Raw genomic sequence first — 55,396 nt, forward strand, 5'->3', positions numbered from 1 at the left:
TCCAGGCCCAGGCGCAACCAGGTGTCGCGCTGCGTGTGCCAGCTGCCCGCCGGCGCGGCCAGGCCCAGCAGCGCCGCCATGCGGGCCGCGACGCGCTCGCCCGCCTCGCCCATGGCCGAGCGGTTGCCCACGGCGCCGCCGAGTTGCAGCGCCAGGGCCTGCACCGCCAGGGCCTGCAAGCGGACATGGCTGCGCTGCAGCGGCAGCAGCCAGCCGGCGCACTTGAGGCCCCAGCTGGTCACCTGGGCCGGCTGCAGCAGCGTGCGGGCCAGCATGGGCGTGCGCGCATGGTCCGACGCCTGCTGCCGCAGCAACGCGATGGCCTCCTGCAGCGCCGCGAGCAGCGGCGCCAGCGCGGCGCGCGTCATCAGCACCTGGGCGGTGTCGACCACATCCTGTGTGGTCGCACCCTTGTGCAGATGGCGGGCGGCATCGCCCGCGCCGCGCGCCTGCAGCGCCTGCGTCACCATGGCCACCAGCGGCACGGCCATGGCACCGCCGTGGCGGGCGGCGTCGGTCAGCGCCTGCGCGTCCAGCACGAGGCCGGCGCAGGCATCCGCAATGGCTTCGGCCGCGTCGGTGGGGATCAGGCCCTCCTCGGCCTGTGCCCGGGCCAGGGCCGACTCGAAGTCGAGCATGGCGCGGCACAGCGCCTCGTCATCGAACAGGCCGCGGGCAGCGGCGGGCAGGAGGGCATGGGCGAAGGCGTTCACGGGCAGGCGGTGCGGACGACGGAACCCGTCAGATGCTCGCGCCCGAGGCGCGGACCACGGCGGCCCACTTGCGCGACTCCTGCTGGATGCGCGCGGCGTACTGGGTGGCGTCGCCGAGCAGCGGCTCGGCGCCTTCGACGCCCAGCTTGGACTGGAAGGCCGGCGTGCCCGCCACCTGCAGGATCTGCCGGCCCAGCGCCGCCACCTGCGGTGCCGGCGTGGCGCGCGGCGCCAGCAGGCCATAGGTGAGCGTGCTCTCGAAGCCGGTCAGCGCCGCGATGCCCGATTCCGCCAGCGTGGGCACCTGGGGCAACTGGGCCAGGCGCCGGCTGCTGGTCACCGCCAGGGCGCGCAGCTTGCCGCCGGCCACCAGCGTCTGGGCGGGCGGGATCACGCTGAACATCATCTGCACCTGGCCGCCCACGAGGTCGGTCAAGGCGGGGCTGGTTCCCTTGTACGGGATGTGGCTCATCTTCACGCCCAGGGCGTCGGCCAGCATCTCGGCCGTGAGATGGCCGCCCGTGCCGGAGCCGCTGGAGGCGAAGGCGTACTGCCCGTTGGCCTGGCGGATCGCCTCCACCAGCTGCGGCACCGTGCGCACCGGCGAGCTCTCGGGCACCACCAGCATCAGCGCCGAACTGGCGAACATCGCCACCGGCGCCAGGTCCTTCTGCACGTCGAACTTGAGGCCCTTGTAGAGCGCCGGGTTGATGGAGACCGTGCCGGTGTGCCCCAGGAGCAGCGTGGTGCCGTCGGCCGGCGCGCGCACCACGGCCTCGGTGCCGATGTTGCCGCCCGCGCCGGCCTTGTTGTCGACCAGCCAGGTGCGGCCGAAGGTCGAGCTCAACCCGTTGGCCAATTGCCGCGCCAGCACGTCGTTGCCGCCACCGGGCGCGAAGGGCACCACGATGCGCACGGGCCGACCGCCCTCCTGGGCCCAGGCCGGGGCAGCGGCCAGGGCAGACAGGGCCAGCCACTGGCGGCGGGTGCAGGAAGGGATGGGGCGCATGGCGGTCTCCGGGTTCGTTCTAGGAAAGGAGCGAGTCTGAGCGGTTCGGAACAAAGAAAAAACCAGATATGGCGACTTTCACACCACACATAATGTTGGAGATGGAGACCGCCTTCCTGAACACCTTCCTGCTGGTCGCGCGCCGGGGCTCCATGTCCGAGGCCGCGCGACAGCTGGACCTGAGCCCAACGGCCGTGGCGCAGCAGATGCGGGTGCTGGAGCGGGAGCTGGGCACGCCGCTGCTGCTGCGCGCCGGCCGCACGGTGCGCCCCACCGAGGCGGGCGACCGGCTCATCGAACGGGCCGAAGCGCTGGTGCGCGACGCCGGCCAGTTGCGCGCCTGGGTGCATGGCCAGGCACTGCAGCACGAGCTGCGCGTCGGCACCCTGGCCACCGTGCTGCACAGCGCACTGCCGGACATCCTGCAGGCCTTCACGCAGCGCCATCCGCAAACCCGGGTGTCGATCCGCGCGGGGCTGGCGAGCCAGCTGTACGAGATGGTGGCCGAAGGCGGGGTGGACCTGGCCCTGACGCTGCGGCCGGCCTTCGACCTCGCCAAGACCTTCTGCTGGCAGCCCCTGCGCGAGGAAGCGCTGGTCCTGCTCGCGCCCGCCGCGCTTGCGGGCCAGGACCCGATGCAGCTGCTGCGGGAAGAGCCGCTGATCCGCTACGACCGGACGCTGGGCGGCGGCAAGCTGGCGGACCAGTTCCTGCGCGATGCCGGCATCGCGCCCAGGGAGCGCTTCGAGCTGAACTCGCTGCTGGCCGTGGCCATGATGGTGGCCCGCGGGCTGGGCGTGTCGATGGGGCCGGACATCGACGCGCCCTTCATGCGCGAGCCGACCCTGGCCCGCATCGCGCTACCGCAGGCACGCACGCGTCGTGCCCTGGGCCTGCTGTGGCTGCGTGCCTCGCCGCGCCAGACGCTCGTGTTGAACTTCGGCGAGTGCGCCACCGCAGCCATGCGGCCGGCGCCTTGAGACGGTGTGAGCGAACCCGCCATGTCCGCACGGTCGCTCATGGGCGCTTGCCGACGGACTTGGCAACCTCCCGCAGGATGCGCTTGCGCACCTTCTTGCCCTGGGTGACCAGCAGCCGGATGTTCACGTCATGGCGCTGCTCCGGCGCCATGGACTTCCAGGATTTGATTTCGGAGCGAAGGCGGCCGCATCCCAGGCATCGCGCCTTGTCCGGGCTCAGTTCGCATTGCCCGATGCAGGGCGTCGCCGTCAGAAGAATGGTCATTGCCGAACACGCTGCCACTGGGCGGCGGGCAGCGCAATCGGACACAGGCAAAAAAAAGACCCGCACGAGGCGGGTCCAAGGAGACAGCCGACTTTCGTCGGCCCCGCGAATTCGCGGCCCGCTCCCCAGCGAGTACCCCGAAGATCCCCGGCGGGCGCGAAGAGCACCCTGGAGAGCAATCTACCCGTGCGGGCGGTCAAGACCTACGAAGGAAAACGCGCTTGGTTATGCGGCAGATACCGGGGCCATCATGCGCGGGCAGTGTGCCGACGCACTGCGCCAGATCAAGGGTCGCCCATAGCGGCCATGGCCGCCGGCCCACCTCAGCGCCGCGCCACGAAGTCGATCTCGACCCGCGCGCCCTTGGCCAGCCCGGTCACGCCCACGCAGGTGCGCGCTGGCAGGCGGCCGGGCGGGAAGTGGCTGCGGTAGGCCTCGTTCATGCGCGCATAGTCCTCGTCGAAGTGGGTCAGGAAGATGCGGGCCGACAGCACGTGGGCCAGGCCCAGGCCGCAGCCTTCGAGCACCGTCTTCAGGTTGGCCATCACCGCATGGGTCTGGGCCTCGATGCCCTCGGGATAGCCGCTGTCCAGGTCCGTGCCGGTGAAGGGCATCTGGCCCGTGACGAAGACCCAGCCGTCGCATTCGACGGCATGGCTGAAGGGTGCGACCGGGTCCGGCGCGCCGCTGATCATGTGGAAGATGGGGTTCATGGGTCAGGCTCCTGAAAGTGAGTCGATGGAGGGAAGAGAAGGAATGGCATGCCCGCGCGGTGGAAGGCGGGCACCGGTGTGCGTGGCATGTGTCTTGCGACAGCCATGCGTTGCCTTGCAGGGATCCCGACGTTGCAGCTCGAACAGTTCACGACCGAGTCCTACCCGGTGCACCAGCGCCCGCAGGCGTGGCGTGCCGCACTCGAGCCGCACCAGCTTCGCGCCTGCGAGACGCCCTCGGCCGCGCCGCTGCACGGCCGGCTGGCAGCGGGTCGGACGGCGCGCGGCGTGGGCCTGGCGCGCGTGGCCTCCTCGCCGCAGACGCTGGAGCCGCTGCACGGCGACGCGGGCCATGTGTGGATCGCGCTGCTGCAGGCCGGCGAGGCGCATCTGCAGCCCGGCGACGGCCAGCCGGCCCTTGCCCTCGCCGCGGGCGATGTGGTGTGGGGCGCCACGCGCAGCGCGGCGCAGCTGGTGTTCCAGACGGACTTCCGCCAGTTCCACGTCTCGCTGCCCGCGCGTGCCTTCCCCGCCGGCCTGCGGGGCGGCCAGGGCACGGCCCTGGGCCACCTGCCCGGGCGCAGCGGCATGGGCCGCCTGCTGGCCGGCACCCTCGGCGCGCTGGAGGACGCTCTCGACAGCCTGGGCGACGACGACATCGCGCCGCTGGAACATTCGCTGTCCGAGCTCATCGCCGCACGCATGGCCGCGCGGCCGGGCGACGCCCCCGCCGGCATCAGCAACACGCAGGCCGCAACGTTCCGGCGCGTGTGCCAGTTCATCGAAGGGGCGCTGAGCGACCCCGCGCTCTCGCTGGCGGCGGTGGCCGCCCAGGAGCGCGTCTCCGAGCGCCTGGTGCAGAAGCTCTTCGAAGGCCAGGGCCTGACCTTCACCACCTACCTGCGCCAGCGCCGGCTGGAGCGCTGCCGCGCCGACCTGGCCAACCGCCAGTACGGCCACCTGTCGATCTCGGACATCTGCTTCCGCTGGGGCTTCAACGACGCGGCCCATTTCAGCCATGCCTTCCGCGACCGCTACCGCATGTCGCCGCGGCAGTACCGGCAGCAGGCCAACGAGGCCAGCCAGCAGAGCCTGCGCAAGCGCATCCAGCGCGGCTGGCCCTCGGGCTATTTCGAGTCGGGCGGCCGGTCCGAGCCGCAGGCCGATGCGCCACGCGGCGCGCCCGGGGGCGCGGCGAGCGCGCAGGCACCGGCCCCCTCGGCCGCCGCCGGCCAGACCGGCCGCCACCACCACCTGCCGGCCACGCCCGAGACCATCCACTGGGGCTACTTCAGCCGCACCATCCCGCCGGTGCTCACCGTGGCTTCGGGCGACATCGTGACCATCGAGACGCTGACCCAGCATGCGTACGACGACCACGAGCGCATGATCAAGGGCGACTCGGGCGCCGAGCGCGTCTTCCACTGGACGCGCGAGCACAAGGCGGTGGACCGGCGCGGCGCCGGCCCCACCGACGCCTCCATCTACGGCCGCGGCAACGGCGAGGGTTTCGGCGTGCACATCTGCACCGGCCCCGTGGCCGTGCAGGGCGCGGAGCCGGGCGACGTGCTGGAGGTGCGCATCCTCGACCTCGCGCCCCGCCTGGCCGCCAATGCGCGCTACGAAGGCCGTGCCTTCGGCAGCAATGCGGCCGCCTGGTGGGGTTTCCATTACGACGACCTGATCGAGGAGCCCAGGCCGCGCGAGGTCATCACCATCTACGAGGTGGACTGCCACCCCGGGCGCATGTGTGCCCATGCCGTCTACAACTTCCGCTGGACGCCGCAGCGCGATCCGCACGGCGTGCTGCACACCACCATCGACTACCCCGGCGTGCCGATCGACCGCAGTGCCATCGTCGAGAACCACGGCGTGCTGGAGGGCGTGAAGATCCCGGTGCGGCCGCACTTCGGCGTCATCGCGCTGGCACCGGCCGAGACGGGGCTGGTGGATTCGATCCCGCCCTCCTCCTTCGGCGGCAACCTCGACAACTGGCGCATCGCCAAGGGCGCCACGGTGTACCTGCGGGTGGCGGTCGACGGTGGCCTGCTGTCGGTGGGCGATCCGCATGCGTCGCAGGGCGACAGCGAGCTGTGCGGCACCGCCATCGAATGCTCGCTGACCGGCGTGTTCCAGCTCGTCCTGCACAAGGCCAAGGACCTGCGCGATGAGCCCTATGCCGACATCGACTACCCGCTGGTCGAGACGGCCGACGAATGGGTGCTGCACGGCTTTTCGCATCCCAACTACCTGCAGGAGTTCGGCGACCGGGCGCGCAGCCTGGTGTACGAGAAGTCCTCGCTGGACCCGGCCATGCGCGACGCCTTTCGCAAGACACGGCGCTTCCTCATGACGGCCATGGGGCTGACGGAGGACGAGGCCATCTCGCTGATGTCGGTCGCCGTGGACTTCGGCGTCACCCAGGTGGTGGACGGCAACTGGGGGGTGCATGCCGTGATCCGCAAGGCCTTGTTCGAGGAGCGCCTGGCGAAGGCCCGAACCGGCGCCTCCTCCCGCGCCTGACCCTGGCGGCACGTCGCCGGCCGCGCGCTCAGCGCGGCCCGAAGACGCACTTGCGGATGGACCCGTGCACGCCCCAGTTGCCGTCCACCACCTGGGTCACGCCGAAGTCGGCCGCCACGGACATGAGGGCGATGGCCTCGTCCTCGCTGAGCTTGTGCACCGTCATCAGGAAGCGCCGCAGCTTGCGGAAGGCATCGCGCATGGCCGGGTCGAGCGAGGCGGTCTCCGCCACCGTGGTCTGGCCCTCGGGGCCCAGCGTCGCCAGGTAGTTGGCATAGGTGAAGCCATACACCGACCACAGCTCGTCGGTCTCCAGGAGCGGATGGTCCAGCCCTTCGAGCAAGGTGCCGGGCAGGTCGGCCTTCTTGTGCAGCACCAGCTCGAACTCGCCCGTCAGCGAGCATTCGATGGCGGTGCCGCCCAGCTCGCTGTCGCCCTGCGCCGCATGCGGATCGCCCACCGAGAAGTAGGCGCCGGCCACGGCCACGGGGTAGTACATGCGCGCGCCCTTGCCCACGCGCCAGTCGTCGATGTTGCCGCCGCTGTAGCTGGGCGGAATGGAGCTGACGAAGTCGGCCTCGGCCGGCGCCAGCCCCATGGTGCCGAAGTGCAGCCGGGCCGGAACCTGCACGTTGCGCAGGATGTCCTCGCGCCGGCGCACCGTGGCCGGGTCGACCTTCACGCCGGGATAGTCGATGGTCGGATGCACCACGCCGTCGGGGTCGGTCTGCGGCGTCCACACGTAGTTGTAGACGGCGCGTGCCGTGGGCTCGGCGGTGGTGTCCAGCTCGAAGATGGTGATCACCTCGCGCGGCTTCGGCTCTTCGATCAGGTCGCGGTACTGGAAGCCCCAGGAGGCCGCCGCGTTGGAGCCGAAGCTGCGGCCCAGGAAGGCATGGTTGCAGCTGGGGCGCGGCATCACGTCGAGGATGCGCACCTCCAGCACGTCGCCCGGCTCGGCGCCTTCCACCACCACCGGCCCGGTCAGCAGGTGCACGCCCACGCCCTCGCCCTCGCCATAGGTGAAGGGGCCGGTGGTGGGCCCAGCGCCGCGGCGCGGCACGGCCTTGTGCTCGCAGGTCCAGGCGAAAACCGATTCGGCGCCCGGGTCGCCGGCCACCATGCGCTCGTGGTCGTCGTTGGCATGGTGGGTCAGCGTCTCGATGGTGACCCGGTCGCCTGAGCGCACGGTGAGCGCGGGCGCCACGGCCTTGCTGAAGTAACCCCAGTGCACCGTTTGGGGAGAGACACGGAGAAGGTGATGCATCGTCGGTTCTGCAGGGAAGATGGGAATCGATGGTCAGCGCTCGGCCGCCATCACGTTGAGGAAGCGGGCCGTCTGCGGATGCTGCGGCCGGGTGAGGACGTCGCGCGCGGGCCCGCTCTCGACGATACGGCCGCCCGCCAGGAAGACCACGCGGTCGGCCACGTCGGCCGCGAAATGCAGCTGGTGCGTGGAGATGACCAGCGCCAGCCCGCCGTCCTGCGCCAGGGTGCGGATCACCTCCAGCACCTCGTTGACCAGGGCCGGGTCGAGCGCGGAGGTGGGCTCATCCATCAGCAGCACGCGCGGCCCGGGCGCGATGGCCCGTGCGATGGCGACTCGCTGCTGCTGGCCGCCCGACAGGTGCCGCGGCAACGCATCGGCGCGGTGCGACAGGCCCACCCGCGCCAGCAGCGCGCGCGCCCGCTGCTCGGCCCGCTCGGCCGTCCAGCCATGCACCCAGCGCAGCGGTCCGGCGATGTTCTCGAGCGCCGACAGGTGCGCGAACAGGTTGAACTGCTGGAACACCATGCCCACGCCCACCCGCGCCCGCTCGCGCGCCAGGTCGGCCGGGCTCATGCGCTCGCCGCCGGCCTGGTAGCCCAGGCGCTGGCCGTCGACCACGATGTGGCCGGCGTCCCAGTCCTCCAGGTGGCTGATGCAGCGCAGCAGCGTGCTCTTGCCCGAGCCGCTGGGCCCGAGCAGGGCCACCACCTCGCCCACGGCGACATCGAGCGCCAGGTCCGCCAGCACCGTCTGGCCGCCGTAGGTCTTGGTGAGCCCGCTGACGCGGACCACGGTCGGCGCCTGGGCCAGCACGGCCGCGCGCTCGGCACGGGCGGCGTCCGAGGCGCCGGTGGTCGTGCGCGGACTCTCATCGTCATGCCCGACTGACAGCTCCGGGGCCGGCGTGGCCGCCAGCACCGGCGCGCGCCGCCAGGGAAGCCAGCGCGCCAGGCCCTGCAGCGTGGCCTGCCGGTCGAGGTCGAAGCGGGCCTCCAGGCACAGCTGCACGAGGCTGATGCCGCCGGTCAGCACCAGGTACAGCAGGCCCGAGGCGAAGAAGACGGAGAAGAAGTCGAAGGTGGACGAGGCCAGCTGCGTGCTGCGCAGCGTCAGCTCCTGCACCGCGATGACCGAGGCCAGCGACGAGTTCTTGAGCGTGCTCACCGCCTCGTTGCCCATGGCCGGCAGCATGGCGCGCAGGGCCTGCGGCGCGATGATGCGGCGCATGAGCATGCGCGGCGTCAGGCCCAGCGCCTGCCCGGCCAGCACCTGGCCGCGCTCCACGCCGAGCACGCCCGAGCGCACCATCTCGGCGATGAAGGTGGCCTCGTTGAAGGCCAGCGCCAGCCCGGCCGCCACCAGGCCCGGCATGCGGATGCCCACGTGCGGCAGCGCGTCATAGAAGAACACCATCTGCAGGATCAGCGGCGTGCCGCGGAAGATCACCGCATAGGCGCGGGCGAAGGCGGCGAGCGGGTGGAACCGGCTGAGCTGCATCGCCGCCAGCAGCAGCCCGATCAGGGCCCCGCCGGCCAGGCCGATGGCCGTCGCCGCGAGCGTGAATCCGATGCCCCACAGCAGGTAGGGCATCGTCAGGTAATGAAGAAACAGGTCCATCGGGCCACTCCCGGGCGGCCGGGGCCGCCCGGGACCAGGTCATCTCACTTGGCCAGGACCAGGCGCGGGGCTTCGAGGTTCTCGACCGGCAAGCCGTTCTTCTTGAGCATCTCGGCGTGCGCGCCGGACTTCTGCAGCGCCACCAGCGCGGCCATCACGGCATCGCGGAAGTCGGTCTTGCCCTTGGGCACGGCGATGCCCACCGAGTACGGAATGGTCACGGCCAGGGCCTTCTCCAGCTTGTCGGGATAGGCCTTGACGGCGCTGTCGACCGTGTTGACGTCGTTGATGTAGGTGTCGGCGCGGCCGGCCAGGATGGCCTGGATGCAGTTCTGGTTGTTGTCGTAGAGCTGGATCTGCGGCTCGGGCTTGCCCGCGGCCTTGCACTGGGCGGCCAGGGCCTGGATCAGCGGCACCTCCACATAGCCCGTGTTCTCGGCCGCGACGGTGCCGCACAGCGAGGTGTCGATGCCGGTGATCTTCTTCGGGTTGCCCTTGGCCACCAACACGCCGTCGAACACCTTGGAATAGGTGATGAAGTCGGCCGCCTTGGCGCGCTCCTCGGTGGCGTAGATGTCGGAGATGACGATGTCGGCCTGGCCCGACTGAAGCGTGGTGAGCAGCGCCGCGAAGGTCACGGGCTTGTAGCTCACCTTGAAGCCCAGGCAGGCACCGATCGTCTCGCCCAGGTCGATGTCGAAGCCGATGTAGCGCTCGGGGTTCTTGGGGTCGATGGTCTCGTAGCCGGGCGTGTGCGGATTGATGGCGTTGACCAGCGTCTTGCCCTTGAACTGCGGGTACTTGGCCTGCAACGCCGCGCATTCGCCGGGCGTGGGAAAGACCTCGGCATGGGCCGCGCCGGCGGCACCCAGCGCCAGGGCGACGGTGCCCAGGGCAGTGGCCAGCAGCCGGCGCAGACGCACCGGCCAGGCAGGGCGGGACGGGCGCTGGCCCGGGACGACGAGGGGGCTGTTCATGGGACGGAAACTCCTGGTGAGGCGGCCCGGCCGGACACCATGTCCGGCTTTGCTGCGCCGCGTCAAACCAGTTTAGGAACGGCCTCCCGTGCGCACTTGTCTGGGAGCGCACGAGTCCTTGTGTGGCGCGCCCCTCCCGCGCGAGGCACCCTTACTGCAGCGCCGTCGGGCGCGCGTAGCCGGGGAAGTCGCGGTCCAGCACCTGCTTGAAGAACGGCGACCTGAAGGCCGCCTGCAGGTCGGCCACCCAGGGCGCGCCCTTGTCGGGCGTGCGCACGGCCGCCACCAGCAGGTAGTAGTCGGGCGTCTTCTCCAGCGCCACCGCGTCGGTGAGCTTGAGGCCGGAGGAGATGGCGAAGTTGCCGTTGATGACCGAGAAGTCGGTGTCGTCCAGCGCTCGCGGCAGCTGGGCGGCTTCGAGCGGCACGAAACGCAGCTTCTTCGGGTTGTCGGCGATGTCCTTTTCGGTCACCTTGAGCGGATCGACGCCGGCCTTGGTCTTGACCAGGCCGTACTGCTCCAGGAAGACGAAGGTGCGGGCCAGGTTGGTGGGGTCGTTGGGCACGGCGATGCGGGCGCCCTCCTTCACCTCGGCCACGGTCTTGAACTTGCGCGAGTACAGGCCCAGGGGCGCGATGGGGCCCTGAACCACGTCCGCGAGGTCGAGCTTGTTCTTCTCGGCGAAGTTCTTGAGGTAGATGATGTGCTGGAAGTAGTTGGCGTCCAGCGAGCCCTGCGCCAAAGCATGGTTGGGCTGCACGTAGTCGCTGAACTCGACCAGCTTGACCTTGTAGCCCTTCTGTTCGAGCTGCGGCTGGATGCCCCGGCGCAGCACCTCGATGTTGGAGCCAGCGGTGGTGCCGATGACCAGCTCCTTCTTGGCGGCGGCAGGCTGCTGCGCCAACGCGGGCAGGGCCAGGGAAGCGGCCAGGCTGGCCAGGACGACGTGACGACGGAACAGGGACATGGAAAGGAGCCGATGGGAGAGGAAGGAAAGGAGAGAAGCAGTCAGCGCTTGTCCAGCCGGTGCGCGATGGCGTTGCCGCCGAACTGGATGATTTGCACCAGCACCACGAGCAGCGCCACGGTCAGCAGCATCACGTCGGTCTGGAAGCGGTAGTAGCCGTAGCGGATGGCCAGGTCGCCGATGCCGCCGCCGCCCACCACGCCGGCCACGGCCGAGTACGACAGGAAGCTCACGGCCAGCACGGTGAGGGCCAGCACCAGGCCCGAGCGGGCCTCGCGCACCAGCACCCGCCACACGATCTGCAGCTCGGAGGCGCCCATGGCATGGGCTGCCTCGATGACGCCGCGCGGCACCTCGCGGATGCTCTGCTCCACCAGCCGCGCGAAGTAGGGAATGGCCGCCACCGACAGCGGCACGGCCGCCGCCAGCGGCCCGATGGAGGTGCCCGCGATCACCCGCGTGAATGGCACCAGCGCCACCAGCAGGATGATGAAGGGGAAGGAACGCACGGTGTTCACCACCCAGCTCAGCACCAGGTAGGACGGCCGGTGGTCCAGCGACTGCCCGGGCCCGAGCAGGAAGAGCAGCACGCCCAGGGGGCCGCCGAGCACGATGGCCGCACCGAGGCCGATGGCCAGCATCAGCAGGGTCTGCTGCGTGGCGGTCCACAGCTCGGGAAGGATGGCAACGATGTTCTCAGACATGGGCAAGACGGGCGGTGGAGAGGGAAGCCGTGGCAGCGTCGGCCGCAGGCGATGGGCGAGCGGCCGACGCCGTCGCAGCGGCTGTGGCGGCGTCGGCGGCGGCAGGAGACGCCGCTGCCGGGGGCGACCAGGGCCGCTGCGCGATTTGCTCGGCCAGCTCGCGGCCCAGGCTGCTCTGGCGCGGCTGGGCCGCGACCTGGTCGACGTCGAACTGCTCCACCAGCGCGCCCTGCTCCAGCACGGCGACGCGGCGGCACAGTTGCTGCACCACCGGCAGTTCGTGCGTGACGATGACGATGGTCACGCCCAGGCGCGCGTTGATCTCGCGCAGGGTGTGCAGCAGGGCGCGCGTGGTCTCGGCGTCGAGCGCCGAAGTGGGCTCGTCGCACAGCAGCACGTCGGGCCGCGGCGCCAGGGCGCGGGCGATGGCCACGCGCTGCTTCTGGCCGCCCGAGAGCTGCGCCGGATAGGCGCCCGCCTTGTCCGCCAGGCCGACGAGGGCGAGGCATTCCTGCACCCGCGCCTCGATGTCGGCGCGCGAATGGCGGCCGTGGATGCGCAGCGGAAAGGCCACGTTCTCGGCCACCGTCGCGTTCTGCAGCAGGTTGAACTGCTGGAAGATCATGCCGATGGACTGGCGGGTCTCGCGCAGCTCGCGACGCGACAGGCGGGTGAGGTCGCGGCCGTTGACCAGCACCCGGCCGCCATCGGGCCGCTCCAGCAGGTTGATGAGGCGCAGCAGCGTGGACTTGCCGGCGCCGCTCTTGCCGATCAGGCCGAAGACCTCGCCGCGGCCGATGGCCAGCTGCAGCGGCTGCACGGCGGTGAAGCGCCGGCCGTCGGGCAGGGCGAATTGCTTGTGCACGCCGTCGAGCCGGATCAAAGGCTCGTCGGTGGCGACGTTGTGGGGGACAAGGCTCATGGGGCTGGCAGGAAGGGCCGACGCGGCGAGGCACCGCATGGCACGGCATGGCGAAGGCCCCGACTGTGGGCCGGCGCGGTTCCAGAACAAACGAATGAATCCGGCGTTGCTCATGCGGAAAACGTCTTTGGCGCGCCACCGCACGCCACGCCGCTCAACGCAGCGCCGTTATGCGCCGCCCGGCTAAGCAATGGCGGAATGCTTCGTTCATGCCGGACGGCCGTCGACGCACAGTGCGCCTCCCAGGCTCCTCCAGGCCGCATTCCCGACGATTCGCGCCATGTCCTTTCCCCTCCGTCCCCGCCGCCTTGCGGCGCTCTCGCTCCTCGGCCTCGCGGCCTTCGCGACGCACGCGGCCGAACTGGCCGTGGGCTTCATGCCCGGCCCCTACCGCGACGCCTTCACCAAGGGCATTGCGCCCCAGCTCGAAAAGAAGGGCTACCAGATCCGCTACGTCGAGTTCAGCCAGGGCGTGCAGCCCAACGACGCGGTGCAGCGCGGCCAGATCGACGCCAACATCTTCCAGCACACCCTCTACCTGCAGGCCACCAACAAGAGCCAGGGCTTCGACCTGGTGCCGGTGGTGCATGTGCCGACCCCGCCCATGGGGCTGTATTCGCAGAAGCACAGGAAGCTGACCGATGTGCCCGACGGCGCGACCGTCACGCTGCCGGCCGATCCGGTCAATGCGGCGCGCGCGCTCAACATCCTGGCGGCGCTCGGCTGGGTGCAGCTCAAGCCGGGCGTGGACCCGATCAGCGTCTCCGAGCGCGACGTCGTCGCCAATCCCAAGCGGCTCAAGCTGGTGCCGCTGGACGCCGCGCAGGCGCCGCGCTCGCTGGCCGATGCCGACCTGGCGGCCGTGCAGGGCAACTTCGCCGTCGCCTCGGGGTTGAAGCTCACCGAGGCGCTCAAGCTCGAAGACATGACGCTGCCCTACGTGAACGTGGTCGCCGTGAAGCGCGGCAACGAGAACGCGGCCTTCGCCCGCGACATCGCCGAGGCCTACCGCTCGGTCGAGTTCCAGCGCTTCTTCCGCGCCAACCCGGTGTGGGCCGGCTACCGGCTGCCCGACTACTTCACCGCGGCCCAATGACCGCCCGCACCGAAGACGAAGCCCCGACCCGTTCGTCGAGCGCCAGCGCCCAGGCAGTGACCATGAGCACGCAAGCCTTCTTCGACGGGCCCACCGCCGACACCTGGCAGGCCCGCGCCCATGGGTTGCGACAGGCGCTGCAGGCGGACGCGCCCATGCGCGACCGGGCCGGCGGCCGGCCCGTGGCCGCGCAGGCACTGCTCAAGGGCAGCGGCCTGCTGCCGGCCCTGGTGCCCGTGCATCAGGGCGGCGGGGGCGCCGCGGTGTCCAGCCTGCTGCGCGCCGTGCGCGAGCTGGCCCGCACCGATGCCTCGGTCGCCTTGCTGTTGGGCCATCACATCGCGGCCGTGCTGGGCCTGGCGGTGCACGGCAGTGCACAGGCCCAGTCCCTGCTGAACGCCACGGCCCGGCAGCGCTGGCTGTGGACGCATCCGCTGGACACCGACCTGCCCACGCTGGGCGCCCGGCGCATCGGCGCGGGCTGGCTGCTCGACGGCCAGTTGCATGCCACGGCCGGCCTGCATGCCGCCGATCGCCTGCTGCTGAGCTGGCCCGACGTGCGCGGATCGCGCGTGACGGCCAGCCTGCGGCTGGACCATCCCGGCGTTGGCGAAGCCCTGCTGGACGATGGCTTCGGCCTGCGCCAGGCCGGCGGCGGCACGCTGCCCCTGTCGGCCGTGCAGTTGGGCGAGCCCGAACTGCTCGGCCCCGCGGTCCGTCCCACCTCGCCGCGCGCCGACCTGCCGGCCCTGCTGCAGCAGGCCGCCCAGCTGGAGGTCTTCATCGGCAGCGCCTGGGGTGCGCTGGACGAAGGCCGCGCCTACACCCTCACCGCCTCGCGGCCCTGGATCCATTCCGGCGTCGAGCGCCACGAGGACGATCCGTGGATCCAGCGCCGCTACGGCGAACTCGCGCTGCGCGTGCAGGCCGCCACCGAGCTGGCCGAGCGCGCAGCCCGGGACTTCGACCTGGCCCGGGCGGCCGGGGACGACCTGAATGCCGCCGCCCGCGATGCGCTGGCCGTGCAGATCGCCACCGCCCACCTGGAAGCCGCCGAGGCGGCCGACGCCGCCGGCAGCGGCATCTTCGAGCTGATGGGCGCACGCTCGGCCACGGTAGCCAATGGCTACGACCGCTTCTGGCGCGACACGCGCACGCTGCGCCTGCCTCAGCGCACCGACGCACGCCAGCGCGCCCTGGGCCGCTGGCTGCTGGGGGGCGCCGTGCCCCTGTCCACGCCGGCCACGCCCACGGCCGTCTTCGCGGCCCCATCGCCATGAGCGCCCGCCGCACAGCCCACGCCGGAGGTCTTCCCTTGAGCGCCGTCATCCTGCCCCACCCCACCTTGCAAGAACAGGCACCGCCCGCGCTCTTCGAGCCCGAAAGCGCCAACCCGTACATCACGCGCGCCGCCGCGCTGCGCCCGCTGTTCGCCCGCGATGCGGCCGAGCGCGACCGCGCCGGCGGCCGGCCCTCGGCGCAGATCGCCCTGCTGCGGCAGGAAGGCCTGCTGGCCCTACTCCTGCCCACGGCCGTCGGTGGCGAGGCGCAGCCCTGGTCGACGGCCCTGCGCATCACACGCCTGCTGTCGCAGGTGGACAGCTCCGTCGGCCACCTCTACGGCTACCACTACGTCAGCCTGCTCGGCCTGGGGCTGCGCCAGGTGCCGGCCCAGGTCGAGCCGCTGTGGCGCCGCTCCGCGCAGGCCCAATGGTTCTGGGGCAACACGGCCAACAGCTTCTCCAAGAGCCTGTTCGGCCGGCGCGAGGGCGATCACTTCGTGCTCGACGGCTTCCGGCCCTTCACCTCGGGCTCGCACGTGGCCGACTGGCTCTCCATCGCCTGGGAAGATCCGGCCACCGGCGAGCGCCGCGCCGCCGCCATCGAGGCTGGCCGCGCGGGCGTGGTGATCGAGGACGACTGGGACGGCATCGGCCAGCGGCAGACCGGCAGCGGCCGGGTCAGCTTCCATGGCGTGCGCGTGCATGCCGACGAAGTGCTGGGCCCGCCCGCGCCGCTGGACCCGACCCGCGCGCCGGCCGAGCCCTGGCGCACCGTCACGCCGCTGCTGCAGCAGAGCGTGCTGCTCAACGTCTTCGTCGGCAGCGCGCAGGGTGCGCTGCGCACCGCGCGCGACACGCTGCTGGACGCGCCCGCGTCGCGCCGGCTGCAGCACGACCCCGGCGTGCAGCGCCTGCTGGGCGAACTCTGGAGCCGCACCCGCGCCGCCGCCGCGCTGGCCGACCGCGCCCTGCGCGCCCTGGACGCCGCCGCCGCGCGCGGCGTGCATCTCACGGTCGAAGAGCGCGGCGAAGCCGCCGTCGCCATCGCCGCGGCCAACGTGCTGGCCGGCGAGGTCGCGCTGCAGACCGCGGCCGGCCTGCTCGAAGCGCTCGGGCCCCTGGCCGCCGACCGCGGCGCCGGCTTCGACCGCTTCTGGCGCAACGTGCGCATCCACACCCTGCACAACCCGGCCGAATACAAGGTCCGCAACGTCGGCCGCCACTTTCTTTCGGGCCAGCCGCCCGCCCCTGGAACCTTCCAATGACCGCCCCACGTCCCCGTCAGCTGCACCTCAACATCAACGCCCTGCATTCGGGCTTCGTGCCCTCGGCCTGGCGCCTGCCCGAAAGCGCGCCCGACGCCTTCATCGACGTGCACCACTACGTGCGCCTCGCGCGCATCGCCGAGGCCGGCAAGCTCGACGCGATCTTCCTGGCCGACAACGCCGCCATCGTCGACCAGATCGACTTCCGCCCCATCACCGCGCTGGAGCCCACGGTGCTGCTCACCGCCGTGGCCGCGGCCACCACGCACCTGGGCGTGATCGGCACCGCATCGACCAGCTACAACGAGCCCTACAACATCGCGCGGCGCTTCGCCTCGCTCGATCTGGTGAGCGGCGGGCGCGCGGGCTGGAACGTGGTGACCACCGCCGACCTGCCCTCGGCCCGCAACTTCGGCCTGGAGGCCGTGCCCGACCATGCCCAGCGGTACCGCCGCGCCGACGAGTTCACCCAGCTGGTGAAGGACCTGTGGGACAGCTGGGAGGACGATGCCTTCATCGGCGACAAGGCCGCGGGCCGCTTCGTGGACCTGGCCAAGGTGCATCCGGTGCGGCACCGCGGCGAGTTCTTCTCGGTGCAGGGCCCGCTCAACCTGCCGCGCTCGCCGCAGGGCCGGCCGGTGCTGGTGCAGGCCGGTGCCTCGGCCGACGGCCGCGAGCTGGCCGCGCGCCATGCCGAGGCCGTGTTCAGCGCCTCGCAGTCCTTCGAGGAATCGCTGGACTACGCCCGCGGCCTGAAGCAGCGGGCCGAAGCCCTGGGCCGCGGCCCCGACGCAGTCAAGGTGCTGGCCGGCCTGACCACCATCATCGGCAGCACCGAGGCCGAGGCCCGCCGCCGGCGCGACCAGCTGGTGGACCTGATCCCGTGGAACTACAGCCTGACCCGCCTGGCGGGGACGCTGGGCGTGCCGGTGGACCGGCTGAAGCTGGACGAGCGCCTGCCCGAGGATCTGGCCCTGCCGGGCGGCGGCAATGGCAACCACACCTTCTTCCATGCCACCCTGGCGCATGCGCGCCGCGGCCAGTTCACGGTGCGGCAGCTGATCCGCGAGCTGGCCGGCGGCGGCGGCCACCGCGTCATCGTCGGCACGCCCGAGCAGATCGCCGACGACATCGAGCACTGGTTCAGGGCCGGCGCGGCCGATGGCTTCAACCTGATGCCCGACCAGCTGCCGGGCGGACTGCAGGACTTCGTGGACGGCGTGGTGCCGATCCTGCAGCGCCGGGGCATCTTCCGCACCGCCTACGAGGGCCGCACGCTGCGCGAGCACCTGGGTCTGCCGCGGCCAGCCGGGCGTGAGGCGACGCGTCGGGCAGCCTGAGCGCTGTGGCAAGCACCCCGCTCGGCGCTGAGCCCTCCGGGCGCCCCGGCCGTGCACCCTTTCACCCCGAGGCCGGCTGGCCCTGCTCCTGCGCCGCCGCCTCCAGCATCCAGTCGCGCAGCGCGGAAACCGCGGCGTCGCCTTCGCGTTCGATGTTGAGCACCAGGGTGTAGTCGGGCGCACGCCAGGTGGTGGTGCGCAGCGGGCACACCAACCGGCCGGCCGCCAGATCGCGCTGGATCAGCGGCAGGGAGACCAATGCCACGCCCAGGCCTTCCACCGCGGCAGCCTGCTGCAGGAACACATGCTCGAACTCCATCTGGCGCTGCGGCAGAAGCCGGGGAACGCCGGCCTGGCGCAGCCACTGCGTCCAGGCGCCCCGGGTGCTCGCGGAATGCAGAAGGGTGTGCTGGCGAAGATCCTCCACGTGGCCGATGGGACGGTCGCTCAGCAGCGCCGGACTGCAGGCCGGCAGCCGCTCGTCCGCCATGAGCCTGAGCGAGACGAGGCCGGCGCCCTGCTCAGGCCCAGACCGCACGCCGATGTCGAAGGCATCGCCCACGTAGCGCAGCTTGCGAGAGGTGGTCGACACCAGCACGTCGACCTCCGGAAAGCGCCGGTGAAAGTCGGGCAGTCGCGGCAGCAGCCAACTCAACGCGAAGCTGACCAGCACATTGACCTTGACGGTTCCCGACACGCGCGCGGCGGGCCTGCGCTCGCGCAGCCGGGCCGAGCCCGCGGCCAGCCGGTCGAAAGCGGCGCCGACATCGGCGAACAGAGCCGCGCCCTCGGCGGTCAACTGCACACCGCGCGCGCGGCGCTCGAACAAGGGCTTGCCGAACCACTGCTCCAGCAGGCGGATCTGCTTGCCGACCGCCCAATGGGTCACGTTCAGCGCCACCGCCGCGGCCGCAAAGCTTCCGTGCGTGGCCACCGCTTCAAAGCTGCGCAATGCGTTGAGGGGCGGCACTTGGCCACGGCCCGGTGCGCGCTCGGCAGGCTCAACGGAAGAGGGACTTTTTCTCCCCATAGGCGCGAGATTATGTCTGTGGTGAGGCAGACCACGCGGACTTAGCATCGAGCCCATGACGACACATCGCCTCCTCCCTGCCGACGTGGCCGAAGGACGGCGAACCCTGTCGCAGCCGAAGCGCGTGCTCTGGGCGTCGTGCGTCGCCCATGCGCTGCACGACGGCTACACCGACCTGATCTATGTGCTGCTGCCGCTCTGGCAGACCGAGTTCGGTCTGAGCTACGGCGCCCTGGCTGTTCTGCGTGCGGTCTATGGCGGCACCATGGCCAGTCTGCAGCTTTCGGCAGGTCGGCTGTCGCAATGGATCGGACGGCGCGCCACGCTCGCGCTGGGGACGCTGCTGGCCGCCCTGGGCTACGCGGTCGCCGGCCTGTCGGGCAGCCTGCTCGGCCTGTGCGTGGCACTGGCGATCTCGGGCGTCGGTTCGAGCACGCAGCACCCCCTGGCTTCGGCCGCCGTCTCCCAGGCGTACGGTGGGCGCGCCCGCGGTCCGCTGGGCATCTACAACTTCGCCGGCGATCTGGGCAAGGCTGCCCTGCCGGCCGCCATGTCCTTCCTGCTGGTCTGGATGCCGTGGCGCCATGCGCTGTGGACGGTGGCCGGGGCAGGCCTCGTGGCCGCCGTCGCCATTGCACTTCTTCTCCCGTCCCAGGCACGGCCTGCGCCGGCCGGGCATGCGCAGGAGCACGGCCGCGGCCTTCCGGCATCGAACACGGGCTTCCGGCTTCTGCTGTCCATCGGCGTGCTCGACACCGCCGTGCGCATGGGCATGCTGACCTTCCTGCCCTTCCTGCTGCAGAGGAAGGGCATCTCGCCAGCCATGCTGGGCACCGCCCTGGCACTCGTGTTCATCGGCGGCGCAGCGGGCAAGTTCCTCTGCGGCTGGCTCGGCGAGCGTCTGGGCCTGACCGGCACCGTGCTCGTCACCGAAGGCGGAACCGCGGCGTGCATCGTGGCCGTGATGCTGTGCCCGCTGTGGCCAGCCCTGGTCCTGCTGCCCTTGCTGGGGCTGATGCTCAACGGCACCTCGTCGGTGCTCTACGGCAGCGTGCCGGACATGGTCGCGCCGGATCGGACCGAGCGCGCCTTCGCGGTGTTCTACACCGGCACCATCGCCTCGGGTGCCGTGTCGCCCATCGCGTACGGCCTGCTGGGCGACCATGTGGGCGTCGTTGCGGCGACCTTCGCCACCGCGCTGACGGCCCTGGCGATCATTCCCCTGGCCTGGGTACAGCGCTCGCACATGCACCCTCCTGCACAAGCGCAGGTCTAGCGGCCCGGCGCGCGAGGGCTGCCTGTGTCGGCACGCCCCTGGCCCCTCCACGTCCGTGCGGGCGGAACGCCGGCCTCACCCCACCAGCGGCGCCGGCACGGCGGCCAGCAGGCTGCGCGTGTACGCATGCGACGGATGCGCCAGCACCGCGTCCACCGGCCCCTGCTCCACCACGCGGCCCTGGTCCAGCACCACGACGCGGTCGGCCACATGCCGCACCAGGTTGATGTCGTGCGAGATGAACAGCAGCGCCGTGCCCAGGCGCGACTGCAGCTCGCCGATGAGGTCGATCACCTGGGCCTGGATGCTGACGTCGAGCGCGGAGACCGGCTCGTCGCAGACGATGAGCTGCGGCTCGGCCGCCAGCGCGCGGGCGATGGCCAGGCGCTGGCGCTGGCCGCCGGAGAGCGTGCGCGGCAGGCGGTCCAGCAGGTCGGCCGCCAGGCCCACCTGGGCCAGCAGCCCACGCACGCGGGCATCCCGCACTTCGCCGCGTAGCCCGGGCAGGTTCTGCGCCACCACGTCGCGCACCCGGTAGCGCGGATCGAAGCTGCTGAGGGGATCCTGCGGGATGTACTGCAGCTTCGGCCGCAAGGCGCGCCGTGACGGCTCGGGCAGGGCCGACCAGGGCTGGCCCAGCAGTTGCACGGCGCCCGCGTCGGGCTCATCCAGCCCGAGCACGATGCGCGCACAGGTGGACTTGCCCGAGCCCGAGGCACCGACCAGCCCCAGCACCTCGCCCGCCCTCACCTCGAAGGACACGTCCGCCAGCGCAACGAAGGGCGCCTGTGCGCGCAGGCCGCGCCGCCGGTAGCGCTTGCCGATGCCCTGCACGCGCAGCACCGGTTCGCCGGACGGCGGTTGCCGGGGCGGCAATGGCTCGCGCTCGATGTGCACGCGCGCCTGGTCCTGCGCTTCTTCGCGAACGAAGCGGGCCGAGGCCAGCCGGCTGCCGCGCGACGACGCCGAGGGAACGGCGGCGATCAGTTGCCGCGTGTAGGCCTCGCGCGGCCAGGCCAGCACCTCGCGGGTGGGGCCCGACTCCACCACGCGACCGGCCCGCATCACGATCACCCGGTCGGCGATGCCGGCCACCGCCGACAGGTCATGGCTGATCAGCAGCAACCCCGCCCCGCTCGCACGCACGCGCTCGGCCAGCAGGCCGATCACCTGCTGCTGCAGCGCGGCGTCCAGTGCGGTGGTGGGCTCGTCGGCAATGATCAGGCGCGGCCCGGCGGCGATGGCGGCCGCGATCAGCGCGCGCTGGCGCAGCCCGCCGGAGAGCTCGTGCGCATGCTGGCGCAGGCGCTGTTCGGGTGCCGGCATGCCGACCTGCGCCAGCGTGTCGATCACCCGGCGGCGCACGGCCGTGCGGCCGCGCAGCAGGCGGTGCTGGGTCAGCACCTCGCCCACCTCGGCGCCGATGGGCCGCAGCGGGTCGAGCGAGACCAGCGCGTCCTGCATCACCAGCCCGGCGAAGGTGCCGCGCAGGCGGCGCCAGTCGGCTGCGGCGAAGGCGCGCGTGTCGGCGCCGTCGATCAGGAAGCGCTCGGCCTGCACCTGCGCGCCCGGGCCGGCCAGATCGATCAGTGCGCGGGCGGTGACGCTCTTGCCCGAACCGGATTCGCCCACCAGGGCCACGCATTCGGCAGCCTCGATGCGCAGGTCCAGCCTCTCGACCACGGTGCGCAGGCCGCCCGCGGCGGGAAAGCGCACCTGCAGGCCGCGCACGTCCACCAGCGGTGTCGCCGCCTGTGCTTCAACGCTCATGACGACCGCCCCTCGAAGCGCCGCTGCAGCGCCTGCCCCAGCACGGTGAAGGCCACCACGGTGAGCGTGATCGCCACGCCGGGGAACACGCCGGGCCACCAGGCCACGCGCAGCACGTCGCGGCTCTCGGCCAGCATCACGCCCCATTCGGGCGTGGGCGGCTGTGGTCCCAGGCCAAGGAAGCTCAACCCCGAAGCCGCCAGGATGGCTGTACCGACGTGCACCGTGGCCGTCACGGGCACCGCCACCAGCACATTGGGCAGCAGATGGCCCAGGAACACCTGCCAGCGGCTGCGGCCGTAGATGACGGCCTGGGTCACATAGTCGGCGCGAAGCACGAGCTGCGTCTGCGCCCGCACCACGCGGCCGAACTTGGGAATGCCGGCGATGCCCACGGCGATGGCGATGTTGGCCAGGCCCGGCCCCAGGAAGACCACCACCAGCATCGCCAGCAGCACGCCGGGAAAGGAGGAGATGACGTCGAACACGCGGGACAGCCCCTCGTTGGCCAAGCGATGGCGCTGGCCCGCCAGCAGGCCCAGCAGCACGCCCACGCCCACGGCCAGCGCGGTGCTGCCCAGGCCGATGGCCAGGGAGTAGCGGGCCCCATGGACGGTGCGCGCCAGCACGTCGCGGCCCAGCCGGTCGGTGCCAAAGGGATGCTCGGCCGAAGGCGGCTGCAGCACAGCCAGGAAGTCGCCCTCCAACGGATCGTGCGGCGTGAGCCAGCGCGGCGCCAGTGCCGCCACCGCCAGAAGCATCAGGAACGCGGCCGACAGCAGCACGGCCACGGCCGTGGCAGAGGGACGGCGCAGCCGCCCGACGACACGCCGCGGCGCGTCCACACGGGCACGGGGCAGAAGAAGATCGGGAAGCGCACTCATGAGGAAGACGCCAGACGGGGATCGATGAGCAGGGCCAGCAGATCCAGCAGCGTGGAGGCCACCACATGGACGAAGGCCGCCAGCAGCACCACGGCCAGCACCACCGGCACGTCGTGGCTGAGCACCGCGTTGAGGGTGACGGTGCCCAGGCCCGGCCGGCCGAACACCTTCTCGGTGATCACGGCGCCGCCCAGCAGACCGCCGATGATCCAGCCGCCCAGCGTGAGCAGCGGCAGCGCGGCATGCCGCAGCACATGACGAAGACGCACGGCCGCCTCGCCCAGGCCGCGGGCCCGCACGGTGACGACGAAGGGCTGCTCCAGGGCCTTGTCCATGGCCTCGCGCAGCACCTGGGCCAGCAGGCCGGCCGTGGGCAGCGCCAGGGCCAGCGCCGGCAGCACCAGCGAGCGCCAGCCGTCCGCGCCCGACACCGGGAACCACGGCAGCGTGAACGAGAAGCCGATCAGCAGCAGGATGCCCAGCCAGAACACCGGCGTCGAGGCAAAGGCCAGCTCCAGCGTGCCGGCCACGCGGCGGCCGCGGCGCCCCGGCCCGGCCGTCAGGCTGCCCACCAGCACGGCCAGCACCAGCGCGATCAGCCCGGCCGCCAGCGCCAGCTCGACGGTCGGGCCGACCTGCGAGGCCACCAGCCCGGCCACCGGCTGCCGCAGCGCGTACGAGCTGCCGAAGTCGCCCTGCGCGATGCGACCGAGGAAGGCCAGGTACTGCGCGCCCAGGCTGCGGTCCAGGCCCCATTCGGTCGCGATGGCCTCGCGCAGGCCCGGGTAGTCCAGGTCGCCCGCCAGGATGTCCTGCACCTCGCCCGGCAGGGCATGCAGCGCAATGAAGGCCGCGGTGGTGCTGCCCCAGGCCACCAGCAGGCCGGTGGCCAAACGGGAGAAGACGATGCGCCACATGGGGGTCAGCCGCTCAGGGCGCCGCGGCCAGCCACACGTCGTGGAAGTTCGACGGCGAGTCGAGCTGCGTCTCGAACGAGAGCCCGCGCACCGTGCTCTTGGCGGCAAGCTGGTAGTTGGCCGCGAACAGCGGCACGATGATGGCTTCGTCCACCGCATGGCGCTGGGCCTCGTCCACCAGCTTCTTCTTCTGCGCCGGGTCGGTGGAGGCCAGCGCATCGTTGATGTAGCCGAACAGCACCTTGTCGCCCTTGTCGGCCACGGCGCGGATGAAGCCGCCGTCGCCGATGTTGCCCTGCAGCTCCTGCGCCGCATCGGCCGGCAGGTAGGTGTTGGGATAGATGGTCCAGGTGCCCTTCTGCAGCTGCTGGGCCCATTCGCCCGCGGTGATGAAGCGCAGGCGCAGGTCCAGCCCCACGTTCTTGCGCAGCTGCGCCTGCAGGCCCTGGATCAGCACCTCGCGGTTGTCGCGCACGAAGGGTTGCGGATAGCCGACCTCGATGGCCAGGCGCTGCCCCTCCTTGTTGGTGCGGAAGCCCTCGGCATCGCGGCCCGTCCAGCCGGCCTCGTCCAGGGCGCGGTTGGCGGCCTTGGCATCGAAGCGCCAGCGGCCCTCCAGCGTCTTGTTGTAGAAGTAGTTGTCCGGCCCGATGTTGGACCAGGCGCGGCGGTAGGTGCCGCGGTAGACGCTCTTGACCAGCGCGTCGATGTCGGCGCCGTCGCGCAGCGCACGGCGCACCCGCACGTCGGTGGCCGGCGCGATGGTGTAGTTGATGTTGAGCGTGAAGGCCGTCTGCGCGCCGGCCGGCCCGACCAGGAACTGGAAGCCCGGCTGGTCCTTGAACAGGCCGATGTCGGTGGGCTGAACGCCCTCGATCACGTCCACCTGGCCCGACTTGAGGGCGCCCGCGCGCACCGCGTATTCGGGCAGGAAGCGCACCGTCACCTTGTCGAGGTAGGCGGGCCCCTGGTGGGTCGCATAGCCCGGCGCCCAGTCGTAGCGCGGGTTGCGCACGAAGGTGGCCGACTGGCCGCGCGTGTAGTTCTCGAACACGAAGGGCCCGCTGCCGGCCAGGGCCGGACCGCCGCCGCACAGCCCGTCGCCCGAGCGCAGCGACTTGGGCGAGATCAGGCCCAGCCGCACGCTGGCGATGGACTCCAGCAGGCTCGAATCGGGCCGCGACAGCTTGAGCTGGACCTCGGTGGGCGAAATCACCTGCACCTCGTCCACCGCCCGCAGCAGCTCGCCCGAGCCGTTGGTGTTGCGCGTGTCGCGCACGAAGTCCAGGTTGAACTTCACGGCCTCGGCATCGAGCGGCGTGCCGTCGTGGAACACGATGCCCGGCTTGAGCTTGAAGCGGTAGGTGCGCCCATCGGCCGAGACCGACCATTCGCGCGCCAGCCAGGGCAGGAACTTGCCGCCCTGCCCCTTGGCGACGAGCGAGTCGATGTAGTTGCGGATCAGGATGTAGGAGTTCTGCTGCGACGAGCGGTGCGGGTTGAAGCAGATGGGGTCGGTGGTCACGCCGAAGGCGATCTCGCCGCCGCTGCGCGGCGCCTGGGCGAAGGCGCCTGCGGCGGCCACCAGAATCGCTGCGCCTGTGCCGGCCCGCAGGACCGACACGCCAGGACGCCGATGAACGAGAGGAGGAAAGAAGGGCATGGAGACCTGCGACCGTAAGACAGGATAGGGAATGCGCAGCCACGACGGGCTGCATCGAAAGGCCGCGATTGTTTGAAGCGAGGCCGGCTCGGCCAACGAAGGCTTTCGCAGAAGCATCCTTGGTTCATGAACAGTGCCAAGGCACCGTCGCCTTATGCGCCGGAGCAGCAAGCAAACACGAAAAGCATCGTTGGCGATGGCGTGCCGCGCTCCTAGGCTTGCGCCCTTTGTCGCCATGGCCCGGCGCGCGCATGGCTGCCCGATCAGGCGGCAGGCGCGGCGCACCGGTCGACCTTTGCCTCCCATGTCCCTGCCCGATCTTCCCGACTACGACACGCTCGCACAGCGCTTCCGTCCCCTCTTCCAGCAGATCGCCGAGGCCGCCCCGCGGCGCGAGCACGAGCGTCGGCTGGCGCACGATGCCATCGACACGCTGCGGCAGGCCGGCTTCGGCGCCCTGCGCGTGCCGCGCGAGCACGGAGGCCTGGGCGCCAGCCCGGAGCAGCTGTTCGACCTGCTGATCGAACTCGGCACGGCGGACTCCAACCTCGTGCAGGCACTGCGTGCGCACTTCGGTTTCGTCGAACGGCTTCTCTCCGAGATCGAGGAAGACCAGCGTGCGCCGTGGCTGCGGCGCGTGGCCGACGGTGCCATCTTCGGCAACGCCACCACCGAGGCGGGCGAGGGCCAGCTCGGCCGCCTTCAGACCCGGCTGTTCCGCGAAGGCGGGCACTGGCTGCTCGAAGGCGAGAAGTTCTACAGCACCGGAACGCTTTATGCCGACTGGGTGGGCGTGACGGCCCGCATCGATGGCCCCGAGGCACGCGAAGGCTGGCGAACACTGGCCCTGGTGCGCACCGATGCGGCCGGCGTCGAGCGCATCGACGACTGGCGCGGCTTCGGTCAGCGGCTCACGGCTTCGGGCACCACCCGGCTGCATCGCGTGCCAGTGCCCGACGACCAGGTGCTGCAGTTCCCGGCGCAGGGCGCCACGTCGCAGACGGCCGTCTTCCAGCTGGTGCACATCGCCACGCTGGCGGGCATCGCCCAGGCCATCGTGCGTGACGCCGCGGCCTTCGTGCAGGCACGCCGGCGCAGCTTCAGCCATGGCAGCGCGGCGTCGCCACGCGAGGACCCGCTGGTGCAGCAGGTGGTGGGCCAGTTGGCCAACGCGGCCTGGCTCGGCCGCCTGGCCGCACAGGACGTGGCGCGCGGTCTCGGCGATGTCGACCGCCTGCGCCGTCGCGGCGAGCCGGTGCCCGAGTCGCTGCTGGTGGACGTGGAACTGCGCGCCAGCCATGCGCAGGTGGCCACCACCGACGCGGTGCTCAACGCGGCGACACGCCTCTTCGACGTGGGCGGCGCCAGCGCGCTGAACGAAGACCTGCGGCTGGACCGCCATTGGCGCAACGCACGCACCCTGGCTTCGCACAACCCGTCCATCTACAAGGCCCGCGCCATCGGCGACCACGCGCTCAACGGCAGCCGGCCCACCTTCTACTGGTCGGTGGGCACGGCGGCGGGCTGAGCGGCGGATCGCGCAAAGCTGCTTTTCGGCGGCCGGCGCGCCGCCGCTGCGGGGCGCGCCCACACTGGGGCGCCATGAACAAACGCGACCTGTTGCGCACACTGGGCGGCGCCGCGCTCCTGCCTGCGTCTGCGCTACTGCACGCGCAGACGCCCTTCCCGAGCCGCCCCGTCACCCTCGTCGTGCCCTACGCCGCCGGCGGGCCGACCGATGTGCATGCCCGCGTGATCGCCAACCGGCTCTCCGTCATCTGGGGCCAACCTGTGCTGGTCGAGAACCGGGGCGGGGGCGGCACGCTGATCGGCACGCAGTACGTGGCCAAGGCGCCCGCGGACGGGCACACGCTGCTGCTCACCGCCTATGCCTATACCTCGAACCCGATCCTCCGCAGCAGCATGCCCTACGCGGCCGATGCGCTGAGGCCGCTGGTGCAGATCGGCGCGAACGGGCTGATCCTGTTCGTCTCGGGACGCTCGTCGATGAAGTCGCTGGCCGACGTGGTGGCGCTTGCGCGTTCGGGGCCTGACCGGCTGCGCCTGGCGTCGTCGGGCAATGCGTCGAGTCCGCACATCGCGCTGGAGCTGTTCGCCAGGGCATTGGACACGCGCATCACCCACGTGGCCTACCGCGGCGCGGCACCCGCCAAGAACGATGTGATCGCCGGCGTGGTGGACGGCATCTTCGACGGGACGTCATCGATGCCGCTGGCCCGCGCGGGCCAGCTGCGCGCCATCGCCATCGCGGCGCCGCAGCGCCATCCGGCCGCGCCCGACGTGCCCACCTTCCGCGAGCAGGGCGTGGACCTGCTCTATGCCACCTGGTACGGCATGCTGCTGCCTTCGGGCGTGCCGGAGGCGCTGACGCTGAGGATCAACGCCGACATCCGGCGCGCGCTCGACGATCCGGGTGTACGCGCCGCGATTGCCGAAACGGGCCTGCAGCTGTCCCCCGGCACGCCGCAGCAGTTCGCCAGCTTCCTGGACGGGGAGTCGCGCAAGCTGCGCGCGCTGGTGGACAGCGGGGTGCGCATCGACGTGGAGTAGCCGGCAGCCGCCATGCGCGCCGCGGCTATCGACATGCGTTTTGATTCGTTGGTGCATGGCGCAAAGCGAAGCACAGTGGCGACCCCGTGTTCGCACGCTCTGCTTTCCCCTGCTTCATGCCGCTCTTCCTCGGCCGCCGTGCCGCCATCGCCGCGCTCTCGCTCCTCTCCCTCGGCGCCCTCGTGCCTGCCGCCCATGCCCAGGACAAGGCAGCCATCAAGGTCGGCATCTCGGTCGGCAACGCCGAGAGGATCTTCGAGGTGGTCAAGAAGGTTGCGGCCCGTGACGGCCTCGACGTGCAGGTCGTGGTGTTCAGCGACTACCAGCTGCCCAATGCGGCGCTGGCCGCCGGCGACCTGGACGCCAACGCCTTCCAGCACCAGCCCTTCCTGGACAACCAGATCAAGTCGCGCGGCTACGACATCGTGCCCGTCGGCCTGACGATCACCGCGCCGCTGGGCTTCTACTCGCGCAAGATCAAGTCGGTGCAGGAGCTGCCCGAGGGCGCCTCGGTGGGCATCCAGAACGACCCGTCCAACGGCAACCGCGCGCTGCTGCTGCTGCAGTCGGCCGGCCTGCTCACACTCAAGCCCGAAGCCGTCAAGAACAACACCGCCACGCCGCTGGATGTGACGGCCAATCCCAGGAAGCTCAAGCTGGTGCCGCTGGACGCCGCGCAGCTGCCGCGTTCGCTGGACGACCTGACCATCGCCTCGATCAACAACGACTACGCCGAGAAGGCGGGCCTGTCCTTCGTGCGCGATGCGGTCATCAAGGAGTCGCCCCAGGGCCCCTATGCCAACCTGATCGCGGTGCGCCGGGCTGACAAGGACAAGCCCTGGGCGAAGAAGCTGGTGGCGGCCTATCAGTCGGCCGAGGTGCGGCAGTTCATCGAGACCACCTTCAAGGGCGCGCTGATCCCGGCGTTCTGACGCCGCCCCGTGCGCGCCTGGACGTCCCGGCCGACACACGCGCCAGGGCCGAGGGCTAGACTGCTGCCCCTCTGCCGCCGCATGGCCACGCCGCCGTGCGGCGTTCGTCATTCAGCCTTCCTGGAGTCCCGTCCCATGCCCGCGTCCGGCCGCATCCTCAACCCCCTGCTCGCCTCGCGCGTGGTCTCGGCCGACGAGGCCGCCGCCCTGGTGCCGCCGGGCGCCAACATCGGCATGAGCGGCTTCACCGGGGCCGGCTACCCCAAGGCGGTGCCGCAGGCCCTGGCGCGGCGCATCGGCGAGGCCCATGCGCGCGGCGAGGGCTTCCGCATCGGCCTGTGGACCGGCGCATCGACCGGCCCCGAACTGGACGGCGCGCTGGCGGCGGTCGACGGCATCGAGATGCGGCTGCCCTTCCAGTCCGACCCCACGCTGCGCAAGCTCATCAACAGCGGGCGCATGCACTTCACCGACATGCACCTGAGCCACGTGGCGCAGCAGGCCTGGTTCGGCTTCCTGGGCAGGATCGACACCGCCGTGGTCGAGGTCGCGGGGGTGCTGCCCGACGGCCGCCTCATTCCGTCCTCGTCCATCGGCAACAACAAGACCTGGCTGGACCAGGCCGAGCGCATCATCCTGGAAGTCAACGGCTGGTTCAGCGACGGCTTCGAGGGCATGCACGACGTGTACTACGGCACCCGGCTGCCGCCGCACCGCGTGCCGATCCCGCTGGTGGGCGCCGGCGACCGCATCGGCGAGCCCTACCTGCGCTGCGACCTGTCGAAGGTCGTCGCCGTGGTCGAGACCCACCAGCCCGACCGCAACAATGCCTTCGCGACGCCCGATGCGGTGTCGCGCGCCATTGCCGGACACATCATCGACTTCCTGCAGCACGAGGTGGCCCACGGCCGCCTGCCGGCGCGCACGCTGCTGCCGATCCAGTCCGGCGTGGGCAACGTGGCCAACGCCGTGCTGGCCGGCCTGAACGAAGGCCCCTTCGAAGGCATGTCCGCGTACACCGAGGTGCTGCAGGACGGCATGCTGGCCATGCTCGACAAGGGCACGCTGGCCCAGGCCTCGGCCACCGCGCTGTCGCTGAGCCAGCCCGTGGCCGAGCGCTTCAACGCCGATGCGGCGGCCTACCGCGACCGCATCGTGCTGCGCCCGCAGGAGATCAGCAACCACCCCGAAGTGATCCGCCGCCTGGGCACCATCGCCATGAACGCGATGATCGAGGCCGACATCTACGGCAACGTCAACTCCACGCACGTGATGGGCTCGTCGATCATGAACGGCATCGGCGGCTCGGGCGACTTCGCGCGCAACGCCTACCTGTCGATCTTCGTCACGCCCTCGGTGGCCAAGGACGGGGCCATCTCCTGCATCGTGCCCTTCGCCTCCCACGTGGACAACACCGAGCACGACGTGCAGGTCATCGTGACCGAGCAGGGCCTGGCCGACCTGCGCGGCCTGTCGCCGCGGCAGCGGGCGCAGTGCATCATCGAGCGCTGCGCCCATCCGGACTACCGGCCGGCGCTGCGCGACTACGTGGCCCGCGCCGCGCTGCACGCCCCCGGCCAGCACACGCCGCACATGCTGGACGAGGCCTTCTCCTGGCACACGCGCTACCTGCGCGAAGGGCACATGTAGGCGCTGTTTCTTCGCGCTCGCGGCATCGAAGGCCGGCCCCGGCGTCCAGCTGCCGTTGGCCGCGCGCGGTGCCCCGTCCGCAGATCAGGCAAGCCCGGAGGCCGCGGCCTCCAGCACCTTGATCGGCTTCGGGATGAGCTTGAGCGCGTAGAAGGTGTCGGCGATCTGCTGCTGCTCGGCCAGGATGGCGCGGGTGATGGGACCGGTGCCGAACTGCACGCGAGCAAAGGTGGTGTCCACCACCGGCTTGGGCAGGCCCCAGATGGCCGCCAGCTCGGCCGAGAAGGCATCGCGGTTGGCCGCGCCCCAGTTGTCGATGCGGGAGATCTCCTCGATCAGCACCTTGGTGATGTCGCGGTTCTTCTCGGCATAGGGCAACGACGAGAAGTAGTAGGCCCGGTTGCCCACCACGCCCGTGGCATCGGCCAGGATGCGGCCGCCCAGCGTCTTTTCGGCGGCGGCGAGGAAGGGGTCCCAGATCACCCAGGCGTCGATGGAGCCCTTCTCGAAGGCCGCCCGCGCATCGGCCGGCGGGAGGAAGACCGACTGCACGTCGCCGTAGGCCAGGCCGTTCTTCTCCAGCAGCTTGACCAGGAAGTAGTGGACGTTGCTGCCCTTGTTGTAGGCCACGCGCTTGCCCTTGAGGTCCGCCACGCTGCGGATGGGCGAATCCTTGGGCACCAGCACCGCCTCCGACGCGGGCCGCGGCACCGTGGCCGCCACATAGGCCAGCGGCGCGCCTGCGGCCTGGGCAAAGATCGGCGGCGCCTCGCCGACATCGCCGAAGTCGATGGAGCCCACGTTGAGCGCTTCCAGTTGCACCGGGCCGGCCGTGAACTCGGTCCAGCTCACCTTGACGCCCAGCGGCGCCAGCCGTTGCTCCAGCGTGCCGCGGGCCTTGAGCAGGCTCAGGATGCCCTTCTGGTTGCCGATGCGCAGCTCGCGCGAAGCGGACTGGGCGAAGGCGGGTGCGCCAGCGAAGGCCACGCCGCCCGCAGCGGCAGTGCCCACCTGCAGCAGGCGACGGCGGGAAAGGGGAAGCGGGAAAGTCATGTCGGAACAGGCGCTCGCAGCAAGGAAGGGAAGCGGATTCTTGGGCCGCCTGCCTTGCTTGGGAAACGCGCAGTTCTCAGGTCCTTATTCGCAAAGCGAGCAAGGCGGTGTGGCGCCGAAGAGCCGGCTCCGCCCCTCGACGGCCTTGCTTGCTGGCCGCATAAGCAACGTCGTTTTCCGCCTTAGATGATTCCCTTGTTTACAAGCGAGAACTCTGTCGTTCCCGCTTCGAAGGCGCGTCCCTAGAGTCCTGTCCATCGCCACCACGCCGGTGGCGCCGACACCGACAGCCCCGCCATGACCGCTCACGCCCTTCTCGACGACGCCCACTCACTTCTCCAGGAATTCGACATCCGGCCCCTGCCCGGCAGCTTTGCCGCCGAGGTGGTGGGACTCGACCTCGGCCGGCCGCTGCTGGACGAGGACTTCGCCCGCCTGCGGCGCGCCCATCTGGCGCATCCGGTGCTCGTCTTCCGCGACCAGCGCATCACGCCGGCCCAGCACGTGGCGTTCAGCCGCCGCTTCGGGCCGCTGCAGATCCATGTGCAGAAGAAGTTCCAGCTCGCCGGCCATCCCGAGGTGCTGATCGTCTCCAACATCAAGGAGAACGGCGCGCCCATCGGGCTGGGCGATGCCGGCCACTTCTGGCACTCGGACCTGTCGTACAAGGAAAAGCCCAGCCTCGGCTCGCTGCTGCATGCGCAGGTGCTTCCGGCCGAAGGTGGCGACACGCTCTTCGCCGACCAGCATGCCGCCTGGGACACGCTGCCCGAGGCGCTGAAGGCCCGCGTGGCCACGCTGCAGGCCGAGCACAGCTACCTGGCCAAGTACGAGGAGCTGCGGGCCCGCAGCCCCTGGCGTCCGGCCCTCACGGCCGCGCAGCTCGACGAGGTCAGGCCCGTCGTGCATCCAGTGGTGCGCACCCACCCCGAGACGGGCCGCAAGGCGCTCTTCGTCAGCGAGCACTTCACGACCCGCATCGTGGGCCTGCCCGAGGACGAGAGCCAGGCCCTGCTGGCCGAGCTGTTCACCCACAGCACGCAGCCCGCGTTGCAGTACCGCCATCAATGGCAGCCGCACGACATGGTGTTCTGGGACAACCGCTCGGTCACGCACCTGGCCGCCGGCACCCCCGACCACCTGCCGCGCAAGCTCTACCGCACCACGATCGAGGGCGACCAGCCCTTCTGATCACCCTGGCGGCCCGACGGCCGCCTCGCCCGGGCGACACGGACAGGAAGACGACCACGGGTCCGGCTTCCGCAGAAATCCCGCGCCCACCACATCCTGGAGAGGAAGCCCATGACACCCATCACCCGCCGCCTGGCCGCCCTGCTCACCGCTGCCGGCCTGGCCACCGCCTCGCTGGCCGCCCATGCCGAGGGCCAGATCCGCATCGCCCAGCAGTTCGGCATCGTCTACCTGCTGCTGAACGTGGCGCAAGAGCAGAAGCTCATCGAGAAGCACGCGAAGGCCGCAGGCATCGACGCCAAGGTCGAGTTCCTGCAGCTGTCGGGCGGCTCGGCGGTCAATGACGCGCTGCTGTCGGGCAGCATCGACGTCGCGGGCGCCGGCGTCGGCCCGCTCTTCACGCTGTGGGACCGCACCAAGGGCCGCCAGAACGTCAAGGGCGTGGCCTCGCTGGGCAACTTTCCCTACTACCTGGTCACCAACAATCCGAACGTGAAGTCCATTGCCGACTTCACCGACAAGGACCGCATCGCGCTGCCGGCCGTCGGCGTGTCGGTGCAGTCGCGCGTGCTGCAGCTGGCCTCGGCCAAGCTGTGGGGCGACAAGGACTTCGCGCGGCTGGACAAGATCAGCGTCGCGCTGCCGCACCCGGATGCCGCCGCGGCCATCATCAAGGGTGGCACCGAGATCACGGGCCACTTCGGCAACCCGCCCTTCCAGGAGCAGGAACTGGCCGGCAACCCCAACGCCCGCATCGTGCTCAATTCCTACGACGTGCTCGGCGGCCCCTCGTCGGCCACGGTGCTGTACGCCACCGAGAAATTTAGGGCCGAGAACCCCAAGACCTACAAGGCCTTCGTCGCCGCGCTGGACGAGGCGGCCCAGTTCATCCGCAGCCAGCCCGAGCAGGCGGCCGACATCTACCTGAAGGCCAGCGGCACCAAGACCGACCGCGCGCTGCTGCTGAAGATCATCAGGAACCCCGAGGTGCAGTTCAAGACCGAGCCGCAGAACACGCTGGCGCTGGGCCAGTTCATGCACCGCGTGGGCGCCATCAAGAACCAGCCGCAGTCGGTGAAGGACTATTTCTTCGACGACGTGCTGAACGCCCAATCGAACTGAAATGAAGAAACACCCCCCATGCCGCTTCGCGGCTCCCCCCTCTCTGTCGCCTTCGGCTTGGAGGGGGGCGCACCCAGAGGCCTGGCAAAGCCAGTTCCTCGGGTGCCCTGGCTTGCCCTGCTCCGCGGCCGTTCGATCCTCGGCCCCGTACCAGTTTCACGCTCTGCGGGTGGCAGGCAGCAGCACGGAGAACTGATATGAACGTGCTTCATCGCCGGGACCTCCTCAAGGCCGGCGCCGCCGCTGCGCTCGGCCTGGGCGCCATGGCGGCCCGCGCCGAAGGGCGCATCCGCATCGCGCAGCAGTTCGGCATCGGCTACCTGCTGCTGGACGTGGTGCGCGACCGCAAGCTGATCGAGAAGCACGCCAAGGCCCTGGGCGTGCCCGTGGTCGAGGTGGAGTGGTCCTCCATCTCGGGCGCCACGGCCATGAACGAGGCCCTGCTGGCCGGCTCGCTCGACATCGTCTCGGCCGGCGTGCCGCCCATGCTCACGATGTGGGACCGCACGAAGGGGCGCCAGAACGTGAAGGCGGTGGCTGCGCTGGGCGCGCTGCCCAACTACCTGCTGAGCAACAACCCGCAGGTGCGCACGCTGAAGGACCTGGGCCCCAAGGACCGCATCGCGGTGCCTGCGGCCGGCGTGGGCTTCCAGTCGCGCGTGCTGCAGATCGAGGCCGCGCGCGTGCTCGGCCGCGAGAACTTCAAGCGCCTGGACGACATCTCCGTCAGCCTGCCGCATCCGGATGCGACGGCCGCGCTCATCAAGGGCGGCTCGGAGGTCAACACCCATTTCTCCAGCGCGCCCTTCTACTACCAGGCCCTGGCCGCCAACCCGGCGGTGCACAAGGTGATCAGCAGCTACGACATCCTGGGCGGGCCGGCCACCTTCAACGTGCTCTACACCACGCAGAAGTACCGCGACGAGAACCGCGCCGTCTACAAGGCCTTCTACAACGCGCTGGTGGAGGCCGAGCAATTCGTCAAGGCCGACAAGGCTGCCGCGGCCGACATCTTCATCCGCGTGCAGAACTCCCGGCTCGACCCGGCCCTGGTGCGGCGCATCGTCGAGGACCCGGAGAACGACTTCACCGTCTCGCCGCAGCGCAGCCAGGTCTATGCCGACGCGCTGTTCAAGCTGGGCGTGCTGCGCAACCAGGCGGCCTCGTGGAAGGACTTCTTCTTCGAGGAAGCGTGGAGCCGGCCGGGCAGTTGATGCTGCTGCCCACCCTGCCACCCACCCGCCCCCGGACGACCCGCGCCACCCTTTTCTCTTCATCCTTGCCATGACCGCCGCTGCCACAGCCACTCTGCGTGCCGCGCCCTCCCCGGCGCGTGCCGCCGCACCCCTGCCACGACGCCGGTCCGAGCCGCCCGCGGCCCACGCGGATGCCGCCCGCACCGCCCTGCTCCAGGTGCAGGGTGTGAGCCTGGAGTACCGCACACCCGAGCATGTGGTGCGGGCCACCCACCAGGTCAGTTTCGACGTGCATCAGGCCGAGCGCTTCGTGCTGCTGGGGCCATCGGGCTGCGGCAAGAGCACGCTGCTCAAGGCCATCGCCGGCTTCATCCCGCCCGCCGAGGGCGAGATCCACCTGGACGGCCGACGCGTCCAGGGCCCCGGCCCGGACCGCATCGTCGTGTTCCAGGAATTCGACCAGCTGCCGCCGTGGAAGACGGTCAAGCAGAACGTGATGTTCCCGCTGCTGGCCTCGCGCACGCTGGGCCGGCGCGAAGCCGAGGAGCGCGCCCTGCACTGGCTGGACCGCGTGGGCCTGTCCCGCTTTGCCGACGTGCATCCGCATCAGCTGTCAGGCGGCATGAAGCAGCGCGTGGCCATCGCCCGCGCGCTGGCCATGCAGCCGCGCGTGCTGCTGATGGACGAGCCCTTCGCCGCGCTGGATGCGCTCACGCGCCGCCGCATGCAGGAAGAGCTGCTGGCCCTGTGGGAGGAGCTGCGCTTCACCCTGCTCTTCGTCACGCACTCCATCGAGGAGGCGCTGGTGGTGGGCAGCCGCATCGCCCTGCTGTCGCCGCACCCGGGCCGCATGCGGGCCGAGATCAACAGCCACGGCTTCGACCTCGCCAGCCAGGGCAGCCCCGAGTTCCAGGCCACGGCCCAGCGCATCCACCACCTGTTGTTCGACGCGCCGGCGCGCGGCGCCGACCAAGGCCCCACGCCATGAGTGCCATCCTTCCCCCGCTGCCGCCCGTGCGGCCCGAGTACGAACACGCGCTCGAACCCTTCACCGCCAGCGCCGTCGAGCGGCCCCTGCCGTGGTCCACGCGGCTGTGGCGCCAGACCTGGCTGCGCAAGTGCCTGATCCTGCTGGCGCTGGCGCTGCTGTGGGAGCTGCTGGCACGCTGGCAGGACAACGACCTGCTGCTGCCCACGGCCAGCGCCACCGCCCGCGCGCTCTTCGATGGGCTGGCCAGCGGCGAACTGATCGCCAAGACCGCCATCTCGCTGGGCGTGCTGGTGCAGGGCTATGCACTCGGGGTCGGGCTGGCCTTCCTGCTGACCTCGCTGGCGGTCTCCACCCAGCTGGGCCGCGACCTGCTGGGCACGCTCACCTCGATGTTCAACCCGTTGCCGGCCATCGCCCTGCTGCCGCTGGCGCTGCTGTGGTTCGGCCTGGGCCAGGGCAGCCTGATCTTCGTGCTGGTGCATTCGGTCCTCTGGCCGCTGGCGCTCAACACTTATGCCGGCTTCCAGGCGGTGCCCGAGACGCTGCGCATGGCGGGTCGCAACTACGGACTGGGCGGGCTGCGCTACGTGCTGCAGATCCTGGTGCCGGCCGCGCTGCCGGCCATCCTGTCGGGCCTGAAGATCGGCTGGGCCTTCGCCTGGCGCACGCTGATCGCGGCCGAACTGGTGTTCGGCGCCAGCTCGGGCAAGGGCGGGCTTGGCTGGTACATCTTCCAGAACCGCAACGAGCTCTACACCGACCGCGTGTTCGCCGGCCTGGCGCTGGTGGTGATCATCGGGCTGCTGGTGGAAGGGCTGGGCTTCGCCACCCTGGAGCGCCTGACGGTGCGCAAGTGGGGGCAGCAGCGCTGATGACGGGCGCACGCGCCGAACCGTCGGCAACCGGGCGGGACGAGCGCGTTGTCGGCCTGCGTGCCGCGGGCCCGGCCCGCGGCGAAGACCGCCTCACGGACAAGGGTTAACCCTTGCTCGTCGGCAAATAGATAGCTAGCTAACTATATTGGAGGGCATGTCCGATGCCGCCCTCCCCGCTTCCGCCGCCGATCCCGCCGAGCTGCGCAACCTCACCTTCACGCTCAGCCTGCTGCAGCGCGCCTATCGCGCCGCAGCCGACCGGGCGGTGGCGCACCTGGGCATCTCGCAGGCGGCCGGCTGGGCGCTGGTGACCATTGGCCGGCAGGGCGACGGCACCCGCCAGGGCGTGATCGCCGACCTGCTGGGCATCGAAGGCCCCACGCTGATCCGCACGCTGGACCAACTGGTGGGCGCCAGCCTGGTGGAGCGGCGCGAGGACCCGACCGACCGCCGCGCCCGCACGCTGCACCTGACCGAGTCCGGCGCCGCGATCCAGGCCCGCATCGAGGAAGCGCTCAATGCCCTGCGCACCGAGCTGTTCCAGGACATCCCGGCCGAGGACGTGCGCGCCTGCCTGCGCGTGTTCGGCACGCTCTGGACCCGCCTGGGCAAGGCCGACCGGGGCGGCGCCGCCTCGGAGTCCTGACATGCGCCTGCCCCGCCAGTTGCCGCGCTTCAGCGCGGCCGAGATGCTTTTTTCCGCGAAATGCTTCGGCGCCGCCATGCTCGCGATGACGGTGGCGAGCTGGGCCGGCCTGCCCCGGCCCTTCTGGGCGCTGATGACCACCTACATCGTGGCCAATCCGCTGGCTGGCGCGGTGCGCTCCAAGGCGGTGTTCCGCCTGCTCGGCACCCTGCTCGGCTGCGCGGCCACGCTGCTGCTGGTGCCGGCCCTGGTCGACGCGCCCGAGCTGCTCACGCTGGCGCTGGCCCTGTGGGTGGCGCTGTGTCTGTTCGTCTCGCTGCTCGACCGCACGCCCCGCTCCTACCTCTTCATGCTGGCCGGCTACTCGGCGGCGCTGATCGGCTTTCCGTCGGTGGGCGCGCCGCTGGGCGTGTTCGACACGGCCTCGGCCCGCGTGCAGGAGATCGCCATCGGCATCGTCTGCGGCACGCTGGTGCACAGCCTGGTGTGGCCGGTGAGCATGGCGCCCACGCTGGTCGGGCTGATGGACCGCACGCTGGCCGATGCCGGCGCCTGGCTGCGCGGCATGGTGCAGGCCACGCCGAATGCCGACGCCGGCCGGCAGGCCGCGCGCCGCAAGCTGGCGGGCGATATCTCGCAGCTGCGCGTGATGGCCACGCATGTGCCCTTCGACACCAGCCACCTCAAGTGGACGGCGTCCGCCGTGCGGGCCCTGCAGCACGAGGTGGCGGCGCTCACGCCCTTCGCCTCGGCCGTGGACGACCGGCTGCAGGCCCTGCGCGATGCCGACGGGCGCCTGCCGGCCGACGTGGAACGCACCGTGGGCGAGGTGCTCGCCCGCCTGGCCGACAGCGGCCGCACGGCGCCCGGCAGCACGCCCACGCCCCTGCCCGACGCTGCGTTGGCCGAACTCCACGCCGCCGCCCGGAGCCTGGGCGCAACCGCAACCGCGGCCGAGCCCGATGCCTGGGGGCTGGCCCTGCGCACCGGCCTGGCCGTGCGGCTGGAAGCCCTGATCGACGCCTGGGCCGCCTGCGTGCAGTTGCGCCAGCAGATCGACGCCGGCCTGGCCGGCCGCCCGGTGCCGCTGCCTGCGACCACCGGCCGCGCCGCACCGGCGGCGCGCGACGTGCTGCACCGCGACGTGGGCATGGCCGCCTGGTCCGCGCTGGCGGCGGCGCTGGCCATCTGCCTGTGCTCCGCCTTCTGGATCTTCACCGGCTGGCCCGGCGGCTCCGCCATGGCCATGATGGCGGCTGTCTTCTGCTCCTTCTTCGCGGGCATGGACGACCCGGCGCCGTCGATCTACGCCTTCCTCAAGGTGCTGCTGCTGTCGCTGCCGCTGGCGGCCCTGTACGTGCTGGTGCTGATGCCCCTGGTGGTGGACCTGCCCACGCTGGCCCTGGTGTGCGCCCCGGCCTTCCTGGTGCTGGGCGTCTACCTGGGCCGGCCGGCCACCTTCATGAAGGCGATGGCGCTGCTGCTGTCGGGCGTGATCGGCACGCTTTCGCTGCACGACACCGGCCAGGCCGACTTCGCCAGCTTCGTCAACGCCATGATCGGCCAGGTGCTGGGCGTGGCCGCGGCGGCCGTGGTGACGGCGCTGGTGCGTTCGGTGAGCGCCGACTGGGGCGCACGCCGCATCCAGCGCATGACCTGGCGCGAACTGGGCCGCCTGCCGCGGCAGGCCGACGACGCGCAGGCGCGGCTGCATGCGGCACGCGTGCTCGACCGCATCGGCCTGCTGGCGCCGCGCATCGCGCAGGCCGGCGGCACGGTGGACGGCGTGAATGCCGACGACGCGCTGGTGGACCTGCGCATCGGCACCGACCTGCATGCGCTGCGCCGCCATGCCGCGCTGCTGCCGGGCCGGCTGGGGCCGGACATCCTGGCGCAGGTGGCGCGGCTGTTCCGCGAGCATCCCGCCGGCCTGACCACCGGCCAGGCCGCGCAGGACCGCCCGGCCCTGGCCCGGCGCATCGACGAAGGCCTGCAGGCGCTGCTGCCTTCCGGCACGTCGCCCCCTGGGCCCGACCTGGCAGCCGATGCCGCCGACGGGCGCCGCGCGCTGCTGGCCGCCCTCGTCGGCCTGCGCCGCAACCTCTATCCCACGCGGCCCTGGCCGGCCGCGCCTTCAACCCTCCAGGAAGTCCCCGCATGACCGGCGAAGCCACGTTCTATGGCGTCTACGTCCCCTGGCTGCTGGTGCTGGCCGTGGTGGCCTGGGGCCTGTGCTGGGGCGCACGCCGCCTGCTCGGCGCCCTGGGCGTCTACCGCTGGGTCTGGCATGCCGCCCTGTTCGACACCGCGCTCTATGTGCTGATCCTCTTTCTGCTGAGCCGACTGACGGCCGCCCAAGGATTCCTCTCATGACAACGACTTCAACGACAACGACGACACGCAGCCGCGCCCTGGCGGCCCAATCCGCCCGGGTGCTACTGACACTCGGCATGGTGGCCCTGGCCGTCTGGGCCGGCCTGCGCCTGTGGGACCACTACGAACTCGCGCCCTGGACGCGCGACGGCCGCGTGCGCGCCAACGTCGTGCAGGTGGCGCCCGACGTGTCGGGCCTGGTGAGTGCCGTGCGCGTGCAGGACAACCAGGCCGTCAAGGCCGGCGAGGTGCTGTTCGAGATCGACCCGGCGCGCTTCGCCCTCGCCGTGCAGCAGGCGCGCGTGGGCGTGCAGTCGGCGCAGGTGAGCCTGGCGCAGGCCCGCCGCGAGGACGCCCGCAATGCCAGCCTGTCGGACCTGGTGCCGCGCGAGCTGCGCGAGCAGTCCCGCACCCGGGTCGATGCGGCGGCCGCCATCTTGGCACGCGCCGAGGTCGAGCTGCACACGGCCGAGCTCAACCTGCAGCGCGCCACGGTGCGGGCGCCGGTCGATGGCTGGGTCACCAACCTGGAGTTGCGCACCGGCGCCTACGCCGCCGCCGGCCGCGGCGCCATGGCCGTGGTGGACCGCGGCTCCTTCTACGTCGAAGGTTATTTCGAAGAGACCAAGCTGGCCCGCATCCACGCCGGCGACGCGGTGCGCGTGACGCCCATGGGCAGCCGCGTGCCGCTGGCCGGCCGGGTGCAGAGCATTGCCGCCGGCATCGCCGACCGCGACCGCTCCACCGGCGCCAACCTGCTGCCCAGCGTCAACCCCACCTTCAACTGGGTGCGGCTGGCGCAGCGTGTGCCGGTACGGGTGCAGCTGGACGCGCAGCCGGACGCAACGGGCCTGGTGGCGGGCCAGACCGTGCTGGTCGAGGTGGTGGCGCAAGGCGATGCCGCGGCGGCGCACGGCACGACGTCCCCCGCGCGCGGCCACGCCCCTGCGGCCAACGCCGGGGCCGCCCTGGCCGCCCCGCAGGACCAGGGCCATGCCGCTCCGGCCACGGCGGGCCACGGTGATCGCGCCCAAGGGGGACGGGCATGACCCGGCGCCCCGACCGTACGGCCGCCGCCTTCGGCCGACGCGCACCCGCCCTGCTGGGTGCGCTGCTGCTGGCCGGCTGCGGCAGCCTGGCCGTGGGCCCCGACTATCAAGTGCCGCCACAGGCCGCAGTGCAAAACCCGGCCGCGGCCCAGCCTTTCCAGGAGGCGCAGGCCCCGGGCGCCCAGGCCGCCGTCTCGGCCGAGCCGTTGCCGGCACGCTGGTGGCACCTGTTCCGCGACCCGACGCTCGACACGCTGGTGCAGGAAGCGCTCGCCCACAACACTGACCTGCGCGTGGCCGCCGCCAATCTGGAACGCCAGCAGGCCACCCTGGCCCAGGTGCGCGCCGAGGAACAGCCGCAGCTGTCGGTGTCCGGCGGGCCGGCCTTCGGCCATGTCTCGGGACTGTCGGAACTGGCGCCCGGCGTCAGCCCACCCGACCAGTTCGCCTACAGCCTGGGCGCGGGCCTGTCGTACCAGGTCGACGTGGTCGGCGAGCTGCGCCGCGCGGCCGAGGCGGCGCACGCCGACACCGCGGCCGCCGCAGCCGCGGTGGACCTGGCCCGCGTCAATGCCGCGGCCGGTACCGCGCGCGCCTATGCGACCGCCTGCGCCACCGGCCAGCAGCTGAAGGTGGCCGAGCACTCCGTCGCCCTGCAGAAGGAACAGCTGGCCGTGGTGCAGCGGCTGCACGACGCCGGTCGTGCGGGCGCCACCGACCTCGCCCGCTCGCGCGCGCTGCTGGCCCAACTGCAGGCCGCGCCCCCCGCGCTGCGCGCGCAGCGCCAAGCCGCGCTGTACCAGCTGGCTGCCTGGCTGGGCCGCACGCCCGGTGCGCTGCCGGCCGAGGTGCAGCAGTGCGCCACCGTGCCCCAGGTGGCCGGCGCGCTGCCGGTGGGCGACGGCGCCGCCCTGCTGCGGCGCCGGCCCGACATCCGGCGCAGCGAACGGCAACTGGCCGCCGCCACGGCCCGCATCGGCGTGGCCACGGCCCAGCTCTATCCCAAGGTGTCGCTGGGCCTGTCGGCCAGCTCGTCCGGGCCGGCCGACGACTTCCTGGGCCGGGACACCTTCGCCTGGAACATCGGCCCGCTGATCCGCTGGAGCCTGCCCAACACCGGCGCCGCGCGCGCCCGCATCGCCGGGGCCGAGGCCTCGGCCCGGATGGCGCTGGCAAGCTTCGACGGCACCGTGCTGCAGGCGCTTCGCGAAACGGAGACCGCCCTGTCGGCCTACCGGCAGGAGCTGGTCGGCGTGGAGGCGCTCCAGCGGGCGCGCGACGACAGCGCGCAGGTCGCCAGCCAGGCACAGCGCCTGTACGTAGGCGGGCGCAGCGCCTACCTGGACACGCTGGATGCCCAGCGCTCGCTGGCCAGCGCCGAAGCCAGCCTGGCCGCCGCGCAGACGCGCGTGGCGCAGGAGCAGGTCGCCGTCTTCATGGCGCTGGGCGGTGGCTGGGAATGAGCCGGCCGGCGCCGCTCAGCGGACCGCCGCCATTTCCACGCCCAGGCGACGCATCGGGGAAGGAGCCAGCGGGGCAGTCCCGCCGGCCTGCGCAGAAGTACCCATGGCCAACGGTGCCCCGGAGGATGGGCCAACGGACCGATCCGACGTCGGCGCCCCCATGGGCGAGGGCCGCGGGTCGGCCGTGAACAAGGGGATGCGAACCGCGTCGCCAGCGGCGGCCTGAGGCGATTGCGCCGTCGGCGCCTGCGCCAAGGCCGCCGCGCTCACGCCCAGGGCCAGGGCGGCCAGCACACCGCTGCGCCATCGGACCGGCGACGCCCGCTCGCGCAGCAATGCAGTGCAGTGGGTGGGAATGTCGAAGTGCATGGCGACCTCCTGAGGCATGGCTGCGGAAATCGGGATGGGCCCTTTTGCGGCCGTCCAGGCACTGTCGAGCGCATCCAGGCACGCCCATGTCGGCAGCCCCAGTGGCACCCTGTAGGCCGCCGGGAGACACACCCTGTCGCCAAGTGCCAGGGCCGACGCCGGTCGCCAGGCATTTAGACTCGCCAGCTTCCCCTCACAACAAGGCGCCCCCGAGGCGCCCGTACTCCTCCATGACAGCACGTGCCTCGAGCGTCGAAGCACTGGAAGCCGAAATCGCGCGCCTCACCCAGGAGCGCCGCGACCTCGAACGCCAGCAGCGGCAATTGCGGGTCGACGAACTCAAGGCCCTGGTCGACCACTTCGCCCAGCAGTTGGGCGCCGCCGGTTTCGGCCTGCAGGATGGCATCGACGCCCTGCAGGCGCGCGCCCGGCCGGCACCCCCGCCCGTCGAACAACCCGTGCGGCACTCGGTCATCAAGCCGGCACCCTTCGTGACGGCACCCAAGTCGCAGCCGCGCCCGCCGATGGACGCCGTGCACCTGCGCGCCCAAAGCGTGCTGGGCAGCGATGCCATCGACTGGCTCCAGCGGGCGCATCCGCTGCTGGGCGGCATGACACCGGCACAGATGGCCGCCACGCCGCGCGGCGAGGAAAAGGTGCTGGCCCTGCTGGCTGCCTACGCACGCGGCGCCTGAGGCACGCGTTTCGGCTTCCGGGCACCCGGGCCAGCAGCAGCCTGGCCCAGCTGGCGCAGCAGCTCGGCCCGCACGGCATCCGGCACCGCCGCGGCTTCAAGTGGAAAGCTGACCCGACAACCGCCGCGTCAGCTGTCTCGCCACCTCTGCCACCGCGCGCGCCGCGCTGTTTTCCCAAGCGCTGGACAGACGGTCCTGGTGATCTGTGACGGTGATTGCGAGCACCGGCCGGCCGTGCATGTCGAACACGGGGGCCGAAAAGGCATTCACCCCGGGGATGGGGCTGCCCACCGCGCGCACCACTCCACGTTGCCGCATCTCTTCGCGGATGCGCGCCAGTGCCGCTTCCCGTCCGTCGAACCCCGTGGCATCCATCCTGCCCAACGGGCCCGCAATGGCCTGCCGAAGCGTCTCGTCCGGCATGGCTGAGGCGAATGCACGCCCGGTCGCGGTGTCGAACAGGGACAGCACGCTGCCCACCCGCAGCGCCACATGCAGGGGCTGCCGGGCCTCGATGAGCCGAACGACGGTCGGGCCGAAATTGCCCCACACCGAAAGCGCAACAGCATGGCCGGTCTGCGCCGCGAGCTGCAGGACCGCCGGCTCCGCGGCCTTGAGCGGATCCAGCCGCTGAAGGCATGCCAGCCCGATCTTCAGGGCCGCCGGCCCCAGGTCGTACCGCCCGCTTGCATCCTGCTCGACGAGGCCCAGTCGCCCGTAGCTGACCAGGTACGGATGCGCACGCGACGGAGTGAGTCCGGCCAAGGCGGCCAGGTCCTTGAGGTTCATGGCGCCTTCGCCCTCGGCAAGTGTCAGCAGCAGCCGCCCGCCAACTTCGACGGATTGAACCGCGCGCTGGAGCTTGGCGTCGGGCTGTTCTTCAGAGGCGGGAGCCGCCGGCTTCTTCGTTCTCATGGAACAAACGAGTTTGACATACGCACACGACAACCGTACATTCTTTTCCAACAAATGAGTTCGCCCTTTGCGAATTCAAAGTCCTTTCAAGGAGACATCCGTGAGCAAGACCTTCGCATCCGCCGCCGACCTCGAAGAAAAGAAAGTCAGCTTCACCCAGCTCTCGGAGCACGCCTGGGCCTACACCGCCGAGGGCGACCCCAACACGGGCGTGATCATTGGCGACGACGCCGTGCTGGTGGCCGACACCCAGGCCACGCCCGCCATGGCACAGGACGTGATCCGCCGCATCCGCGAAGTCACGGACAAGCCGATCCAGTACGTGGTACTCACGCATTACCACGCCGTGCGCGTCCTTGGCGCCTCGGCCTACGGCGCGCAGCAGGTGATCGCCAGCCAGGACACGCGCGATCTGATCGTCGAACGCGGCGAGGCCGACAAGGCCAGCGAGATCGGGCGCTTCCCGCGCCTGTTCCGCGACGTCGAATCGGTGCCCGCGGGCATGACCTGGCCCACGATCACCTTCACCGGCCGCATGAGCCTGTGGCTCGGCAAGCTCGAGGTGCAGCTGCTGCAACTGGGCCGCGGCCACACCAAAGGGGACACGGTGGTCTGGCTGCCCGGCGAGAAGACGCTTCTGTCGGGCGACCTGGTGGAGTTCGACGCCACCCCCTATGCCGGCGACGCCTACTTCCGCGACTGGCCGGCCACGCTGGACAACATCGCCGCCCTTCAACCGCAGGCGCTGGTGCCGGGCCGCGGCCCGGCCCTGCTGGGACAGGCGCGGGTCCAGGCCGGCCTCGCGTCCACGCGCGACTTCATCCGCGACCTGTGGGCCAGCGTGCAGGAAGGCGTTGCCGCCGGCAAGGACCTGCGCGCCACCTACGAGCACAGCTTCGCCACGCTGCAGCCCAAGTACGGGCATTGGGTCATCTTCAACCACTGCATGCCCTTCGACGTGACGCGGGCCTACGACGAGGCCACGCAGCATGCCGATCCGCGCATCTGGACCGCAGAACGGGACCGTCAGATGTGGGAGGCGCTCGAAGGCTGAACAGAGCGCGACGGGCGTGCATTGCGCCCACCCCGGCTGGCGACGGGCACGCTCGATCGCCCCGCCGCGAAGACAAGAACGACAGGAGACATCGGCCATGAAGCCATCCGACATCCCGCCCCACCTCTTTCGCGGCACCGGCGAGCAGGTGCAGGCCATCCAGTTCGCCTACCGGCGCTCGCCGGACCAGGAGGCGCCCTCGCCCGTGCGCCACCCGGTCGTCATCGTGGGCGCCGGCCCCGTGGGCCTGACGCTGGCCATCGACCTGGCCCAGCGCGGCCAGCCCGTGCTGGTGGTGGACAACGACGACCGGCTGTCCACGGGCTCGCGTGCGCTGTGCTTTGCCAAGCGCACGCTGGAGATCTGGGACCGGCTGGGCGTCGGCGACGCCATGGTGGCCAAGGGCGTGTCCTGGAACCTGGGCAAGGTGTTCCTGCGCGACCAACAGCTCTACCAGTTCAACCTCCTCCCAGAGGACGGCCACGAGCGCCCCGCCTTCATCAACCTGCAGCAGTACTACTGCGAGGCCTACCTGGTGGAACGCGCGCTGCAGTTGCCCGGGCTGGAGATCCGCTGGAAGAACACGCTCGCTGACATCGCACCCCGCCCGGACGGCGCCACCTTGACCCTGGACACGCCCGACGGCCCCTACCGCATCGAGGCCGACTGGGTCGTCGCCTGCGACGGCTCGCGCTCGCCGACGCGGCAGCGGATGGGCCTGGAGAGCCAGGGCCGCGTGTTCCGCGATCGATTCCTGATCGCCGATGTGCGCATGACGGCCGACTTTCCGACCGAGCGCTGGTTCTGGTTCGACCCGCCCTTCCATCCCAACCAGAGCGTGCTTCTGCATCGCGAGCCCGACAACGTCTGGCGCATCGACTTCCAGCTCGGCTGGGATGCCGATCCGCAGGCGGAGCGCCAGCCCGAGAAGGTCATCGCGCGCGTGCGTGCACTGCTCGGTCCCGACGCCGAGTTCAGCCTCGAATGGGCCAGCGTCTATACCTTCGCCTGCCAGCGGATGGAGCGCTTCGTGCATGGGCGGGTCGTCTTCGCCGGAGACAGTGCCCACGGCGTCTCGCCCTTCGGTGCGCGGGGCGCCAACAGCGGCGTGCAGGATGCGGACAACCTCGGCTGGAAGCTCGACCGCGTGCTGCGCGGCCAGGCGAGCGCCGCGCTCATCGACAGCTATGGCAGCGAGCGCGAGGCGGCGGCGGACGAGAACATCCTCAACTCCAGCCGAGCCACCGACTTCATCACGCCCAAGAGCGAGATCAGCCGGCTCTTCCGCGACCAGGTGCTGGCCCTCGCCCGCTCGCACGAGTTCGCCCGCCGGCTGGTCAACAGCGGAAGGCTGTCCGTGCCCTGCGTGCTGCGGGCGTCGCCGCTGAACACACCCGACGTCGCGACCTTCGACAGTGCGATGGTGCCCGGCGCGCCGCTGTGCGATGCGCCCCTGCAGACACCCCAAGGCGACCCGGCCTGGCTGCTGCGCAGCCTGGGGCCGGACTTCACACTGCTCGTCTTCGGCGAGGCGCCGCATTGGGTTCGCGAACTGCCGGGGGTGGCCGTGCGCTGCCTGGGGCAGGACCTGATCGACGCGCAGGGCGTGCTCGCCCGCCGCCTCGATGCGCAGCCGGGCACCGCCTACCTCGTGCGGCCCGACCAGCACGTGTGCGCGCGGTGGCGTCGGCCATCGCTGGAGGCCGTGCGCGCCGCACTGCGCCTCGCCAATGGCCTGCGCGACTAAGGCCGGAGACCCACCATGCTCAACACGCAACCGAACATCGCCCGCTTCGACGACTTCTACGAAGCGCTGCTGGCCGCACACCAGGACCTGCCGCTCGACCAGAGCCACGCGCTGAACGCCCGTCTGGTGCTGCTGCTGGCCAACCACATTGGCGATCTCGACGTGCTGCGCGATGCGCTCGCGCGGGCCCGCGAATCTGCATCCACGCGCTGACCTCAAGGGCGCCGGACAGGCACATGGGGCCATGGCCGGCCACGGACGGGCCATGCCGTGGTGCCGCCACCTTTTTCACGACAACACAACGGAGACAAAACCATGATCAATCGCAAGCAGTTCCTCGGCCTCGCCGCGGCGGTCCTTGGTGCACCGGCCTGGTCGCAGAGCACGGGCAAGCCGGTCGAATGGGTGGTGGGCTATGCCGCCGGAGGCGGCTCCGACGTGGTGGCCCGCACCATTGCCGAAGCCATGGGCCGCACCCTCAACCGTCCCATCGTCATCAACAACAAGCCCGGCGCCGGCACCAACATCGCCGCCGACTACGTGGCCCGGTCGAAGGACTTCGGCAACATCCTCTTCACGGCCGACTTCGCCACGCTGGCCGCCAACCCCTTTCTCTTCAGCAAGCTGAGCTACGACGCGCAGAAGGCGTTCCAACCGGTCGGGCTGCTGGTGCGCTTTCCAATGTTCCTGGTGGTGGGCAGTGAGGTGCCGGCGGACAACCTGCAGCAGTTCACGGCCTGGGCCAAGGCGCAGAAGGATCCAGTGAGCTGGGGCTCTGCCGGCCCTGGCAGTCCGCACCACCTGGTCGGCGAACTCTTCCGCGAGCAAACCAGCCTGGCGATGCAGCACGTGCCTTACCGCGGCGCCGCGCCCGCCATGCAGGACGTGCTGGCAGGACAGATCCCTGCCATGTGGATCGACAGCGCCACCGTGCTGCCCTTCCTTGCCGGCAAAAAGGTAAAGATCATCGGCGTGGCATCGGCCAGGCGCCTGGATCTGTTGCCGGAGGTGCCCACCTTCGCCGAGCAGGGCCTCAAGGGTTTCGAGGGCTACGCGTGGCAGGGTCTGGTCGTGCCGACCGGCACCCCGGCCGAGGCCACGGCCGCCTTCGCCGATGCCTTGCAGAACGCGCTGGGTTCTACGCAGGTTCGCGCCCGCCTGCAGGCGCTGGGCGTCGAGCCGATGCCTGGCACGCCCGACCAGATGGCACGCTTCTCCGCCGCCGAACGGGACAAGTGGGGCGCGGTCATTCGGCGTGCCGGCGTCAGGCTGGACTGAGCGACTTCTTGCGTCGGTCGAACGAGTGACGCAAACCAGTAGAGGCCGCGCGCTGGGCCATGCCGCCGGAGAGCCGCCACGAGCAGAGATGCTGCGCACGACCGAGGCCGCTGACGCCCGACTCGCGCGCGGCACCCTGACGGGCCGCTTGACGAGGAAAAGGTGCTGGCCCTGCTGGCCGCCTACGCACGCGGCGCCTGAGGCGCGCGTTTCGGCTTCCGGGCACCCGGGCCAGCAGCAGCCTGGCCCAGCTGGCGCAGCAGCTCGGCGCGCAACGCCTCGGCCACTGCAGAAGCCGCCGTCGACAGGCTCCGCTCCTGCCGCATCACTTGGCCGATGGGCCGCTGCACATCCGGCGCGGTCAGCCGCCGCTGGACCACCGGCCCGCCCAGCGCCACCTGCGCCGCCAGGGCGGGCAGCACCGACACCCCCAGTCCGGCCGCCACCATCGCATTGATGGTGGCCAGGTGCTCCACCTCGAAACGCGGCGCGAAGCGCTGCCCCAGTGACAGCAGCGCCGCCTCGGCGTACTGCCGCACGCTGGTGGGAGCGGGCATCGAGATGTGCGGCAGGCCCGCCACCTCGGCCCAGCGCAGCGGGCCGCGCCGCGCGGCCAGCGCATGATCCGCGGGCAGCAGCAACACCAGCGGATCGCTGGCCAGCGTCTCGTAGGCCAGGTCGGCATAGGCCGGGTTCTCGGCCGTGAGGGCGAAGTCGACCTGGCCCGCGCGCACCAGGTCGAAGGAGGCGCCCGACAGCGAATCGACCACGCCCAGCTGCACGCCCGGATGGTCCGCCATGAAGCGCGCGAACACCGGTGGCACCACCGTCGCCGCCAGCGAGGGCAGCGCCGCGATGCGCACCCGGCCCTCGCGCAGCTCGACCACGTCGCGCACCGCGCTGGCGGCCGTCTCGGCCTGGGCCCGCAGGATGCGCGCATGCGCCAGCAGCGCCTGCCCGGCATCGGTGAGCTGCACGCTGCGCGTGTTGCGGGCGAACAGGCGCGCGCCCAGCGTCTCCTCCAGCCGGCCGATCACGCCCGACACGGCCGACTGCGACAGGTGCACCCGCGCCGCCGCGCGCCGGAAGTTCAGCGTCTCGGCCAGCTCGATGAAGACCTGCAGTTCGCGCAGCGAGAGATTGATCATGACTGGCGATCAGTCTATCGGGCAATAGCGTTGGACCGATCAGTGCCGGCTTCCTAGACTGCGCCGCCATGACGACCCCTTCCCTTGCCCGCCCCGCAGGCGCCGCCGTGATCGGCGGCGGCACCATGGGCGCCGACGTCGCCGTGGTGCTAAGCCGCGGTGGCCTGCCCGTCACCGTGGTGGAACGCGACGCCGCCAAGGCGGCCGGCCTGCCGGCCTACATCGGCGCCCAGCTCGAAGCCGCCGGATGCGCCGCACACGCCGGGCCGATCGCCGTCGTGCACCAGCTGGAGGACGTGGCCTGGGCCGGCATCGGGCTGGTGGTGGAATGCATCGTCGAGCAGTTGGCGCCCAAGCAGCAGCTCTTCGCGCGGCTGGTCGAGCTGGCGCCGCCCTCGGCCCTGCTGACCAGCAACAGCTCGGGCCTGCCCATCAGCCGCATCGCCGACGGCCTGCCCACGCGCGGGCGCATGTTCGGCCTGCACTTCTTCATGCCTGCGCATCTGGTGCCGCTGGTGGAGGTGGTGATGGGCCCGGACAGCGACGCCGACGCCGCCCAGGCCCTGATGCAGACCATGCGCCGCTGTGCCAGCGTGCCCGTGCTGGTGCGCAAGGACCGGCCGGGCTTCCTCGCCAACCGGCTGCAGCATGCGCTGGCGCGCGAGGCCTTCGCGCTGCTGGACGACGGCGTCGCCAGCGTCGAGGACATCGACGCCGCGGTGCGCTTCGGCTTCGGCTTCCGCTTCCTGGCGGCCGGGCCGATCCTGCAGCGCGACCATGCCGGGCTGGACGTGCACTGCGCCGCCGCCGCCACCATCTACCCCAGCCTGTGCAACGACGACCAACCCGCGAAGGTGCTGCAGCAGCAGGTGCAGGCCGGCCGCGTGGGCATGAAGGCCGGTGCCGGCTTCAGCGACTGGCCGGAGGCCGAGCGCGCTGCCGAACGGGCCCGCTACGACCGCCTGCTCCGCGCCGGTCTGCAACTGCTGGCCGACGAACTGCCGCCGCTGCCGGGTGCCGCTGGCGCCCCTTCCTCCGACCGGAACCCGACGTGACCGCCGCCCCCCTCATCCTCACCGTGGCGCCCAACGGCGCCTACAAACAACACAGCGACCATCCCGCCGTGCCGCTCACCCCCCAGGCCCTGGCCGACACCGCCCGCCGCTGCCTGGACGCCGGCGCCGCCATGCTCCACCTGCACATCCGCGATGCGCAAGGCCGCCACAGCCTGGACGTCGAGGGCTACCGCGAAGCCCTGCGCGTGGTGCACCAGGCCGTGGGCGATGCGATGGTGCTGCAGGTGACCAGCGAGGCGGCCCGCGTCTACCAGGCGCCGCAGCAGATCGCCATGGTGCGCGAGCTGCAGCCCGAGGCCGTCTCCATCGGCCTGCGCGAGGTGGACGTGCCGGCCGTGGGTGAAGCGGGCCTGGCCGCCTTCTTCGGCGAGCTGGCCGCGCGCGGCACCATGGTGCAGGTGATCCTCTACGACGCGGCCGACGTGGCGCGCTGGCAGGCGCTGCGCGCGGCGGGCACGATTCCCGATGCGCCGTGGTTCCTGCTCTTCGTGCTGGGCCGCTACAGCGCCGGCCAGACCTCCGACCCGCGCGACCTGCTGCCCTTCCTGGCCGCCCATGGCGACGGCCCCGAGCCCTGGGCCGTGTGCGCCTTCGGCCCCACCGAGCAGGCCTGCGTCACCGCCGCGGCGGCCTTCGGCGGCCACGCGCGCGTGGGCTTCGAGAACAACCTGCGGCTGCGCGACGGCAGCCTGGCGCCCGACAACACCGCCCTGGTCGCCCAGGCCGCCGAGGCCGCGGCTACGCTGGGCCGGCCGCTGGCCACGGCGGCGCAGATCCGCGAGCGCTTCCGCCCGCGCTGACGCCACGCCCCCTTTCCCACAACAACCGGAGACAACCCCATGATCGATCGCCGCCAATGGATGGCGGGCGCGGCCGCCGGCGTGCTCGCCCCTTCCCTCGCGTTCGCCCAGACGGAGGCCCCCAAGGGCCCCGTGCGCATCGTGGTGCCCTACCCGCCCGGCGGTCCCACCGACCTGATGGCGCGGCTGCTGCAGCCACAGCTGCAGCGCCGGCTGGGCACCACCGTCATCGTCGACAACCGCGGCGGCGCGGGCGGCAACCTGGGCAGCGCCTACGTGGCGCGGCAGGCGCCGGCCGATGGCCTGACGCTGCTGCTCGCGGCCAGCGGGCCGATGGCCGTCAATGCGGCGCTCTACAAGTCCATGCCCTTCAACGCGCAGGACGACCTGCTGCCGGTGGTGCAGCTGTCGGCCTTTCCGCTGGTGCTGGAGGTGCATCCCTCGGTCAAGGCCCGCACCCTGAAGGAGTTCATCGCCTATGCGGGCAGCCAGAAGGCGCCGCTCAACTTCGCCTCGGCCGGCAGCGGCACGCCGCAGCACCTGGCAGGCGAGCTGTTCGCCCGCGAGGCCAAGGTGCCGCTCACCCATGTGCCCTACCGCGGCGCCGGCCCGGCCCTCAACGACGTATTGGGCGGCCAGGTGCCGCTGATGTTCGACATCCTGGCCAGCTCGCTGCAGCACCTGCAGGCGGGCAAGCTGGTGCCCATCGCCGTCACCTCGGCCACGCGCAGCCCTGCGTTGCCGCAGGTGCCGACCATGGCCGAGGCCGGGCTGCCCGGCTTCGAGGTGACCGCCTGGCACGGTATCGCCGTGCGCAGCGGCACACCCGCGGCCACCGTGCAGCGGCTCAATGCCACCTTCCTGGACATCTTTGCCGACCCGGCCTTCCGCAAGTCCTGGGAGGCACTGGGCACGCCTGTGGTGGCCGGCTCGCCCGAGGCCTTCGGCCAGCTGATCCGCAGCGAGACCGCGCGGCTGGGCCGCATCGTGCGGGAGACGGGGGCGACGGCGGATTGAGGCCCACGCGGCCGCGCGTGCGTCAGCGGCTCAAAGCGCCGGATGCCTCCGATGCCAATCCGTCACCTGCTGATAGGTCCAGCCCGCCCGCACCAGCAGCGCCTCGTCGAAGTGGCGCGCCACGAACTGGAAGGCGATGGGCGTGCCCGCGTCGGTGAAGCCCCCGGGCAGCGTGATCGTCGGGCTGCCCGTCATGTCGAAGGGGCAGGTGTAGCGCAGCATGGCCGACATCAGGTCGGCATCGGTGCCGAAAGTCAGCATGCGTTCCAGCGTGGGCGAGGCCACGCCCTGGGCGGGCACCAGCAGCAGGTCGATGTCCTGGAACAGGGCGCGCACCTTGCCGCTGAAGTCGTGCCGGTGCAGCACGATCTTCTGGTAGTCGGTGCCCGTCTGCGCATGGCCCAGGTCCAGCAGGCCCGAGAGCGCGGGACCGTACATGTCCTTGCGCGCCGGATAGGTGGACTCGTGCACGACGGCCGCCTCGACGGCGCAGAGCGGAAACCAGTCGGCGATGGCCTGCGTGGGATCGGGGAAAACCACCTCGCGCAGCTCGCCACCCAGATCGCGCACGGCCGCCAGCACGCCGGCCATGACCTGACGGGTGGCGTCGTCAACGCCCTTGCTGTTCCAGCGGGCGTCGACACCGATGCGCAGACCCTGCAGGCCGCGCTCCATGCCGGCGAGATAGTCGGGCACCGCCGCGAGGCTGGCGGTGGGATCCTTCGGATCGGCGCCGGCGATGGCACCCAGCATGGCACCGGCGTCGGCCGCGCTGCGCGTCATCGGTCCGATGTGGTCCAGCGTGGCGGCGAGCTCGAAAGCGCCGTAGCGGCTGACGCGGCCCCAGGTGGGCTTGAGCCCCGTGAGGCCGTTGGCGGCAGAGGGGAAGCGGATCGACCCACCCGTGTCGGTGCCCAGCGAGCCGTAGCACAAACCCGCGGCCGTGGCCACGCCCGAGCCGCTGGACGAGGCGCCCGACCAATGCGCGGCGTTCCACGGATTGACGGGCGGCACCACCGTCGGATGGTGATCGGCGTAGGCACTCTCGGTGAGCTGCAGCTTGCCCAGGATCACGGCGCCGGCCTCGCGCAGCTTGCGCACCGCCGTGCCGTCCTCGCTGGGCACGAAGTCCTGGTACAGCGTCATGCCCGCGGCCGTGGGCACGCCGGCGGTCCAGCACAGGTCCTTGACGGCCACCGGCACCCCGTGCAGCGGGCCGCGGATCTCGCCGCGGCCGATCTCGGCCTCGGCCTGCCGTGCATCGGCCAGGGCCTGATCGGCCATCACGCGCACATAGCTTTGGAGCGCGCCGTCCTGCGCGGCGATCCGCGCGAGCTGGGCCTCGGTGATCTCCACCGGCGACAGCGCCTTGCGCTGGATCTGCTGGCCGACTTCGACCAGCCCGAGGTAATGCAATTCTTGGTTGCTCATCCATGGACTCCTGTGTATTGGCTCATGATTTCGAAATCGCCCAGGTGATCGCGCGGCACTTCGCCGCCGATGTGGCCGCGCTTGATCACCAGCACCCGCTGCGACACGGCGGCGATGAATTCGAGGTTCTGCTCGACCAGCACGATGGTCAGGCCCGTGCGGTCGCGCAGGGCGGCCAGCGTCTCGGCGATCTCCTCGATGATGGAAGGCTGGATGCCTTCGGTCGGCTCGTCGAGCAGCAGCAGCGTGGGCTTGCCCGCCAGTGCGCGCGCGAGGGCCAGCAGTTGCTGCTCGCCGCCGGAGAGCGAGCCGCCCGGCCGGTCGAGCAGTCGCTTGAGCCGCGGGAAGTGCTCCAGCAGTGCCTCGACCGTGTCCATGCTGCGCTCGCCGGTCTTGACCAGGCCCATGCGCAGGTTGTCCATGGCGCTGAGCGTGGGAAAAATCTCCCGCCCCTGCGGCACATAGGCCATGCCCAGACGCGCGCGGGCAAAGGGCGCCAGGCGCGTGATGTCGGTGCCATCGAAGCGCACCGCGCCCGCCGTGGGCCGGATCACACCCATCAGCGTCTTGAGCAGCGTGGTCTTGCCCATGCCGTTGTGGCCCAGGATGCCCACCGACTCGCCGGCCGCGATATGCAGCGCAACGTCGTTGAGCACGGGGATGGCGCCGTACCCCGCATGCAGATTCGAGACTTCGAGCATCGGTCCGTCTCCGCACTCAGTGGGGCTTCTTGCCCAGGTAGATCTGCTGGATCAGCGGGTCGCTCATGATGCGATCGGGCGTGTCCTCGCGGATCACGGCGCCCTGGTGCAGCACCGTGACCTTGCGCGCGATCATGCGGATGAAGTTCATGTCGTGTTCCACCACCACCAGCGCATGCTGGCGGTTGATCTCCAGGATCAGCTCGGCCGTGCGGGCCACCTCGGCATCGCTCATGCCTGCGGCCGGCTCGTCCAGCAGGATCAGCGGCGGATCGGCCGCGATCACCACGCCGATCTCCACCCACTGGCGCAGGCCGTGCGCCAGCAGGCCGGCCTGCACGTCGCGATAGGCCGACATGCCCACGCGCTCCAGTGTCTCGCGCGTGATGCGCTCGGCCTGCATGCTGCTGTTGAGCCGCCGGGCCGACAGCCAGACGTTCTCCCACACCGTCAGCCCGTTGAAGAGGCTGGGCACCTGTGTCTTGATGCCGATGCCCAGGCGCCCCGGCTCGTGCGGCTGCATGCGCGAGATGTCCTGGCCACGGAACAGGATCTGGCCCGAAGTGGGTTTGACCTGTCCGGTCAGCAGCTTGAAGAAGGTGCTCTTGCCGGCGCCGTTGGGACCGATCACGCAGCGCAGCTCGTTCTCGGCCAGGGTGAAGTTCACGTCGCGCGTCGCATGCACGCCGCCGAAGCGCACGTTGAGGTCGCGGGTCTCGATCAACGGCGTCATCGCGTGGGCTCCATGGGGGCCAGGGGGGAAGCACCTGCACCATCAGCAGCAGAGGCCGCCGAAGGCCGCGTCGCAGCAGGCACGGCAGGCCGGGAGCGCCGCAGCCTGCGCCATGCCGCCTCGATCAGTTGCCCGG

Annotated in this window: 51 protein-coding genes and 1 pseudogene (2 of these 52 only partly in view); 29 read left to right on the forward strand and 23 right to left on the reverse strand. The window is 71.2% G+C overall.

Going from position 1 to position 55,396, the window contains the following annotated elements; genetic code table 11:
- Both ACT54X_RS16000 and ACT54X_RS16005 read right to left on the reverse strand, forming a co-directional pair.
- Nucleotides 1-713 carry the 5' portion of a lyase family protein gene (locus ACT54X_RS16000; RefSeq protein WP_476347459.1) on the reverse strand. 685 nt of this gene lie to the left of the window's left edge, so the window shows 713 of its 1,398 coding nt (coding positions 1-713); it begins with the start codon at nt 711-713; its stop codon lies beyond the left edge, outside the window.
- A 28-nt stretch (nt 714-741) separates the two neighbouring features.
- A complete protein-coding gene (locus tag ACT54X_RS16005; RefSeq protein WP_294370866.1) occupies nt 742-1,722 on the reverse strand; it encodes a Bug family tripartite tricarboxylate transporter substrate binding protein in 981 nt (326 codons plus the stop codon).
- Between the two features lie 92 nt (nt 1,723-1,814).
- On the opposite strand from ACT54X_RS16005, the gene ACT54X_RS16010 reads away from it, so the two are divergent.
- Complete coding sequence (locus ACT54X_RS16010) at nt 1,815-2,702, forward strand: LysR family transcriptional regulator (protein ID WP_476347460.1); 888 nt, start codon at nt 1,815-1,817, stop codon at nt 2,700-2,702.
- Nucleotides 2,703-2,739: 37 nt separating this feature from the next.
- Here ACT54X_RS16010 and ACT54X_RS16015 read toward each other — a convergent pair whose 3' ends face one another.
- Nucleotides 2,740-2,967 (reverse strand): DUF1289 domain-containing protein, encoded by a 228-nt coding sequence (locus tag ACT54X_RS16015; protein WP_255697487.1) that lies wholly within the window; start codon nt 2,965-2,967, stop codon nt 2,740-2,742.
- A 323-nt stretch (nt 2,968-3,290) separates the two neighbouring features.
- Complete coding sequence (locus tag ACT54X_RS16020; RefSeq protein WP_295381474.1) at nt 3,291-3,680, reverse strand: RidA family protein; 390 nt, start codon at nt 3,678-3,680, stop codon at nt 3,291-3,293.
- 132 nt (nt 3,681-3,812) lie between these two features.
- Here ACT54X_RS16020 and ACT54X_RS16025 point away from each other — a divergent pair, with 132 nt between their 5' ends.
- Nucleotides 3,813-6,203, forward strand: a complete 2,391-nt coding sequence (locus tag ACT54X_RS16025; RefSeq protein WP_476347461.1) for an acetamidase/formamidase family protein — start codon at nt 3,813-3,815, stop codon at nt 6,201-6,203.
- A 28-nt stretch (nt 6,204-6,231) separates the two neighbouring features.
- On the opposite strand, the pseudogene ACT54X_RS16030 reads toward ACT54X_RS16025, so the two are convergent.
- The 6 genes and pseudogenes from ACT54X_RS16030 to ACT54X_RS16055 all read right to left on the reverse strand — a co-directional run.
- A pseudogene (locus ACT54X_RS16030) lies at nt 6,232-7,467 on the reverse strand (acetamidase/formamidase family protein); the annotation flags it as partial.
- A 36-nt stretch (nt 7,468-7,503) separates the two neighbouring features.
- A complete protein-coding gene (locus ACT54X_RS16035; RefSeq protein ID WP_476347462.1) occupies nt 7,504-9,090 on the reverse strand; it encodes an amino acid ABC transporter permease/ATP-binding protein in 1,587 nt (528 codons plus the stop codon).
- A 44-nt stretch (nt 9,091-9,134) separates the two neighbouring features.
- A complete protein-coding gene (locus ACT54X_RS16040; RefSeq protein ID WP_294370889.1) occupies nt 9,135-10,067 on the reverse strand; it encodes an ABC transporter substrate-binding protein in 933 nt (310 codons plus the stop codon).
- A 151-nt stretch (nt 10,068-10,218) separates the two neighbouring features.
- Nucleotides 10,219-11,034, reverse strand: coding sequence for a MetQ/NlpA family ABC transporter substrate-binding protein (locus ACT54X_RS16045; protein WP_476347463.1), 816 nt, complete (start codon nt 11,032-11,034; stop codon nt 10,219-10,221).
- Nucleotides 11,035-11,075: 41 nt separating this feature from the next.
- The gene (locus ACT54X_RS16050; protein ID WP_294370892.1) at nt 11,076-11,738 is read right to left on the reverse strand and encodes a methionine ABC transporter permease; all 663 of its coding nucleotides are present in this window, start codon (nt 11,736-11,738) and stop codon (nt 11,076-11,078) included.
- The gene (locus ACT54X_RS16055) at nt 11,731-12,660 is read right to left on the reverse strand and encodes a methionine ABC transporter ATP-binding protein (protein ID WP_476347464.1); all 930 of its coding nucleotides are present in this window, start codon (nt 12,658-12,660) and stop codon (nt 11,731-11,733) included. The genes ACT54X_RS16050 and ACT54X_RS16055 overlap by 8 nt, the downstream gene beginning before the upstream one ends.
- Nucleotides 12,661-12,940: 280 nt before the next feature.
- Between ACT54X_RS16055 and ACT54X_RS16060 the strand changes: the two genes are divergently transcribed.
- Genes ACT54X_RS16060 through ACT54X_RS16075 form a run of 4 tightly spaced genes read left to right on the forward strand, consistent with a single transcriptional unit; the run spans nt 12,941 to nt 17,644 of the window.
- Nucleotides 12,941-13,756: a MetQ/NlpA family ABC transporter substrate-binding protein gene (locus tag ACT54X_RS16060; RefSeq protein ID WP_476347465.1), complete on the forward strand. Its 816-nt coding sequence runs from the start codon at nt 12,941-12,943 to the stop codon at nt 13,754-13,756.
- Nucleotides 13,753-15,036, forward strand: a complete 1,284-nt coding sequence (locus ACT54X_RS16065) for an acyl-CoA dehydrogenase family protein (RefSeq protein WP_476347466.1) — start codon at nt 13,753-13,755, stop codon at nt 15,034-15,036. The genes ACT54X_RS16060 and ACT54X_RS16065 overlap by 4 nt, the downstream gene beginning before the upstream one ends.
- A 35-nt stretch (nt 15,037-15,071) precedes the next feature.
- Entirely contained in the window at nt 15,072-16,304 is a 1,233-nt protein-coding gene (locus ACT54X_RS16070) for an acyl-CoA dehydrogenase family protein (RefSeq protein WP_476347467.1), read from the forward strand.
- Nucleotides 16,301-17,644, forward strand: a complete 1,344-nt coding sequence (locus tag ACT54X_RS16075; RefSeq protein ID WP_476347468.1) for an LLM class flavin-dependent oxidoreductase — start codon at nt 16,301-16,303, stop codon at nt 17,642-17,644. Before ACT54X_RS16070 ends, ACT54X_RS16075 begins: the two co-directional genes overlap by 4 nt.
- A gap of 61 nt (nt 17,645-17,705) precedes the next feature.
- On the opposite strand, the gene ACT54X_RS16080 is transcribed toward ACT54X_RS16075, so the two are convergent.
- Nucleotides 17,706-18,674, reverse strand: coding sequence for a LysR substrate-binding domain-containing protein (locus ACT54X_RS16080; RefSeq protein WP_476347469.1), 969 nt, complete (start codon nt 18,672-18,674; stop codon nt 17,706-17,708).
- A gap of 55 nt (nt 18,675-18,729) precedes the next feature.
- On the opposite strand from ACT54X_RS16080, the gene ACT54X_RS16085 reads away from it, so the two are divergent.
- Complete coding sequence (locus ACT54X_RS16085) at nt 18,730-19,950, forward strand: MFS transporter (protein WP_476347470.1); 1,221 nt, start codon at nt 18,730-18,732, stop codon at nt 19,948-19,950.
- Nucleotides 19,951-20,025: 75 nt separating this feature from the next.
- On the opposite strand, the gene nikE is transcribed toward ACT54X_RS16085, so the two are convergent.
- From nikE to ACT54X_RS16105, 4 genes are read right to left on the reverse strand one after another with little or no spacing between them, the layout of a single operon-like run.
- Complete coding sequence (gene nikE, locus ACT54X_RS16090; protein ID WP_476347471.1) at nt 20,026-21,720, reverse strand: nickel ABC transporter ATP-binding protein NikE; 1,695 nt, start codon at nt 21,718-21,720, stop codon at nt 20,026-20,028.
- Nucleotides 21,717-22,604: an ABC transporter permease gene (locus ACT54X_RS16095; RefSeq protein ID WP_476347472.1), complete on the reverse strand. Its 888-nt coding sequence runs from the start codon at nt 22,602-22,604 to the stop codon at nt 21,717-21,719. Before ACT54X_RS16095 ends, nikE begins: the two co-directional genes overlap by 4 nt.
- Entirely contained in the window at nt 22,601-23,521 is a 921-nt protein-coding gene (locus ACT54X_RS16100; RefSeq protein ID WP_476347473.1) for an ABC transporter permease, read from the reverse strand. Before ACT54X_RS16100 ends, ACT54X_RS16095 begins: the two co-directional genes overlap by 4 nt.
- A gap of 13 nt (nt 23,522-23,534) precedes the next feature.
- On the reverse strand, nt 23,535-25,106 hold the full coding sequence (locus ACT54X_RS16105) for an ABC transporter substrate-binding protein (RefSeq protein ID WP_476347474.1): 1,572 nt from the start codon (nt 25,104-25,106) through the stop codon (nt 23,535-23,537).
- A gap of 382 nt (nt 25,107-25,488) precedes the next feature.
- On the opposite strand from ACT54X_RS16105, the gene ACT54X_RS16110 reads away from it, so the two are divergent.
- The 4 genes from ACT54X_RS16110 (at nt 25,489) to ACT54X_RS16125 (ending at nt 30,337) form a co-directional block, all read left to right on the forward strand.
- A complete protein-coding gene (locus ACT54X_RS16110; protein ID WP_476347475.1) occupies nt 25,489-26,712 on the forward strand; it encodes an acyl-CoA dehydrogenase family protein in 1,224 nt (407 codons plus the stop codon).
- A gap of 74 nt (nt 26,713-26,786) precedes the next feature.
- Complete coding sequence (locus ACT54X_RS16115) at nt 26,787-27,755, forward strand: tripartite tricarboxylate transporter substrate binding protein (RefSeq protein WP_476347476.1); 969 nt, start codon at nt 26,787-26,789, stop codon at nt 27,753-27,755.
- A 116-nt stretch (nt 27,756-27,871) separates the two neighbouring features.
- Entirely contained in the window at nt 27,872-28,687 is an 816-nt protein-coding gene (locus tag ACT54X_RS16120; RefSeq protein WP_476347477.1) for a MetQ/NlpA family ABC transporter substrate-binding protein, read from the forward strand.
- 135 nt (nt 28,688-28,822) lie between these two features.
- On the forward strand, nt 28,823-30,337 hold the full coding sequence (locus tag ACT54X_RS16125; RefSeq protein WP_476347478.1) for an acetyl-CoA hydrolase/transferase family protein: 1,515 nt from the start codon (nt 28,823-28,825) through the stop codon (nt 30,335-30,337).
- Between the two features lie 84 nt (nt 30,338-30,421).
- Here ACT54X_RS16125 and ACT54X_RS16130 read toward each other — a convergent pair whose 3' ends face one another.
- A complete protein-coding gene (locus ACT54X_RS16130) occupies nt 30,422-31,390 on the reverse strand; it encodes a sulfonate ABC transporter substrate-binding protein (RefSeq protein ID WP_476347479.1) in 969 nt (322 codons plus the stop codon).
- Nucleotides 31,391-31,687: 297 nt separating this feature from the next.
- Between ACT54X_RS16130 and ACT54X_RS16135 the strand changes: the two genes are divergently transcribed.
- The 10 genes from ACT54X_RS16135 (at nt 31,688) to ACT54X_RS16180 (ending at nt 42,296) form a co-directional block, all read left to right on the forward strand.
- The gene (locus ACT54X_RS16135; RefSeq protein ID WP_476347480.1) at nt 31,688-32,581 is read left to right on the forward strand and encodes a TauD/TfdA dioxygenase family protein; all 894 of its coding nucleotides are present in this window, start codon (nt 31,688-31,690) and stop codon (nt 32,579-32,581) included.
- A gap of 111 nt (nt 32,582-32,692) precedes the next feature.
- Entirely contained in the window at nt 32,693-33,703 is a 1,011-nt protein-coding gene (locus tag ACT54X_RS16140) for an ABC transporter substrate-binding protein (protein ID WP_294370980.1), read from the forward strand.
- A 197-nt stretch (nt 33,704-33,900) separates the two neighbouring features.
- Complete coding sequence (locus tag ACT54X_RS16145; protein ID WP_476347481.1) at nt 33,901-34,917, forward strand: ABC transporter substrate-binding protein; 1,017 nt, start codon at nt 33,901-33,903, stop codon at nt 34,915-34,917.
- Nucleotides 34,918-34,987: 70 nt separating this feature from the next.
- Entirely contained in the window at nt 34,988-35,887 is a 900-nt protein-coding gene (locus tag ACT54X_RS16150) for an ABC transporter ATP-binding protein (protein WP_476347482.1), read from the forward strand.
- On the forward strand, nt 35,884-36,762 hold the full coding sequence (locus tag ACT54X_RS16155; protein ID WP_476347483.1) for an ABC transporter permease: 879 nt from the start codon (nt 35,884-35,886) through the stop codon (nt 36,760-36,762). The genes ACT54X_RS16150 and ACT54X_RS16155 overlap by 4 nt, the downstream gene beginning before the upstream one ends.
- A gap of 157 nt (nt 36,763-36,919) precedes the next feature.
- A complete protein-coding gene (locus ACT54X_RS16160; protein WP_476347484.1) occupies nt 36,920-37,411 on the forward strand; it encodes a MarR family winged helix-turn-helix transcriptional regulator in 492 nt (163 codons plus the stop codon).
- 1 nt (nt 37,412) lies between these two features.
- Nucleotides 37,413-39,572, forward strand: coding sequence for an FUSC family protein (locus ACT54X_RS16165; protein ID WP_476347485.1), 2,160 nt, complete (start codon nt 37,413-37,415; stop codon nt 39,570-39,572).
- Nucleotides 39,569-39,784, forward strand: a complete 216-nt coding sequence (locus ACT54X_RS16170; protein ID WP_017759557.1) for a DUF1656 domain-containing protein — start codon at nt 39,569-39,571, stop codon at nt 39,782-39,784. Before ACT54X_RS16165 ends, ACT54X_RS16170 begins: the two co-directional genes overlap by 4 nt.
- Complete coding sequence (locus ACT54X_RS16175; RefSeq protein WP_476347486.1) at nt 39,781-40,833, forward strand: efflux RND transporter periplasmic adaptor subunit; 1,053 nt, start codon at nt 39,781-39,783, stop codon at nt 40,831-40,833. The genes ACT54X_RS16170 and ACT54X_RS16175 overlap by 4 nt, the downstream gene beginning before the upstream one ends.
- A complete protein-coding gene (locus tag ACT54X_RS16180) occupies nt 40,830-42,296 on the forward strand; it encodes an efflux transporter outer membrane subunit (RefSeq protein WP_294371000.1) in 1,467 nt (488 codons plus the stop codon). The genes ACT54X_RS16175 and ACT54X_RS16180 overlap by 4 nt, the downstream gene beginning before the upstream one ends.
- Before the next feature lie 15 nt (nt 42,297-42,311).
- Here the strand turns inward: ACT54X_RS16180 and ACT54X_RS16185 are convergent, their stop codons facing one another.
- Nucleotides 42,312-42,683 (reverse strand): hypothetical protein, encoded by a 372-nt coding sequence (locus ACT54X_RS16185; protein ID WP_294371003.1) that lies wholly within the window; start codon nt 42,681-42,683, stop codon nt 42,312-42,314.
- A gap of 212 nt (nt 42,684-42,895) precedes the next feature.
- On the opposite strand from ACT54X_RS16185, the gene ACT54X_RS16190 reads away from it, so the two are divergent.
- Nucleotides 42,896-43,360 carry an MbcA/ParS/Xre antitoxin family protein gene (locus tag ACT54X_RS16190; protein ID WP_294371006.1) on the forward strand — a complete coding sequence of 155 codons (465 nt, stop codon included), beginning with the start codon at nt 42,896-42,898 and terminating at the stop codon, nt 43,358-43,360.
- A 96-nt stretch (nt 43,361-43,456) separates the two neighbouring features.
- Here ACT54X_RS16190 and ACT54X_RS16195 read toward each other — a convergent pair whose 3' ends face one another.
- Nucleotides 43,457-44,275, reverse strand: a complete 819-nt coding sequence (locus tag ACT54X_RS16195; RefSeq protein ID WP_294371009.1) for an IclR family transcriptional regulator — start codon at nt 44,273-44,275, stop codon at nt 43,457-43,459.
- A 100-nt stretch (nt 44,276-44,375) separates the two neighbouring features.
- Between ACT54X_RS16195 and ACT54X_RS16200 the strand changes: the two genes are divergently transcribed.
- The 4 genes from ACT54X_RS16200 to ACT54X_RS16215 all read left to right on the forward strand — a co-directional run bounded on the left by ACT54X_RS16200 (nt 44,376) and on the right by ACT54X_RS16215 (nt 48,354).
- Nucleotides 44,376-45,329 (forward strand): MBL fold metallo-hydrolase, encoded by a 954-nt coding sequence (locus tag ACT54X_RS16200; protein WP_476347487.1) that lies wholly within the window; start codon nt 44,376-44,378, stop codon nt 45,327-45,329.
- A 97-nt stretch (nt 45,330-45,426) separates the two neighbouring features.
- Entirely contained in the window at nt 45,427-47,076 is a 1,650-nt protein-coding gene (locus tag ACT54X_RS16205) for an FAD-dependent oxidoreductase (protein ID WP_476347488.1), read from the forward strand.
- 15 nt (nt 47,077-47,091) lie between these two features.
- Complete coding sequence (locus ACT54X_RS16210) at nt 47,092-47,289, forward strand: DUF2783 domain-containing protein (protein ID WP_017761266.1); 198 nt, start codon at nt 47,092-47,094, stop codon at nt 47,287-47,289.
- Between the two features lie 102 nt (nt 47,290-47,391).
- Nucleotides 47,392-48,354, forward strand: a complete 963-nt coding sequence (locus ACT54X_RS16215) for a Bug family tripartite tricarboxylate transporter substrate binding protein (protein WP_354321215.1) — start codon at nt 47,392-47,394, stop codon at nt 48,352-48,354.
- Between the two features lie 182 nt (nt 48,355-48,536).
- On the opposite strand, the gene ACT54X_RS16220 is transcribed toward ACT54X_RS16215, so the two are convergent.
- Nucleotides 48,537-49,502: a LysR family transcriptional regulator gene (locus ACT54X_RS16220; RefSeq protein WP_476347489.1), complete on the reverse strand. Its 966-nt coding sequence runs from the start codon at nt 49,500-49,502 to the stop codon at nt 48,537-48,539.
- Nucleotides 49,503-49,570: 68 nt separating this feature from the next.
- Between ACT54X_RS16220 and ACT54X_RS16225 the strand changes: the two genes are divergently transcribed.
- The 3 genes from ACT54X_RS16225 to ACT54X_RS16235 are packed head-to-tail and all read left to right on the forward strand — an operon-like array spanning nt 49,571 to nt 52,395.
- Nucleotides 49,571-50,557: a 3-hydroxyacyl-CoA dehydrogenase family protein gene (locus ACT54X_RS16225; RefSeq protein ID WP_476347490.1), complete on the forward strand. Its 987-nt coding sequence runs from the start codon at nt 49,571-49,573 to the stop codon at nt 50,555-50,557.
- A complete protein-coding gene (locus ACT54X_RS16230; protein ID WP_294371020.1) occupies nt 50,554-51,378 on the forward strand; it encodes a beta-keto acid cleavage family enzyme in 825 nt (274 codons plus the stop codon). The genes ACT54X_RS16225 and ACT54X_RS16230 overlap by 4 nt, the downstream gene beginning before the upstream one ends.
- Before the next feature lie 39 nt (nt 51,379-51,417).
- Complete coding sequence (locus ACT54X_RS16235) at nt 51,418-52,395, forward strand: Bug family tripartite tricarboxylate transporter substrate binding protein (RefSeq protein WP_294371022.1); 978 nt, start codon at nt 51,418-51,420, stop codon at nt 52,393-52,395.
- Nucleotides 52,396-52,425: 30 nt separating this feature from the next.
- On the opposite strand, the gene ACT54X_RS16240 is transcribed toward ACT54X_RS16235, so the two are convergent.
- The 4 genes in view from ACT54X_RS16240 to ACT54X_RS16255 are tightly spaced (at most 16 nt apart) and all read right to left on the reverse strand, a layout consistent with a single transcriptional unit that may run on beyond the window.
- Nucleotides 52,426-53,826 carry an amidase gene (locus ACT54X_RS16240; RefSeq protein ID WP_476347491.1) on the reverse strand — a complete coding sequence of 467 codons (1,401 nt, stop codon included), beginning with the start codon at nt 53,824-53,826 and terminating at the stop codon, nt 52,426-52,428.
- Entirely contained in the window at nt 53,823-54,527 is a 705-nt protein-coding gene (locus ACT54X_RS16245; protein ID WP_476347492.1) for an ABC transporter ATP-binding protein, read from the reverse strand. The genes ACT54X_RS16240 and ACT54X_RS16245 overlap by 4 nt, the downstream gene beginning before the upstream one ends.
- A 16-nt stretch (nt 54,528-54,543) precedes the next feature.
- Nucleotides 54,544-55,260 (reverse strand): ATP-binding cassette domain-containing protein, encoded by a 717-nt coding sequence (locus tag ACT54X_RS16250; RefSeq protein WP_234195272.1) that lies wholly within the window; start codon nt 55,258-55,260, stop codon nt 54,544-54,546.
- A protein-coding gene (locus ACT54X_RS16255) for a branched-chain amino acid ABC transporter permease (RefSeq protein ID WP_294371029.1) crosses the window boundary here: on the reverse strand, nt 55,257-55,396 show its end. Its footprint extends 958 nt past the window's final position; the window shows 140 of its 1,098 coding nt (coding positions 959-1,098); its start codon lies off the right edge, out of view — the gene reads right to left on this strand; it ends in the stop codon at nt 55,257-55,259. The genes ACT54X_RS16250 and ACT54X_RS16255 overlap by 4 nt, the downstream gene beginning before the upstream one ends.

It is taken from the genome of Pseudacidovorax sp. DMC4, assembly GCF_056314265.1.

Excerpts from the sequence above, each read along its gene's own strand:
- ACT54X_RS16005 (WP_294370866.1), bottom strand. The coding sequence starts at position 1,722 with ATGCGCCCCATCCCTTCCTGCACCCGCCGCCAGTGGCTGGCCCTGTCT.
- ACT54X_RS16010 (WP_476347460.1), top strand. The coding sequence starts at position 1,815 with ATGTTGGAGATGGAGACCGCCTTCCTGAACACCTTCCTGCTGGTCGCG.
- ACT54X_RS16015 (WP_255697487.1), bottom strand. The coding sequence starts at position 2,967 with ATGACCATTCTTCTGACGGCGACGCCCTGCATCGGGCAATGCGAACTG.
- ACT54X_RS16020 (WP_295381474.1), bottom strand. The coding sequence starts at position 3,680 with ATGAACCCCATCTTCCACATGATCAGCGGCGCGCCGGACCCGGTCGCA.
- ACT54X_RS16035 (WP_476347462.1), bottom strand. The coding sequence starts at position 9,090 with ATGGACCTGTTTCTTCATTACCTGACGATGCCCTACCTGCTGTGGGGC.
- ACT54X_RS16040 (WP_294370889.1), bottom strand. The coding sequence starts at position 10,067 with ATGAACAGCCCCCTCGTCGTCCCGGGCCAGCGCCCGTCCCGCCCTGCC.
- ACT54X_RS16045 (WP_476347463.1), bottom strand. The coding sequence starts at position 11,034 with ATGTCCCTGTTCCGTCGTCACGTCGTCCTGGCCAGCCTGGCCGCTTCC.
- ACT54X_RS16050 (WP_294370892.1), bottom strand. The coding sequence starts at position 11,738 with ATGTCTGAGAACATCGTTGCCATCCTTCCCGAGCTGTGGACCGCCACG.
- ACT54X_RS16055 (WP_476347464.1), bottom strand. The coding sequence starts at position 12,660 with ATGAGCCTTGTCCCCCACAACGTCGCCACCGACGAGCCTTTGATCCGG.
- ACT54X_RS16060 (WP_476347465.1), top strand. The coding sequence starts at position 12,941 with ATGTCCTTTCCCCTCCGTCCCCGCCGCCTTGCGGCGCTCTCGCTCCTC.
- ACT54X_RS16065 (WP_476347466.1), top strand. The coding sequence starts at position 13,753 with ATGACCGCCCGCACCGAAGACGAAGCCCCGACCCGTTCGTCGAGCGCC.
- ACT54X_RS16075 (WP_476347468.1), top strand. The coding sequence starts at position 16,301 with ATGACCGCCCCACGTCCCCGTCAGCTGCACCTCAACATCAACGCCCTG.
- ACT54X_RS16080 (WP_476347469.1), bottom strand. The coding sequence starts at position 18,674 with ATGGGGAGAAAAAGTCCCTCTTCCGTTGAGCCTGCCGAGCGCGCACCG.
- ACT54X_RS16085 (WP_476347470.1), top strand. The coding sequence starts at position 18,730 with ATGACGACACATCGCCTCCTCCCTGCCGACGTGGCCGAAGGACGGCGA.
- nikE (WP_476347471.1), bottom strand. The coding sequence starts at position 21,720 with ATGAGCGTTGAAGCACAGGCGGCGACACCGCTGGTGGACGTGCGCGGC.
- ACT54X_RS16095 (WP_476347472.1), bottom strand. The coding sequence starts at position 22,604 with ATGAGTGCGCTTCCCGATCTTCTTCTGCCCCGTGCCCGTGTGGACGCG.
- ACT54X_RS16100 (WP_476347473.1), bottom strand. The coding sequence starts at position 23,521 with ATGTGGCGCATCGTCTTCTCCCGTTTGGCCACCGGCCTGCTGGTGGCC.
- ACT54X_RS16110 (WP_476347475.1), top strand. The coding sequence starts at position 25,489 with ATGTCCCTGCCCGATCTTCCCGACTACGACACGCTCGCACAGCGCTTC.
- ACT54X_RS16115 (WP_476347476.1), top strand. The coding sequence starts at position 26,787 with ATGAACAAACGCGACCTGTTGCGCACACTGGGCGGCGCCGCGCTCCTG.
- ACT54X_RS16120 (WP_476347477.1), top strand. The coding sequence starts at position 27,872 with ATGCCGCTCTTCCTCGGCCGCCGTGCCGCCATCGCCGCGCTCTCGCTC.
- ACT54X_RS16125 (WP_476347478.1), top strand. The coding sequence starts at position 28,823 with ATGCCCGCGTCCGGCCGCATCCTCAACCCCCTGCTCGCCTCGCGCGTG.
- ACT54X_RS16130 (WP_476347479.1), bottom strand. The coding sequence starts at position 31,390 with ATGACTTTCCCGCTTCCCCTTTCCCGCCGTCGCCTGCTGCAGGTGGGC.
- ACT54X_RS16135 (WP_476347480.1), top strand. The coding sequence starts at position 31,688 with ATGACCGCTCACGCCCTTCTCGACGACGCCCACTCACTTCTCCAGGAA.
- ACT54X_RS16140 (WP_294370980.1), top strand. The coding sequence starts at position 32,693 with ATGACACCCATCACCCGCCGCCTGGCCGCCCTGCTCACCGCTGCCGGC.
- ACT54X_RS16145 (WP_476347481.1), top strand. The coding sequence starts at position 33,901 with ATGAACGTGCTTCATCGCCGGGACCTCCTCAAGGCCGGCGCCGCCGCT.
- ACT54X_RS16150 (WP_476347482.1), top strand. The coding sequence starts at position 34,988 with ATGACCGCCGCTGCCACAGCCACTCTGCGTGCCGCGCCCTCCCCGGCG.
- ACT54X_RS16155 (WP_476347483.1), top strand. The coding sequence starts at position 35,884 with ATGAGTGCCATCCTTCCCCCGCTGCCGCCCGTGCGGCCCGAGTACGAA.
- ACT54X_RS16160 (WP_476347484.1), top strand. The coding sequence starts at position 36,920 with ATGTCCGATGCCGCCCTCCCCGCTTCCGCCGCCGATCCCGCCGAGCTG.
- ACT54X_RS16165 (WP_476347485.1), top strand. The coding sequence starts at position 37,413 with ATGCGCCTGCCCCGCCAGTTGCCGCGCTTCAGCGCGGCCGAGATGCTT.
- ACT54X_RS16170 (WP_017759557.1), top strand. The coding sequence starts at position 39,569 with ATGACCGGCGAAGCCACGTTCTATGGCGTCTACGTCCCCTGGCTGCTG.
- ACT54X_RS16175 (WP_476347486.1), top strand. The coding sequence starts at position 39,781 with ATGACAACGACTTCAACGACAACGACGACACGCAGCCGCGCCCTGGCG.
- ACT54X_RS16180 (WP_294371000.1), top strand. The coding sequence starts at position 40,830 with ATGACCCGGCGCCCCGACCGTACGGCCGCCGCCTTCGGCCGACGCGCA.
- ACT54X_RS16185 (WP_294371003.1), bottom strand. The coding sequence starts at position 42,683 with ATGCCTCAGGAGGTCGCCATGCACTTCGACATTCCCACCCACTGCACT.
- ACT54X_RS16190 (WP_294371006.1), top strand. The coding sequence starts at position 42,896 with ATGACAGCACGTGCCTCGAGCGTCGAAGCACTGGAAGCCGAAATCGCG.
- ACT54X_RS16195 (WP_294371009.1), bottom strand. The coding sequence starts at position 44,275 with ATGAGAACGAAGAAGCCGGCGGCTCCCGCCTCTGAAGAACAGCCCGAC.
- ACT54X_RS16205 (WP_476347488.1), top strand. The coding sequence starts at position 45,427 with ATGAAGCCATCCGACATCCCGCCCCACCTCTTTCGCGGCACCGGCGAG.
- ACT54X_RS16210 (WP_017761266.1), top strand. The coding sequence starts at position 47,092 with ATGCTCAACACGCAACCGAACATCGCCCGCTTCGACGACTTCTACGAA.
- ACT54X_RS16215 (WP_354321215.1), top strand. The coding sequence starts at position 47,392 with ATGATCAATCGCAAGCAGTTCCTCGGCCTCGCCGCGGCGGTCCTTGGT.
- ACT54X_RS16220 (WP_476347489.1), bottom strand. The coding sequence starts at position 49,502 with ATGATCAATCTCTCGCTGCGCGAACTGCAGGTCTTCATCGAGCTGGCC.
- ACT54X_RS16225 (WP_476347490.1), top strand. The coding sequence starts at position 49,571 with ATGACGACCCCTTCCCTTGCCCGCCCCGCAGGCGCCGCCGTGATCGGC.
- ACT54X_RS16235 (WP_294371022.1), top strand. The coding sequence starts at position 51,418 with ATGATCGATCGCCGCCAATGGATGGCGGGCGCGGCCGCCGGCGTGCTC.
- ACT54X_RS16240 (WP_476347491.1), bottom strand. The coding sequence starts at position 53,826 with ATGAGCAACCAAGAATTGCATTACCTCGGGCTGGTCGAAGTCGGCCAG.
- ACT54X_RS16245 (WP_476347492.1), bottom strand. The coding sequence starts at position 54,527 with ATGCTCGAAGTCTCGAATCTGCATGCGGGGTACGGCGCCATCCCCGTG.
- ACT54X_RS16250 (WP_234195272.1), bottom strand. The coding sequence starts at position 55,260 with ATGACGCCGTTGATCGAGACCCGCGACCTCAACGTGCGCTTCGGCGGC.